45 protein-coding genes, 1 pseudogene and 1 riboswitch (2 of these 47 only partly in view) are annotated in these 57671 nt (G+C 50.5%); of the genes and pseudogenes, 26 read left to right on the plus strand and 20 right to left on the minus strand.

Annotated elements, in window-relative coordinates:
- From BOC67_RS07090 to thiS, 5 genes are all read right to left on the minus strand, one after another.
- Positions 1 to 23, minus strand: the start of a protein-coding gene (locus BOC67_RS07090; protein WP_291908672.1) for a thiamine phosphate synthase. Its footprint begins 622 nt before the window's first position; only the first 23 of its 645 coding nucleotides appear in the window; the start codon lies at positions 21 to 23; the stop codon falls past the left edge of the window.
- On the minus strand, positions 20 to 799 hold the full coding sequence (locus BOC67_RS07095; protein ID WP_291908674.1) for a hydroxymethylpyrimidine/phosphomethylpyrimidine kinase: 780 nt from the start codon (positions 797 to 799) through the stop codon (positions 20 to 22). Before BOC67_RS07095 ends, BOC67_RS07090 begins: the two co-directional genes overlap by 4 nt.
- A gap of 43 nt (positions 800 to 842) precedes the next feature.
- Positions 843 to 1460, minus strand: a complete 618-nt coding sequence (locus BOC67_RS07100; protein ID WP_291908676.1) for a thiamine phosphate synthase — start codon at positions 1458 to 1460, stop codon at positions 843 to 845.
- Positions 1457 to 3310: a phosphomethylpyrimidine synthase ThiC gene (thiC, locus tag BOC67_RS07105; RefSeq protein ID WP_291908679.1), complete on the minus strand. Its 1854-nt coding sequence runs from the start codon at positions 3308 to 3310 to the stop codon at positions 1457 to 1459. The genes BOC67_RS07100 and thiC overlap by 4 nt, the downstream gene beginning before the upstream one ends.
- A gap of 78 nt (positions 3311 to 3388) precedes the next feature.
- Positions 3389 to 3592, minus strand: coding sequence for a sulfur carrier protein ThiS (thiS, locus tag BOC67_RS07110; protein ID WP_291908681.1), 204 nt, complete (start codon positions 3590 to 3592; stop codon positions 3389 to 3391).
- 56 nt (positions 3593 to 3648) lie between these two features.
- Positions 3649 to 3750: riboswitch (TPP riboswitch) on the minus strand.
- A gap of 87 nt (positions 3751 to 3837) precedes the next feature.
- Here thiS and BOC67_RS07115 point away from each other — a divergent pair.
- The gene (locus tag BOC67_RS07115; protein WP_291908682.1) at positions 3838 to 4317 is read left to right on the plus strand and encodes a lipocalin family protein; all 480 of its coding nucleotides are present in this window, start codon (positions 3838 to 3840) and stop codon (positions 4315 to 4317) included.
- A 14-nt stretch (positions 4318 to 4331) separates the two neighbouring features.
- Here BOC67_RS07115 and BOC67_RS07120 read toward each other — a convergent pair whose 3' ends face one another.
- From BOC67_RS07120 to dnaN, 3 genes are all read right to left on the minus strand, one after another.
- Positions 4332 to 4583, minus strand: coding sequence for a hypothetical protein (locus BOC67_RS07120; protein ID WP_291908684.1), 252 nt, complete (start codon positions 4581 to 4583; stop codon positions 4332 to 4334).
- 68 nt (positions 4584 to 4651) lie between these two features.
- Positions 4652 to 5410, minus strand: a complete 759-nt coding sequence (locus tag BOC67_RS07125) for a sterol desaturase family protein (protein WP_291908686.1) — start codon at positions 5408 to 5410, stop codon at positions 4652 to 4654.
- A gap of 409 nt (positions 5411 to 5819) precedes the next feature.
- Positions 5820 to 6938 (minus strand): DNA polymerase III subunit beta, encoded by a 1119-nt coding sequence (gene dnaN, locus BOC67_RS07130; RefSeq protein WP_291908688.1) that lies wholly within the window; start codon positions 6936 to 6938, stop codon positions 5820 to 5822.
- Positions 6939 to 7322: 384 nt separating this feature from the next.
- Between dnaN and BOC67_RS07135 the strand changes: the two genes are divergently transcribed.
- From BOC67_RS07135 to BOC67_RS07160, 6 genes are all read left to right on the plus strand, one after another.
- On the plus strand, positions 7323 to 8582 hold the full coding sequence (locus BOC67_RS07135) for a pyridoxal phosphate-dependent aminotransferase (RefSeq protein ID WP_291908689.1): 1260 nt from the start codon (positions 7323 to 7325) through the stop codon (positions 8580 to 8582).
- A gap of 677 nt (positions 8583 to 9259) precedes the next feature.
- Positions 9260 to 9865, plus strand: coding sequence for a TetR/AcrR family transcriptional regulator (locus BOC67_RS07140; protein ID WP_291908691.1), 606 nt, complete (start codon positions 9260 to 9262; stop codon positions 9863 to 9865).
- Between the two features lie 9 nt (positions 9866 to 9874).
- Positions 9875 to 10489 (plus strand): TetR/AcrR family transcriptional regulator, encoded by a 615-nt coding sequence (locus tag BOC67_RS07145; RefSeq protein ID WP_291908693.1) that lies wholly within the window; start codon positions 9875 to 9877, stop codon positions 10487 to 10489.
- A 27-nt stretch (positions 10490 to 10516) separates the two neighbouring features.
- Positions 10517 to 11872: a TolC family protein gene (locus BOC67_RS07150; RefSeq protein ID WP_291908695.1), complete on the plus strand. Its 1356-nt coding sequence runs from the start codon at positions 10517 to 10519 to the stop codon at positions 11870 to 11872.
- Between the two features lie 60 nt (positions 11873 to 11932).
- Positions 11933 to 13003, plus strand: coding sequence for an efflux RND transporter periplasmic adaptor subunit (locus tag BOC67_RS07155; RefSeq protein ID WP_291908698.1), 1071 nt, complete (start codon positions 11933 to 11935; stop codon positions 13001 to 13003).
- Positions 13004 to 13040: 37 nt separating this feature from the next.
- Complete coding sequence (locus tag BOC67_RS07160; protein ID WP_291908701.1) at positions 13041 to 16223, plus strand: efflux RND transporter permease subunit; 3183 nt, start codon at positions 13041 to 13043, stop codon at positions 16221 to 16223.
- Positions 16224 to 16495: 272 nt separating this feature from the next.
- Here BOC67_RS07160 and BOC67_RS07165 read toward each other — a convergent pair whose 3' ends face one another.
- From BOC67_RS07165 to BOC67_RS07195, 7 genes are all read right to left on the minus strand, one after another.
- Positions 16496 to 17410 carry a glycosyltransferase family 2 protein gene (locus tag BOC67_RS07165; RefSeq protein WP_291908704.1) on the minus strand — a complete coding sequence of 305 codons (915 nt, stop codon included), beginning with the start codon at positions 17408 to 17410 and terminating at the stop codon, positions 16496 to 16498.
- Between the two features lie 221 nt (positions 17411 to 17631).
- Positions 17632 to 19047 carry a nicotinate phosphoribosyltransferase gene (locus tag BOC67_RS07170; protein WP_291908706.1) on the minus strand — a complete coding sequence of 472 codons (1416 nt, stop codon included), beginning with the start codon at positions 19045 to 19047 and terminating at the stop codon, positions 17632 to 17634.
- 11 nt (positions 19048 to 19058) lie between these two features.
- Positions 19059 to 19970 carry an NUDIX domain-containing protein gene (locus tag BOC67_RS07175; RefSeq protein ID WP_291908709.1) on the minus strand — a complete coding sequence of 304 codons (912 nt, stop codon included), beginning with the start codon at positions 19968 to 19970 and terminating at the stop codon, positions 19059 to 19061.
- A 96-nt stretch (positions 19971 to 20066) separates the two neighbouring features.
- Positions 20067 to 20753 (minus strand): NUDIX hydrolase, encoded by a 687-nt coding sequence (locus BOC67_RS07180; RefSeq protein WP_291908711.1) that lies wholly within the window; start codon positions 20751 to 20753, stop codon positions 20067 to 20069.
- An 11-nt stretch (positions 20754 to 20764) separates the two neighbouring features.
- Positions 20765 to 21169, minus strand: a complete 405-nt coding sequence (locus tag BOC67_RS07185) for a hypothetical protein (protein WP_291908714.1) — start codon at positions 21167 to 21169, stop codon at positions 20765 to 20767.
- 10 nt (positions 21170 to 21179) lie between these two features.
- The gene (locus tag BOC67_RS07190) at positions 21180 to 21575 is read right to left on the minus strand and encodes a nuclear transport factor 2 family protein (RefSeq protein WP_291908716.1); all 396 of its coding nucleotides are present in this window, start codon (positions 21573 to 21575) and stop codon (positions 21180 to 21182) included.
- 116 nt (positions 21576 to 21691) lie between these two features.
- On the minus strand, positions 21692 to 23047 hold the full coding sequence (locus BOC67_RS07195; RefSeq protein ID WP_291908718.1) for a M28 family peptidase: 1356 nt from the start codon (positions 23045 to 23047) through the stop codon (positions 21692 to 21694).
- Between the two features lie 203 nt (positions 23048 to 23250).
- Here BOC67_RS07195 and gcvT point away from each other — a divergent pair, with 203 nt between their 5' ends.
- The 12 genes from gcvT (at position 23251) to BOC67_RS07250 (ending at position 38985) form a co-directional block, all read left to right on the plus strand.
- Positions 23251 to 24339, plus strand: coding sequence for a glycine cleavage system aminomethyltransferase GcvT (gene gcvT / locus BOC67_RS07200; RefSeq protein ID WP_291908720.1), 1089 nt, complete (start codon positions 23251 to 23253; stop codon positions 24337 to 24339).
- 109 nt (positions 24340 to 24448) lie between these two features.
- Positions 24449 to 24922: an SRPBCC family protein gene (locus BOC67_RS07205; RefSeq protein ID WP_291908722.1), complete on the plus strand. Its 474-nt coding sequence runs from the start codon at positions 24449 to 24451 to the stop codon at positions 24920 to 24922.
- 16 nt (positions 24923 to 24938) lie between these two features.
- Positions 24939 to 25673 carry a 2-phosphosulfolactate phosphatase gene (locus BOC67_RS07210; RefSeq protein ID WP_291908725.1) on the plus strand — a complete coding sequence of 245 codons (735 nt, stop codon included), beginning with the start codon at positions 24939 to 24941 and terminating at the stop codon, positions 25671 to 25673.
- Positions 25674 to 26012: 339 nt separating this feature from the next.
- Positions 26013 to 29750: a DEAD/DEAH box helicase gene (locus BOC67_RS07215; RefSeq protein ID WP_291908728.1), complete on the plus strand. Its 3738-nt coding sequence runs from the start codon at positions 26013 to 26015 to the stop codon at positions 29748 to 29750.
- Between the two features lie 430 nt (positions 29751 to 30180).
- On the plus strand, positions 30181 to 30522 hold the full coding sequence (locus tag BOC67_RS07220) for a hypothetical protein (protein ID WP_291908730.1): 342 nt from the start codon (positions 30181 to 30183) through the stop codon (positions 30520 to 30522).
- A gap of 108 nt (positions 30523 to 30630) precedes the next feature.
- Positions 30631 to 30708 carry a potassium-transporting ATPase subunit F gene (locus tag BOC67_RS25380; RefSeq protein ID WP_078670327.1) on the plus strand — a complete coding sequence of 26 codons (78 nt, stop codon included), beginning with the start codon at positions 30631 to 30633 and terminating at the stop codon, positions 30706 to 30708.
- Between the two features lie 7 nt (positions 30709 to 30715).
- Positions 30716 to 32434: a potassium-transporting ATPase subunit KdpA gene (gene kdpA / locus BOC67_RS07225; RefSeq protein ID WP_291908732.1), complete on the plus strand. Its 1719-nt coding sequence runs from the start codon at positions 30716 to 30718 to the stop codon at positions 32432 to 32434.
- A 20-nt stretch (positions 32435 to 32454) separates the two neighbouring features.
- On the plus strand, positions 32455 to 34500 hold the full coding sequence (gene kdpB / locus BOC67_RS07230) for a potassium-transporting ATPase subunit KdpB (protein ID WP_291908735.1): 2046 nt from the start codon (positions 32455 to 32457) through the stop codon (positions 34498 to 34500).
- A 17-nt stretch (positions 34501 to 34517) separates the two neighbouring features.
- Positions 34518 to 35081 carry a K(+)-transporting ATPase subunit C gene (locus BOC67_RS07235; protein WP_291908736.1) on the plus strand — a complete coding sequence of 188 codons (564 nt, stop codon included), beginning with the start codon at positions 34518 to 34520 and terminating at the stop codon, positions 35079 to 35081.
- Between the two features lie 2 nt (positions 35082 to 35083).
- Positions 35084 to 36151 (plus strand): porin, encoded by a 1068-nt coding sequence (locus BOC67_RS07240; protein WP_291908738.1) that lies wholly within the window; start codon positions 35084 to 35086, stop codon positions 36149 to 36151.
- A gap of 9 nt (positions 36152 to 36160) precedes the next feature.
- Positions 36161 to 37285, plus strand: a complete 1125-nt coding sequence (locus tag BOC67_RS07245; protein ID WP_291908740.1) for a sensor protein KdpD — start codon at positions 36161 to 36163, stop codon at positions 37283 to 37285.
- A complete protein-coding gene (locus BOC67_RS07250) occupies positions 37282 to 38985 on the plus strand; it encodes an ATP-binding protein (RefSeq protein WP_291908743.1) in 1704 nt (567 codons plus the stop codon). The genes BOC67_RS07245 and BOC67_RS07250 overlap by 4 nt, the downstream gene beginning before the upstream one ends.
- On the opposite strand, the gene BOC67_RS07255 is transcribed toward BOC67_RS07250, so the two are convergent.
- Positions 38961 to 41516 (minus strand): ATP-binding protein, encoded by a 2556-nt coding sequence (locus tag BOC67_RS07255; RefSeq protein ID WP_291908746.1) that lies wholly within the window; start codon positions 41514 to 41516, stop codon positions 38961 to 38963. The genes BOC67_RS07250 and BOC67_RS07255 overlap by 25 nt on opposite strands.
- A 346-nt stretch (positions 41517 to 41862) precedes the next feature.
- Between BOC67_RS07255 and BOC67_RS07260 the strand changes: the two genes are divergently transcribed.
- A complete protein-coding gene (locus BOC67_RS07260) occupies positions 41863 to 42564 on the plus strand; it encodes a porin family protein (protein WP_291908749.1) in 702 nt (233 codons plus the stop codon).
- A 191-nt stretch (positions 42565 to 42755) separates the two neighbouring features.
- Here the strand turns inward: BOC67_RS07260 and BOC67_RS07265 are convergent, their stop codons facing one another.
- Both BOC67_RS07265 and BOC67_RS07270 read right to left on the minus strand, forming a co-directional pair.
- Entirely contained in the window at positions 42756 to 43532 is a 777-nt protein-coding gene (locus BOC67_RS07265; RefSeq protein WP_291908752.1) for an enoyl-CoA hydratase-related protein, read from the minus strand.
- A gap of 31 nt (positions 43533 to 43563) precedes the next feature.
- Complete coding sequence (locus tag BOC67_RS07270) at positions 43564 to 45552, minus strand: S9 family peptidase (RefSeq protein WP_291908754.1); 1989 nt, start codon at positions 45550 to 45552, stop codon at positions 43564 to 43566.
- 157 nt (positions 45553 to 45709) lie between these two features.
- On the opposite strand from BOC67_RS07270, the gene BOC67_RS07275 reads away from it, so the two are divergent.
- The 3 genes and pseudogenes from BOC67_RS07275 to BOC67_RS07285 all read left to right on the plus strand — a co-directional run.
- On the plus strand, positions 45710 to 46783 hold the full coding sequence (locus BOC67_RS07275; protein ID WP_291908757.1) for a carbohydrate-binding family 9-like protein: 1074 nt from the start codon (positions 45710 to 45712) through the stop codon (positions 46781 to 46783).
- A gap of 5 nt (positions 46784 to 46788) precedes the next feature.
- The gene (locus BOC67_RS07280; RefSeq protein ID WP_291908760.1) at positions 46789 to 47874 is read left to right on the plus strand and encodes a family 10 glycosylhydrolase; all 1086 of its coding nucleotides are present in this window, start codon (positions 46789 to 46791) and stop codon (positions 47872 to 47874) included.
- A gap of 330 nt (positions 47875 to 48204) precedes the next feature.
- A pseudogene (locus BOC67_RS07285) lies at positions 48205 to 48987 on the plus strand (Abi family protein); the annotation flags it as partial.
- 59 nt (positions 48988 to 49046) lie between these two features.
- Here the strand turns inward: BOC67_RS07285 and BOC67_RS07290 are convergent.
- The gene (locus BOC67_RS07290; protein WP_291908762.1) at positions 49047 to 51335 is read right to left on the minus strand and encodes a GH92 family glycosyl hydrolase; all 2289 of its coding nucleotides are present in this window, start codon (positions 51333 to 51335) and stop codon (positions 49047 to 49049) included.
- A 59-nt stretch (positions 51336 to 51394) separates the two neighbouring features.
- Positions 51395 to 52609, minus strand: coding sequence for a glycosyltransferase family 87 protein (locus BOC67_RS07295; RefSeq protein WP_291908765.1), 1215 nt, complete (start codon positions 52607 to 52609; stop codon positions 51395 to 51397).
- 320 nt (positions 52610 to 52929) lie between these two features.
- On the opposite strand from BOC67_RS07295, the gene BOC67_RS07300 reads away from it, so the two are divergent.
- From BOC67_RS07300 to purL, 3 genes are all read left to right on the plus strand, one after another.
- Complete coding sequence (locus tag BOC67_RS07300; RefSeq protein ID WP_291908767.1) at positions 52930 to 54414, plus strand: aspartyl protease family protein; 1485 nt, start codon at positions 52930 to 52932, stop codon at positions 54412 to 54414.
- Positions 54415 to 54430: 16 nt separating this feature from the next.
- Positions 54431 to 56254 (plus strand): ABC transporter ATP-binding protein, encoded by a 1824-nt coding sequence (locus BOC67_RS07305; protein ID WP_291908770.1) that lies wholly within the window; start codon positions 54431 to 54433, stop codon positions 56252 to 56254.
- A 922-nt stretch (positions 56255 to 57176) separates the two neighbouring features.
- Positions 57177 to 57671, plus strand: the 5' end (the start) of a protein-coding gene (purL, locus tag BOC67_RS07310) for a phosphoribosylformylglycinamidine synthase (RefSeq protein WP_291908772.1). It continues 3177 nt past the right edge of the window; 495 of the gene's 3672 nt are visible here — the first part of the coding sequence; its start codon is at positions 57177 to 57179; its stop codon lies beyond the right edge, outside the window.

Consider the following 57671-nt stretch of genomic DNA (forward strand, 5'->3'; position numbering starts at 1 on the left):
ATGTATTGTAATCTGTTGATCATGAAATGGAATAGTTTAATGGTGCATGGAAGCCTAATGGAGAGGCATTGCTGGAAAGGAACTTTTCCGTATATGCCTTCGCGTTAGTACATGCGGTGAGTAATGATTGCTGCCGGGCGAGGTTGGCCGTAACTGCGGCAGACAGCACGCAGCCGGAACCATGTTTGGCGGTAACGGCCGCAGTGCCCGGGAGGATTTTTTGGGGAGATGGGGAGTACAAGGTATCCACACCTGCCTGTAACGGGTGGTGCCCCCCTTTGAGCAATACGTGGCAACACTGTGCCATTACTGCCGCCGCTTCTTCCCCGGTGTTGTAGCCGGTGAGCAGCTTTGCCTCTTCGTAATTAGGCGTAAGCAGGTAGATGGCTTCAAACACCTGTTTCCAGGCTTCCCATTGCAGGATGCCGTGGAAGCTGAAGCCGGCAGTGGCTTTCAGCACAGGGTCCAGCACGATCCTGATATCCGGTTGCCATTGCAGCAGCTGATGCACCAGGGAGGATAAGGTATATACATCCTGCACGATGCCGATCTTGCAACAGGCCACCGGGTAGGTTTGCAGCAAAGGCTTTACCTGCGCGATGATCTGGTCCAGCGGTACCCACTCCACCCCGAGGAACCGGGCGCCCGTTTGCATGGTGAGGGCGCTGCAAACGCCCAGGCCGTAGACGCCGTTGTGTTCGAAGGTTTTGATATCGGCCAGCAAGCCCGCGCCCCCGCTGGGGTCCAGCCCGGCGATGGTTAATGCGAATGGTTGCGTGGTTTGGATGATTTCTTCCATGTTGAATGGTATTTGCAACGGCGTTTAGGCGTAATAGTTATAGTCAATGATTTTCGTCAGGAGCGGCATACCCCGCATCCTGCCAGCTTTTTTTCAGCGCCAGTAACTTGCTGACGGCCTGTTGCGGCTGTTGCCAGATGGCTCCCAGCACGGCGGCGCCGTTGAATCCGCGGGCAGGGAGCGCGTGGATATTATGCACATCCACCCCTCCCAGAGCCAATACGGTGGCAGCAGTTGCAGGAACGGAACCTGTGAACACCGGGCCCTGGTTGGGTTTGGAGATGCCGGCGTACACAGGGCTGAGCAGCAGGCAATCGAACAATTGCCCGGCTGCAGCCAGTTCGCCAGGGTCATGTACGCCGGTACTGCTGCGGGGATGATTTTTCACCCAGTTCTGCAGTTGCTGCGGGCTGAGGCCCGCTTTGGCTTTGCCGCTCCAGTGGACGCCCGCCAGCCGGTAGTTGTTGTATATCCAGCAGTTATCGCGGATGAGTAGCTGCGGATATACCTTCGGGTCTATCGTGTCGAGCAGCTGCCGGTACTGGTCCGCCTGCCACTGCGGTTTGCGCAGTAGTATCCGGTCGGCGCCGGCGGCTACCAGCTCCTGTATCAGCAATGCCTCGTCAGCCACCGCTTCGGGGGAGGTGATCACCCATATCATGCTTCGCTGTTTAAGGCTGAATAGATTTCCGCTCCTGCCGCTTTGAATGAGGCGGCCTGTTCCTGCATACCGGCGCTGATGGCTTCTTTTTCGTCCAGCCCTTTGGCGGCGGCAAACTCGCGTACTTCCTGCGTGATTTTCATGGAGCAGAAGTGCGGGCCGCACATGGAGCAGAAGTGCGCGATTTTGGCGCCTTCCGCCGGCAGCGTTTCATCGTGGTAGGAACGGGCGGTTTCCGGATCGAGGGACAGGTTGAACTGATCTTCCCAGCGGAATTCGAAGCGGGCTTTGGAGAGGGCATTGTCCCGCACCTGCGCGCCGGGATGGCCTTTGGCCAGGTCGGCCGCGTGGGCGGCTATCTTATACGTAATCACGCCCTGGCGTACGTCTTCCTTGTTGGGCAGGCCCAGGTGTTCTTTCGGCGTTACGTAGCAGAGCATGGCGCAGCCGAACCAGCCTATCATGGCGGCGCCTATGCCGGAGGTGATATGATCGTATCCCGGGGCAATGTCTGTAGTAAGGGGGCCTAACGTATAGAACGGCGCTTCCTGGCAGCATTCCAGCTGCTTGTCCATATTCTCTTTGATGAGTTGCATGGGCACGTGGCCGGGGCCTTCAATCATCACCTGCACATCGTGCTTCCAGGCTATTTTAGTGAGTTCGCCCAGGGTTTCCAGTTCGGCGAACTGCGCGGCGTCGTTGGCGTCCGCGATGCTGCCGGGGCGTAGTCCATCCCCGAGGGAGAAGGAGACGTCGTAGGCTTTCATGATTTCGCAGATTTCTTCGAAGTGCGTGTAGAGGAAGTTTTCTTTATGGTGGGCCAGGCACCATTTGGCCATGATGGAGCCGCCGCGGGATACGATGCCCGTGGTGCGTTTAGCCGTTAACGGTATATAGCGTAACAGCACGCCCGCGTGGATGGTGAAATAATCCACCCCTTGTTCCGCCTGTTCAATGAGCGTATCGCGGAACAGTTCCCAGGTGAGGTCTTCCGCTTTGCCGTTCACTTTTTCCAGCGCCTGGTAGATGGGAACGGTGCCGATGGGGACGGGGGAATTGCGGATGATCCATTCGCGGGTGGCATGGATGTTTTTGCCGGTGCTGAGGTCCATGATGGTATCAGCGCCCCAGCGGCAGGCCCAGACTGCTTTTTCCACTTCTTCGGCGATGCTGGAAGTGACGGCGCTGTTGCCGATGTTGGCGTTGATTTTCACGAGGAAGTTGCGGCCGATGATCATGGGTTCGCTTTCCGGGTGGTTGATATTGGCGGGGATGATGGCGCGGCCGGCGGCTACTTCTTCCCGGACGAATTCCGGGGTGATGAATTTCTTCGGGGTGCGTGCGCCGAAGCTGTTGCCTGTGTGCTGTTGCAGCCGGTCGTCCGGAAGGGCTTCCAGGAGCTGGTTTTCGCGGATGGCGATGTATTCCATTTCCGGGGTGATGATGCCTTGTTTGGCGTAGTAGAGTTGCGTGACGTTAGCGCCGGGTTTGGCTTTGCGGGGCTTGATATCGTGGGTCATACCGGGCAGCTGGGAGGCGGACAAGCCTTGGGCGTATGCGCTGGAGTTGCCGGGGAGCTGGATGGTATCGTTCCGGTTGGCGATCCATTGTTCGCGGATACGGGGGATGCCGTGGTTAATATCGATGTCGACAGACGCGTCCGTATAAGGGCCGCTGGTATCATACACGACTACCGGTTCGTTGGGAATCGTGTTTTTGCTGTTATGCTGGCGGGTGGGCGTGAGCGTGATTTTGCGCATGGCTACCTGCACCGGATGAATTTTTCCGGGGACGTAGATTTTTTCGGACGCGGGGAATGGAGCCCGGCTAACGGGTGTTTGTGGTTGCATAAAAAGAATAATTTAAAGTCAATAGGATTCCTGTCCGTTATGTAATAACGGAAACGGGCATACGAAAAAGTGAATTACTTATCCGCCTTGTGTGGCGCGGATGATGGTGATGTTATCCGCGGCGGACAAAGCCTGGCTATCCCAGCTGTTTTTGGGTATGACCTGGTTGTTGACGGCAACGGCGATGCCTTTGTGGCTGGCTAGTTGAATAAACTGTAAGAGTGCAGCAATGGTGGTACCCGGCTGCACCGCATAAAGTTTATTGTTGACAAGTACTTCCATGAGGATGGAAATTTAATTGGTGAACAATAAACTTTAAGGATGTGTGGCAGATGAGGAGGTTTCAGTGTACTTTTCCCTACGGCAGTATGAACTGCTTCAGGTACTGAGGGTATCATCTCAGCTTATGCCGGCAGGCATAAACACCCCTAAAGTGGCCGTAAATGTAGTGATATTTTTCTGAAAAGATAATTTTCTAAATATTAATATTGGGTTGGTAATTCTGTTAACTATTGTATTTTTAGTGCATGTTGAAAATATTTCAGAAAGTATTGTTGCTGGCGGTGGTAACTGGAATGGCAGGGTGTGGCAACGGGGGGAAGCACGAGGAGGAGTATGTTCACGACAGCAGTTTATTGAGTATTGCAGACAGCAGTAACGCCATCGTTTCCGACAGCACTACCGCTGTTGCAGATACGCTGCATATTGATACAGCTAAGCTCATAGGAAAGTGGATACAGCCCGTACAGGGCCTGGACAAGGAGATGCAGGGTTTTCAATTGAAGAAGAACGGTGTGGCCAAATCCATCAACATGTACACGCTGGTATATGAGCGATGGCAGGTGATACGCGACACCCTTCTGCTCTGGAATCATTCGGATGGCGTCAAAGACACCGCTACCATTGTGGATACAACTATTATCAGGGAGCTTACGGATACTTCACTTGTATTATTTCCTGTTAAGGCGGCGGAAGGCTATACGGAGCGCTATCGCCGCAGCAAATAACACCTCATTGTTCATCAGTTGTAAATCTGCCATAATCCCACGAGGCATCCAACAACGGCCATGAAGATGCCGGCAGTGGCCAATTGCATGTCCTGGATGTTTTTTCTGCCGATGTAGAGGGATACAAACCCCAGTACGATGGCGGCGGCGCCCAATACCACAGCATTAGCGGGTGTTTTGGTGATGAATGCGAATGCCGCGGACATCACCCCGATAATGAGGGAACTGATACAGGCTGTTTTGGTAAGGGTTGTTGAGTGTTGCATATATGTTGTTTTAAAGCGTTTGATTGTTTGCATACCTTTTTTTCCAATGATATAGCCGTCCGGTCTTTTTATGGTTTATCCCACGGTACTTTCAGCAATGGTCCTATCTGTTGATACCTGTTATCCTCATATTCATCCAGCCCATATTGAATGGCAGTAGTGTCCGGTACGGTTTTGAAGGTGCCGAACAGCCGGTCCCATATTGAAAAAATATTGCTGTAGTTGGAGTCCGTTTCCGGTTGGAAGTGGCTGTGGTGTACCTTATGCATATCGGGGGAAACGATGATCCAGCTGAGGCCATTATCCAGCCATTTGGGCAGGTGTATATTGGCATGATTGAACTGGGACATGAGTACCGACAGGGACTGATAGAACATCACCATCCAGAAGGGCACTCCTGCCACCAGGATGGCGGCCAGCAGGGCGGCGATCCGGAAGAGGTTTTCCACCGGGTGATGGCGGAGGGCCGTGGTGGCGTCAATTTCTTTATCGATATGGTGTATTTTATGAAACTGCCACATCCACGCCGTTTTGTGCTGGACGAGGTGTACCAGGTAGGCCCCGATAAAGTCGAGCAGCAGCAAGGCTAGGATGGTATGCAGCCATAAAGGCATGTTAAACAGGTATAAGAGGCCGAATTTTGCCTTCGTAGTCCATAAGCAGGCGGCTACAATGGCAAAGGCAAAAGCGGTGTTTAAAACGGCTGTGGTGAGGGTAAAGAAGAGGTTGGTACCGGCATGGCGGTATTTATTTCCCCGGAAGGTAAACCGGGGAATGAGCCCTTCCAGCATCCACAGGAGGAGCAGGCCACCGAGCATGATAGCCATACGCCAGGGAGTTGGAATATGTTCAAAAAAGCTCACCATATGCAGGTGTATATAGGTATCAATGAATATTAGCGGACTAAACTGGCCAACAACAAAACCTGCGCTGCATGGGATATGGGAAAAATTACGGGATAATAACGGATGGAACCCTTCTTAGTCGTGATTGCTGCGTATATGCGCCATCGTTATCCGGGGGCTGATGATTACAAACGTGGTATTGATTCTTAAAAACGGTTTAACTGTCCTTTTTTCCTGGCGAAAAATTACGACTATTTGGGGAGTTAAAAAAGGGCGCTGCGCCGCGCTGGGCAAACAAAAAAGCAACCTCTCTGGGAGAGATTGCTTTATGTATTATCATAATGCCTCAAGCAAAAAACTTTTAGCAAAATATTAAAGGAGTGTAGGCGTATTAGTTATTCAGCATGAGCGGCATTACCAGCATGAGGAGGTCTTCGTTTTCTTCTTTTTCGGAAGGTTTGAGGATACCTGCTTTGGTGGCGGTGGCCAGTTCGATGCTGATTTCATCGCCTTCGGCGGCGCCGAGCATTTCGATCAGGAATTTGGCGTTGAAAGCGATCTGCATATCGTCGCCGGAGTACTGGCAGTTCATGCGTTCGTTACCTTCGAAGGAGAAGTCAACGTCCTGTGCGGAGAGCTGTAATTCGCTGCCGGTGATATTGAGCGCTACCTGGTTGGTGGATTTGTTGGCGAATACTCCTACGCGTTTGAGGGCGTTTTGGAAATCGCTTTTCACCAGGGTCAGGCGGTACGGGTTGTCTTTAGGGATTACCACTTTATAGTCCGGGAATCTGGCGTCGATAAGGCGGCAGATCATCTGGGCGCCTTCGTGTTGTACGAAGAAGTGGTTGTGACTGTAGGAAACCTTGATTTCGGAATCGTTGTCCGGCAGCAGGGATTTGAGCAGGTTCAGCGGCTTTTTAGGGACGATGAAGGTGTCTGCCTGCGGGCATTTAACGTCCGTCCGCACGTATTTCACGAGGCGGTGGGCGTCGGTGGCAACGAAGGTCAGGCTGTTGGGCGCCAGTTCGAAGAACACGCCTGTCATTGCGGGGCGCAGATCGTCGTTGCTGACAGCGAACAGGGTTTTGTTGATCGCGGTTACCAGGCCGGTGGCGGTCATGGTAAAGGAAGTGGTGTCGTCGGCAGCGGGTTCCTTGGGGAAGTTTTCCGGGTTTTCGCCCATCACCTTGTACTTACCATTGTCCGATGTGATTTCCACAGCGTAGGAGTTCAGATCGATGTGGAAGGTCAGCGGCTGGTCAGGCAGGTTCTTCAGGGAGTCCATCAGAATTTTGGCCGGGATACAAACTCTTCCGGTTTCTTTCGCTTCCACCTCCAGCTTCACCCGCATAACAGTTTCCAGGTCTGTGGCAACTACAGTCAGTTCGTTTTTATCAATCAGGAACAGGAAGTCCTCCAGGATCGGCAACACCGTATTGGAATTGATAACACCGCTGATCTGTTGTAATTGTTTTAGTAAAGTAGAGGAAGAAACAATAAATTTCATGATCTAAAAAGTTTGCTTGTCATTCGTTGGTTATGTAAACACCTTCCTGAAACATTCATGCGGGTTCACATGATACCTGAATTAAAGGTGTAAAAGTACTGTAAACAAAGATAGAAAGTTTTGTCAATCAGCCTAATTTCGTCACATCTTATACACGTTAATCCCCCCCTTTTTTCACACTTATCCGGGTAGCTGCACACATTACAGGATAGTGTAATATTGAATGTTTTGTGTGAAAAACTTGCCTTAATTAGATGTCGACACGATTTTTTGGCTGTTTCTTAGATAATATGAAAAGAATCAATTGTTTCTTTTAAATTATATGCAAATGGGTTAGTTTTGCCGCGCGAAAAAAATTTCCAAAACCAACAAAAAAAGCAGGTTATGAAACTGTCTCATTTAGCCGAAACACTGATAGGTTCCGAAATCATCAAACTGGCAGCCGAAATCAAGGAGAAGCAGGCCAAGGGCGAGAAGATTTACAACTTTACCATCGGCGACTTTGATCCAAAGGTTTTCCCCATCCCGGTTGAGTTTGAACAGGAAATCATAACTGCCTATAAGGAACACCTGACTAACTACCCTCCGGCGGATGGTATCCTGGAGCTGAGAACGGCTGTGGGCGAATTTATTGCAGCCCGCGAGGGCCTCAAATATGACCCTGCGAAGGAAATCGTAATTTCCTGCGGGGGCCGTCCTATCATTTACGCTACCTTCAGAACGATCGTTGACCGTGGCGAGAAAGTGATTTATGCTACACCTTCCTGGAATAACAACCACTACACCCACTTCCTGGAAGCGGAACACGTAGTACTGCAAACCACCCCTGAAAACTTCTTCATGCCTACCGCAGCGGAACTGAAACCGCTCCTGCAAGGGGCTACCCTCCTGGCGCTCTGCTCCCCGCAGAACCCAACGGGTACCGCTTTCGGTAAGCAGCAGCTGGAAGAGATATGCGACCTGGTACTGGCCGAGAACAAGCGCAGAGGAGCTGACGAAAAGCCGCTCTACGTGATGTTTGACCAGATGTATTGGGTGCTGACCTTCGGCGATACACACCACCACAACCCGGTTTCCCTCCGTCCTGAAATGAAGGATTACACCATCTTCATCGACGGTATGAGTAAAGCCTTTGCCGCTACCGGCGTTCGCGTTGGCTGGGCTTTAGGGCCTGCCCATGTGATCGGTAAAATGAAATCCATCCTCTCCCACGTAGGCGCATGGAGCCCAATGGCTGAACAGAAAGCTGCTGCCCGCTACCTCGTACAAACAGAGAATGTGGATAAATACCTGGCTCACTTCAAAGGCGAAATCGAAGAGCGCCTCGTAAAAATCTACGAAGGCTTTGATAAACTGAAAAAAGCAGGTTACCAGGTAGACGCAATTGCTCCGCAGGCCGCCATCTACCTGACCATTAAATTTGACCTGGCAGGTAAAACCACTGCAGAAGGTACCGTACTGGCGGACCAGGCAGCCGTTACCTCCTACATCCTCAATGAAGCTAAACTGGCACTGGTGCCGTTCTCCGCATTCGGCGCCGATAAAGCTTCCCCATGGTACCGCCTCAGCGTGGGCACCTGCGTGAAGGAAGAGATCCCGGCTATGTTCGAGAAACTCGAAGCAGCGCTGGCGAAATTGAAATAAGGCATGAAAGGATATATAAGAAGGAGTACCGGGCGTCCCCCCGGTGCTCCTTTTTTTGTTGAAGGCGGTTTGTTGAAGATGGTTTGTTAAAGATGGTTAGTTTCAGGTGGTTTGTTTAGAGGGGGTTGTTTAGAGTGGTTTGTCAAGGGAGTGCTGTTACAGGTGGATTGTTACAGGGAGAATTGATGCAGGTGGTTTTGATGAAGGTGGTTTTGATGCACGTGGTTTTATGTAACTGTTTTGATTTATCAAGTTTGGTGATTTTGTAAACCCGGAAAGTTTCTTTGGAGCAGGATTATCCAGTATCCTTGAGGCTTTGACCTTTTCAGATTCATTTACCAGCGCGTTTTACAGGTGGGTTAATACGTATTAATTACAATTTCGCCCCCGGCAGCCTCCTCGCCTCTATTAAACAAGCTCCGTAGCCTGCTCCCCGGCGGCATTATTATCTCCCCCCAAAAAAATTTACCAGCCTTTCCCCCTGGCAGCCAGCCCAACCCCATAAACACTCCCCCAGCCGCTCTCTCGCCACCCCTAAAATAATCCTTACCCTCCCCCTCCTGACTTCCTGACTTTTAAGTTCAAAAAGTTAAATCCTTGTTAAACCAAATTTCTCCTTCCCTTATTACAAAATTCTGTCTAATTTTGACCCTGAAACTAAAAAAGTCAAAAAGTTAATGCAAGCAGAGAACAAAGATGACATGCGGGACAAGATCCTCGAGGCGGCTTTGAAGCGCTTTACCATTTACGGCGCCAGCAAAACCACCATGAACGAGATCGCCGACGACCTTCGCTGTTCTAAAGCATCCCTCTATTATTATTTTCCTGATAAAAACGGGATGCACCAGGCCGTACTGGAAAGAATTGGCGAAACCTATTTCCAGGAAATGGAAAAAGAAGCCAGAACCGCCAAATCGGCCAGCAAAGCATTATACCAACTGATCGAAATACGCAGGAACTTCGTCATGAAATTCTGCCGGCTCGAACTGTTCAAACTGCTCAACGATAGCAACAGCCGCGTACAGGAACAAATGATCGCCGCTAAAAAACGCGACATCGAACTCCACGCGGAAATCATCAAATACGGCGTCACCACCGGCGAATTCAAAGTCAAAAACCCATACAAAACCGCCGAAATACTCGTGCAGGCCATGATGGGACTCCGATTCACCGTGCCGGACGTAGTTACGCCCAACAACGACCTCGATGACCAGCTGTTTGAAGCCATCATCGAACAACAAAGACAATTACTGGAAATATTTATAAAAGGCATAAAAGCATAAACGGAAGCCATGGTAGTGAGAGAAAGGATAATGGAGGCCGCCAGGAAAATGTTCAGATCATACGGCGTTAAAGGCGTAACCATGTTCGATATTGCGCGTGACTGCGGCATATCAAAAAAAACACTGTACGAGCATTTCGAAGATAAACAGTCCCTGATCAGCGAATCCATGCGCGAACTGCTGGATGACCACATCAGGTTCAACGCCGCCAACCAAACGGAATCCGCCAATGCCATCGAGGAACACCTGCAGCAAATGCAATTCATACGTTCCAAAGCCAGGACCCTGAATCCTGTCATGCTTTACGAAATCGAAAAATACCATCCGGATACCTGGAAAGAAGTAGTGAGTTTTAAGACCGAAAGTATCCTGTACAGCATAAAAGAAAATCTAAAACGTGGTATCGCCGAAGGCCTGTACCGTAAAAACCTGGATATCGATATCGTTGCCCGCATGCGCCAACTGCAGCTGGAAGCAGCTTTTGACCCATCTCAATATCCGGCGGACGAGTACGAAATTCATCATGTAATGGAGGAAGTAACCACCCACTATATCATGGGTATCGCTTCCCCGCAAGGCCAACAGGTAGCATACCAGTATCTGCATAAAAAAGAAGAAGTATAAAAACACTACAAGGCTAATCTAAACAGTATGAAGCGATTAAAGTTGTCGCTTATCCTCCTGGTGGGGATAGGTGTATCTCATTGCTATGCCCAGGCTCCTCTCACGCTACAGGAAGCATTGAAATTTGCCATCAATAATAACCAGGGCCTCGCCAGAACTAAAATGGAAGAGGAAATGGGTAAGTTTAAAACCGCTGAAGTCCGCGCCCAGGCACTGCCGCAAATAAACGGTAACGCCAACTATACGGACAACTTACAACTGGCAAAATCCATCCTCCCGGGTGATGTGATCGGACAACCGGGTAAAAACCTGGCAGTAGCCTTTGGCGTTAAATACAGTACCAGCGCCGGCGCTGAACTCAACCAGCAACTGTTCAACCAAAGCGTATTTACCGGCCTCAAAGCCGCTAAAGCCGGTGAGGAATATTATAAACTGCAAACGCAACAGTCCACCGAAGACCTGATCTATAACGTGGCGCAGCTCTACTATGAACTGCTAATCACACAGGAAAATATCAAAAGCCTGGACTCCAACGTGCAGAAATTATCCACTCTGGTAACGGTGACCAAATCCCAGTACGAGAACGGCCTCGCCAAAAAGATCGACCTCGACCGGATCAAGGTAAACCTCACCAACTACCAAACACAACGCATCCAGCTGTTAAACCAGTACGCCATGCAAACCAATAACCTCAAAAGGGTAATGGGCATGCCGCTGGAATCCGCCTTTGTAATACCTGCCGCCTCCCTGAAAGACATCGAGTCCTCCGCCGCACAGGTGCTGCAATACGAAGATATCAGCCTGGAAGACAGAACCGAAATGAAAGTCCTGCGTAAACAGGAAGAACTGCAAATCTTCCAGAAAAAAGCCTACCAGGCGGAATACTACCCCAGCCTCTCCCTCTTTGGCAGATACTCCTACAACGGGATGAGTAACCACTGGATGTTTGACAAGAACGACCTGAACAGCACCCTCTGGTACGGTACCTCCGCAGTAGGGCTGTCGCTCCGCGTGCCCATCTTCGACGGGTTCGGCCGCCGCTCCAAAGTGAGCCAGGCCAACGTCGCCATCCGCCAGCTGAAATACGCCATGGACGAAACAAAACTGGCCCTCAACACCCAGTACGAAAATTCCAAACTGGCCATGCGCACCAACATCACCGCCATTCAAACCCAGAAGGAGAATATGGACCTGGCCAACGAAGTGTACTATTCCACACAGAATAACTACAGCCTCGGCCTGGCTGGCCTTACGGACCTGCTCAACGCGGAAACCTCGCTGACCGACGCCCAGAACAGCTATAACGCTGCCCTGCTGCAGTATAAACTCGCTGAACTGGATATGATCAAAAGTAAAGGCAACCTGAAATCTCTTCTAAACTAAACGCATAAACGAAAAATTACCTGCTGAAAAGCAAGACATAAACAATCAAACTATTTGCAGATGAAAAAAATAATTATCTGGGGACTGGTTACTGTTGGAGCGGTGGTACTGATCATGTGGAAACTCAACGCCAATAAAAAAGCAAACGAAGCTAAAATCGAATTCGTAAAACAAAGCAACATAGGCGATATTCCTGTACTGGTACAGAAAGTATCCCGCAACGATTTTGCCAACGGCTTCCTCGCCAACGGTAACTTCACGCCTATACGTGAACTCACCTACCTGGCGGAAACCTCCGGCCGTATTACCAAACTGCTGGTCGACGAAGGCAGCGTAGTGAAACAGGGCCAGCCCATCGCCTACATCGACGGGGAAATCATCAACACCGACCTCGAATCTGCCAGGGCCAACCTCGAACAGCTGAAAGTAGATAAAGACCGCTACGAAGCCGCTTTCAAAACCGGCGGCGTTACCCAGAAACAGGTAGACGATGCCCGCCTGCAGTACGACCTGGCTAAAACCCGCTACGATGCCGCCAGCCGCCGCGTAAGGGATACCTACGTGAAAGCGCCCATCTCCGGCGTGATCAACAAAAAATACGTGGAACAGGGCGCCTACCTCTCGCCAGGTAACAAAATGTTTGACATCGTGGATGTTACCCGCCTGAAACTGGCCGTAGCCGTACCTGAAACTCAGGTGGTCGGACTCAAAAAAGGACAGAAAGTAACCGTAACTTCTTCCGTATTCCCCGAAACCCAATACAGTGCAGTCATCACTTTCATCGCAGCCAAAGGCGACAACTCCCTGAACTACCCGGTAGAAATGGAAGTGGCCAACATGAGCGATAAGGAACTCAAAGCCGGTATGTACGGCACCGCGCACTTCACTTCCCCTGAAACGGATAAAGCCATCTTCATTGCACGCACCGCCTTCATCGGTGGCGTTAACAGCAACGAAGTTTATGTAATGGAAAACAATGTGGCCAAAAAACGTAAAGTGGTTGCCGGCCGCATCATCGGCGATCAGGTGGAAATACGGGAAGGCCTCAACGACGGCGAAACCGTGATCACCAGCGGACAGATTAACCTGACCGACGGCGCCCGGGTAACCGTGCAGCAGGCTGCCAAATAAGACATGCGTAACTGGTGACTGATCAAACTCTTGGAACATGAAGATTACTGAAGTATCGATAAAAAGACCTACCATCGTGGTGGTGGTATTTACCATCCTCACCTTGCTGGGTATCATGAGCTATAAAGCGCTGAACTATGAGCTACTGCCTAAGTTCAGCTCCCCGATCGTAACAATCTCCACGGTGTACCCCGGCGCCTCCCCTAACGAGGTGGAAAGTACGATCACCAAAAAAATTGAAGATGCGGTGGCATCCATGGAAAAGGTAAAGAAGATTATTTCCAAATCCTCTGAAAGCCTCTCCGTTATTACCGTTGAGCTGAATAACGATGCCGACGTAGACATTGCCCTGCAGGATGCGCAACGCAAGGTAAACGCCATCCTGGCGGACCTGCCGGGGGACGCAAAGCCGCCTTCCCTGAATAAGTTCTCCCTCGATGACCTGCCGATCATGACGCTGTCTGCCACTGCCAATATGGACGACAAAGCCTTCTATGATCTGATGGACAAAAAGATACAGCCTATCCTCTCCCGCCTGCCGGGCGTGGCGCAGGTATCCCTCATCGGCGGCCAGGAACGCGAAATCCAGGTAAACGTTGATCCAAAGAAGTTACAGGCATTCGGCATGTCCATCATGGAACTGCGCCAGCTCATCACCAACGCCAATATGGACTTCCCTACCGGTAAGGTAAAAACCGCCGACCAGCAGATACTCATCCGCCTGGCCGGTAAATATAAAAGCGTAGACCAGCTGCGTAACCTCGTGGTGAAAACTACCGACGATGGCACACAGGTACGCCTGCTCGACGTGGCGGACGTTCAGGACGCGCAGAAAGACGCCGAACGTATTGCCCGTGTGGACGGCGTAAACGCGATCGCCCTCCAGGTGCAAAAGCAAACCGATGCCAACGCGGTAACGGTATCCGAAGAAATGAAAAAGGCGATCGACCGGATTCAGCACGAGTATGCAGCCAACAAACTGCAAATCCTCGTGGCGAACGACTCCTCCGAGTTTACCCTGGAATCGGCCAACTCCGTTATCCATGACCTTATCCTCGCGGTAATCCTCGTGGCGGCGGTAATGCTCCTGTTCCTCCACAGTATCCGCAGTGCGCTCTTCGTAATGATCTCCATCCCGGCCTCCCTGGTGGCTACCTTCATCGGTATGAAGCTGATGGGCTTCTCGCTCAACCTCATGTCCCTCCTGGGGCTGTCGCTGGTGGTAGGTATCCTCGTGGATGATGCGATCGTAGTACTGGAAAACATCTATCGCCACATGGAGATGGGTAAAAACCGCGTACGCGCCGCGTTTGACGGGGTGAAAGAGATCGGGTTCACCGTAACCTCCATTACCCTGGTAATCGTGGTGGTGTTCCTCCCTATCTCCTTAACCAACGAGCTGGTATCCAAGATCCTCCGCGAGTTCTGCGTGGTGGTAATGATTTCCACGATGCTGTCGTTACTGTCATCGTTTATGATCGTGCCGCTGCTCTCCTCCCGCTTCGGTAAGCTGGAACATATCACGGGTAAGAATGTATTCGAAAAATTCATCCTCTGGTTCGAAAAGCAACTGAGCAAATTCACCGCCTGGATGACGGACCTGCTGCGCTGGTCGTTGAACCATAAGCGTTATGCCCTCGGTTTCTCCATCCTGCTGCTGGTGCTGTCTTTCATGCTGGTAGGTAAAGGTTACATCGGCGGGGAGTTTATCCCTAAGGGCGACCGTGGCCAGTTCATCGTCATGCTGGAAATGCCGAAAGATGCATCTGTACAGCAGTCCAACCTGAACACCCGGAAAGCGGAAGCTTACCTGAATAAGAAAAGCGAAATCACCCGTTTGATCACGACCGTAGGTCAAACCTCGGAAGATGGTTTCGGAACCTCTCAATCCACCGCGTATAAAGCAGAGATCACCGTGATGATGGTGCCGGCTGAAATGCGTACGGAGGGTTCCGACATCTACGCGGCAAAAATCAAGAAGGAACTCAAAGCCCTGCTGCCTGGCGTAAAGGTTAAAACCACTGACGTGAGCATCCTAGGTACCGCGGAACGCGCGCCGGTGGAACTCGTGGTGATGGGCTCCGAGCTGGACAGCGTTATGGCCTTTGCCAAACGCGCCATGGATACCCTCAAAACCGTACCTGGCGCCACAGAGGTGAAGCTCTCCGTGGAAGAAGGTAACCCTGAGATCAACGTGCAGGTGGACCGGGATAAGATGGCCGCGCTGGGCCTCACCCTGGATAATGTGGGCGGTACCATGCAAACAGCTTTCAGCGGTACGGCGGATGATTCCAAGGTGAAATTCCGCCAGGGCGACTATGAATACGATATTAACATCCGCTTCGACGATTTCAACAGGAAGAACCTGGAAGACGTGGCCAACATACAATTCAGAAATAATAAAGGCCAACTCATAAAATTGTCGCAATTTGCAGCCGTAACCGAAGGCTCCGGTCCCAGCCACCTGGAAAGACGCGATAAAAACACCTCTGTTTCTGTACAGTCGCAGGTAATGGGTCGCCCTTCCGGTACTGTCACACAGGAGTTCCAGGCTAAGCTGGAAAAAATGGAAAGGCCCGCAGGCGTCAGCTATCTCTTTGGCGGGGATGCGGAAAACCAGGGTGATTCCAACAGCACGCTGGGCGTTGCCTTGCTGATTTCCATAGTAATGGTGTACCTGATCATGGTGGCACTGTATGACAACTACATTTATCCATTCGTTGTATTATTCTCCATACCGCTGGCGGTAATCGGCGCCCTGCTGGCATTGGCGCTGACCAACAATACGCTGAACATCTTCACCATCCTGGGTATGATCATGCTGATCGGCCTCGTAGCGAAGAATGCGATCATATTGGTGGACTTTACCAACCAGATGAAGGAACAGGGCCAGAGTACGTTTGATGCGCTGATTCATGCGAACAACGCGCGTCTGCGTCCGATCCTGATGACGACCATCGCGATGGTGATCGGTATGTTGCCGATTGCGCTGGCAACAGGCGGCGTAGCTTCGATCAACAACGGTCTGGCATGGGTAATTATCGGTGGTCTGATCAGCTCCATGTTCCTCACGCTGATCGTGGTGCCGGTGATCTACATGATTGTGGATAAAATCATGGCCCGCTTCGGCATCGGCAAGCTGTCCAAAAAGCGTTACATCCGCCAGCGCATGGTGGCCTCCTACGAAGAGGTGCCTTTAAGCGAAGCGCATATGAACTAAAACGCAGGCTGATTGATTATATCAGTATGCCCGATCATATTTAAGTCTTGTTACTAACAGTGTAACAGTTGTAGGTTTAGGTAATAGCCGGAATATTCTTATTCCGGCTTGTTTTTTTTTATATATAGGGGGAAAGATTTAATGCTGCTGCAGGCTAGTGCTGCGGCCTTGCAGTAAATGAAGCAATGGCCATGCCGGTGGCATCGCCTGTCCTGAAATGCAAAAAACGGACAGGAGTGCCCTGCCCGTTTTTAATATGTTGCCGTGATGATTTAGCTGATGAGTTTATAATTTTTATACTCCCCTATCCGCCAGCCGGTAATTTTTTCTATTTCGTGCAATACCCTGTGTCTGGGTTTGAACCTGCCCCGGGAAGGATCGTATTTGAATTCCCAGTTCTGCTGGGCAATCACTTCCGCCATCACTACCGGATGCGTTCCTTCAAAAGGCGCCAGGATATCGATTACGCCGTGAAAATCAAATGGCTCCGCTTCCTGGTTGAATTCAGGGGAAGTATTGCCCTGCGAGTAGTAGCTGCCGAATTTTTTGATCTTACCTCCCAGCAGGTAAGGATTACGGCAGTAGGAATAATGGTAGATGCGGGCCTGCAGCTTTTTTACTTTCAGCTTAACGCCGTTTTTCTTTTCATCTTCCAGGTAAGCCGCCTCGGATTCATAGAGCCGGAAGCCCTGGGAATCGCGGTAGCTGAACACCCTCGGATCGTTACGCGTAATGCGGATTTCCTTACTGTGCCATTTCCGGGTAGGCCCGATGTGCTTGTAGTCGCCAATGAAATGGTAGAAAGGGAAAAGGAACCCATCCACTTTCTTGTCGTCCAGGTGATCCTCCATGGCCTGCCTGATCTCGGCAAGGTCCTGCTCATGGATCACTTCATCCGACTGGATGTGGAATGCCCAGTCCGCATCCGGGGAAATGGCTTTCAGCCCGATGTTGGCCTGCTGGGCGAAGATTTTTCCGCCTTTGGTCATCGCCGGGTCCCACTCTGTATCGATGATACGGATTTTGGGCGAGCCGATGGCCTCAATGGCTTCCCGGGTGCCGTCGTCACTTTTACCTACAACGGCAATGAATTCGTCTACGATCGGTAAAACGGAAGTAATAGATTGAATAACAGGGTAGCCATACGCAAAACTGTTGCGCATGTACGAGTATCCACTTACTTTCATAGGATGACAGTTTTATAAATTTTTAGTCGCATGTTGATATCTAAAGTGTGATCGCGCTTGGCATAGCTCCCGCCGGGCGGGATGTGACAGTACAGTTCATCAATAATCGTTCAAAAATAGCTAAAAAAGAACGATAACGGTAGCGGATATGTTAAAATGAGGCGGGCCGCTCCGTGGGAAGCGGCCCGCCTTTTATCCTCAGGGGGAATTTGAAGGTACTGTTAAAGTTTGGCGTTATGCCTCACCTCGTCAAAGGTGATGCTGCCGGTGAGGTGACCGTTTTCGAAGACGGTGATCAGCTGGTCTTCCAGTTCAGGGCGCTCATTTTCCCGGAGGGTGGCAAACTGGCCGTTATCCAGTACCAGTTTGAGCTTGCCGGCTTTTGACTTCTTGGAGGAAGTGCGCAGGTTACCCTGGGCGTCCAGTTCCACAGGGCTTTTCTGTACGTCTATGTGCTGGCCGTTCACCTGGGCATAGGAGCATTTGAGCGCAAACTCCTGGGTGTCCCGGTTGACCCGTTGCAGGAGGGCGCCGCCCATGCCCAGCACCAGGTTTTCAGCGCTGATGCCGGCCTCCGCGAGCGCGGCAAAAATGCCGGGGATAGAGCTGTAGCTGATGCCATCCCCCTGGATAACGCGTACCTGCGGCGGTAATACCTTGTATCCCTTTTCATTCACGGTGTACCCGAATTTCTCCATCAGGATGTGGAATACCCGCAGCAGGGTTTGTACAGGGTCGCCGCTGTCCGGGCGGATGACGAGCGTACCCTGGCGGGCCAGGATCTGGTCCCTTAGTTCAGTGCCCCAATACTGCTCGCAGGCACGGAAGATGTTGTAAGAGTCTGATACGCAGGCGATAGTTCCGGTGGGGAAGGTGTTCAGTACGTGTTTGAAAATTTCCAGTTCACCTTCTTCGCCGAGCAGGGTACAAATGCTATGTTCAGTAGCAGGGATGGAAAGGCCGGGGGCGGTTTTTGCCTGGTAGTAACGTTTAGCGTAGGTAGATCCGGCAATGGTATCGCTTCCGGAGAAGCTCACCAGGTGGGCGCTGCCGCCGATGCCGGCGCTTTCCACGGAGCTGGCGCCGCGGAAGCCGAAGTCGTTCAGCACGAAGTCGATACCGGCGAAAGCAGCTGCGGAAGCAGTTTGCTCGTAATATTGTTTCACTACTTTTTTAATCTCCCTGGATACGGTGGCCACGGTACATGGGTACCAAACCTGCATCAGCAGGGTTTCCAGGAAGTTGGTCAGCCAGTAGCAACTGGGGTCGGTATTCTCGATGGTCATCAGCACGTTCCTAACGGGAACGACTGTACCTTCTTTCACGGCTTTAATCCGGATGGGCAGCTTACCGCCGTGTTTTTCAATAATATATTCAAACCGGCTGCGGTCAAAGATATCGTCGCGTCCGAATACTTCCAGCAGTTCCTTTCCGGCTTCATCCAGCTTTTCTTTCGTTATTACGACTCCTTCCAGGTATTCCCTGAGGAAGTACTGCAGCCCGTAGAACACGGTTTCATCGAATTTGCCTCCCCGGCTCTCCAGGTAAGAGTAGATGTATTCAGTACCGGGAATGTATAATTTATGGTGAGAGTATTTATAGGCGTCTGCGAGGAGGATAAGATTTTCTTTTGTCATGGCCGGAAAATTTAAGCTTGGGTAAAGTATTTATTGAACAGTTGGCGGAGCAATGGGATATGCGTGTCCGTTATAACGCCATCGTCTATCAGCTGTGGGATATCTTTTACGTTGATCCACCGGAGCGCTTCCAGGTCGTCGCCAGCGGCGGGTTCGCCGTAAACGAGGCTGGTGGCAAAGAGAGTGGTGATGATCTTATTGGTTTCGCTGCGGTAGCGCCAGTCGTCCACCCGGAGGGAGGTCACATATTCCAGGGGGCTTACCTCAAAGTCGCCGCACTCTTCCTGTAGCTCCCGCCTGGCCGCCAGCTCGAAAGATTCGTCCGTAGGGTCGGAGAATCCGCCGGGGAGCCGCCATTCGCCTTCATTCGGCTTTTTGCCAAGCAGCAGTTCTGTATAATTGTTGCGGAATACGGCAATGTCGACGGTAGCGTAAACAGCAGGAAACAGGCTGTAAGTACTGTAGATAACACCCGCGCGGAACTCCTCCGTGTCAAATACCTTATCGGAAATCGCTTCGCGCAGGGCGGTAGCGTTGTAGTCCTTCACGGGGGCGAGGGCCTGGGTTTTATATTTACCGCTGTAGGTACTGATAAAGCTATCGCGGCTGCCGTAGAGCAGGAAGGTTTCATGCGGGAAGTTCGTATGGAGCAGTTCATCCAGCTTGTTGGACCATACTTTGTCGGACTTTTGATCGCTGAGCGGGAGCACGATTATTTCCGGGAACAGCTGTTTGATCATTCGTTCGCGGGTATAATAATCCAATGGATTTTTGCGGCTGCCCTTTACCGGGCTTACGCCTAACACAATCAGAACGCGGTTGTGCTTTTCCTTTACCTGTCTGATTATTTCCAGGTGCCCTTCGTGCAGGGCGGGTGTTTGGAACCTGGCGATAATAACTCCTGTGGGCTTTGTTACTTGCATCTTCGAGCTATTTTGTGTAATTGTTACACAAATATAATGAGGTATTTGAATCTACCAAAATAATTTTTGTAAAAAATACACAAAATAATCTCCGGGCTAGATTTCGAAGGCCATTCCGTCTTTTTTCAGCTGGAAATATTTTTCCTCGTTGAAGCTGAAAAGCTTTGCGGGGCGGCCTTGCGACACCTGTTTTTGCTTCTCGTTATGTGCGATCAGGATGCCCAGGTGATTTATTTTTTTCTGGAAGTTGCGGCGGTCTATAGGCCTGTCCAGCAGTGTTTCATACAATTTTTCGAGGTCTGCGATAGGGAATTTCTTATCGAGCAGCTCGAATCCGATTGGTTCGTAGCGGATTTTGTTGCGGAGTCGCTTTACGGCCAGGTCAATAATGGTCGCATGGTCGAAGGCGAGGTCCGGCAGTTCCTTGATATTGAACCAGGAGGCGTCTTCTGCGTCGGAGCTGGCGGCCAGCTTGAAGTTGGTCGGGTTGACCAGTCCGAAGTAGGCGATAGACACTACGCGGCCGCGGGGATCGCGGTTGGGCATCCCGAAAGTATATAATTGTTCAAGGTAGTTGATGTTCACACCGGCTTCGGTGAGCAGTTCCCTGGTAACGGCATGCTCGAGGGATTCTTCGTCGCGTACGAAGCCCCCGGGAAGCGCCCAGCTGTGCAGGAAAGGTTCAATGGTACGTTTGATCAGCAGTACCACGATACCTTCCTTGGGAATGTATCCGAATACCACTGCGTCTACGGTGAGTTTTATTTGCTGTCTGATGGCCAATGTTAACCGGATTATTTATTAAGGTAATGATCTAATTGAGCAGTTCCTTTGTGGAGATTTATAAATAGCGGGTTTTTAGCCGGATCGAAAACGATGATGGTATTCATTTCCCAGATATCCTGTGGTGCAGGCAGTTCGATCATGACTTCCTGGTTGTTGGACCTTACGAACAGGAGGCTGTCTTTGCCGGCCATATGAGGTTTGAATCCCTGCTGTTGCAGGTAATCCGTGATTTGTTGCTTGAGGGCCAGTACAGAGTCTGTCAGCGGGCCGGGAGCCGGCTTATGTTCCCGGTAAACGTAGCTTTTTTCAGTGATCACATCATACCGGGATCTGTCAGTTGTGCCTTCGCGTTGAGGGTTACAGGCAAACAGCAGTCCGGCTGCAAGGGCCAAAAACGATAATATCTTTCCCATATCTTGTATGTTAATGTTCGTAGCAATCGTAATTCCGCTGGCGGTAGATCTTACCGTCGCGAAACTCAATAATAGTGCAAATAAACGCTTTCATGACCTGACCTCGCCGAAATTTTCCCGCGTCCACCCCGATTTCTCCCCGCCATTCGGCCTCCACCACCAGTGTATTGCCGTTTTCAAAGGCCTTTAGCACGTTGTAGTGCTGGGTTTTGAGAATCAGCCGCGTAGTGGCCATGCTTTCCAGAATGATGTCGAAATTCCTTTGTTTGATTTCGCCGGACATCTGGTTGGGGTATTCCGTTTGAATGATATTTGGATGAAAGATGCTGGCAAATTCAGCCGCGTCCACTGAAAAGTTCTCCAGCAGCTGAAAGTACCGGTAAACTACCGCCAGTTTTTCGTCCATTCAGGAATTTGATTACGAATTACAAATTACGCAATACTGTCCACCTATCACATAGCCGGGCAGCAAACGAATTGCGAATTTATAAAATTCGTTAGTATATCAGCATCAGCTTTGGACTATTTGATGGCGGCGGTGGCAGGTTCCGGGGTTGTGGTAAACGCCAGTTTATCCAGGTTATCGGTTTTTTCGATCAGGTCAAATACCACTTTCATCACGGTGAGGGTGCCTTCGTAGTTGATCTTGTCGGCGCTGTCCTCCGGTTGGTGGTAATCGTCCATCCCGGTGTAAAAGAATAAAACGGGGATTTGTTTGCGGTAGAAGGAAGTGTGATCTGAATTGCCAACGCCGCTGGCTTCATACACTACTTTCGTTTCCCTGCCGGAGTTCTCCAGCAGTTTTGACCAGGAAGGGCTGGTGCCGATACCTGCAATTTGTAAACCGTTGGTCGTATTGAGGCGGCCAATCATGTCGAGGTTCAGCATGTAGTTGGCCTTACTGAGGTCCACCGGGCTGTGGGATGCCAGGTAGCGGGAGCCGCTGAGGGATTGCTCATTTCCGGAGAAGGCAACAAACAGGTAATTGGTATTTTTCAGCTTAGCGCTTTTCACCTGGCGGCCCAGTTCCAGCAGGGCGGCGATGCCGCTGGCGTTATCGTTGGCGCCATGGTATAACACCTTGCCTTTGGCGGAGCCGTTGTGCTCCTCTCCATAGCCAAGATGGTCGTAATGCGCCCCGATGATAACGGTGCGCGCGGCTTTATTGTCTATGTAGCCAATTACATTGGTACCGGTTCTTTTGACCGGTTGCAGGGCAATATCCATTTGGATGAGGAAGCTGTTTGCGTTCTCGTCGTCCAGGATTTTGCTGATGTCTTTATTGACCCATACGGCCGGTATGGGGGCGGCTGTTTCAGTTTTTTCCAGCCAGCTGTTTATTTCCGGGAGCGTTTCGGCGCCATTGAAGAAGATGATGCCAGTAGCGCCGGCTTTCGCGGCCTCGGCTGTCTGTTGTTTGTAGAGGTCCAGCCGGGACTTGTATTTAGCAGCGTCCAGGTCCGCCACGTTAATGAGCCAGATGTTATCCGGCTCATTGGCCTGTGGCAGCACTTCCCCTTTCACGGCTTTGGCGGCGGTAAACGGCAGGGGGATGTATTGTACGCCGGCGGCCAGGGGTTTATGATTCAGCTCAAAGCTGCAGTTAGCCGCGGGTTCACGGCCTTCCTTTACGGTAAAGGTTTGCAGGTATCCGTCTGTTCCCATGGGGAGCAGGCCTATCTGCTGCATCTGACTCTGGATGTAGGCAGCAGCCAGTTTTTCGCCGGGCGCCCCTGTGAGGCGGCCTTCCAGCTTGTCGCTGCTGAGGTAGCTGATGTGCTGTTGCAGGTTTGTCAGGGTTTTTCGGTCGCTTTTTTTCTGTGCGCTTACTACCACGGTAGTTACTACCAGAGGTAACAGCCAGGTTATCTTTTTCACAGCAAACTGGTTTTGGGTGTGATGGCAAAATTACGAATTACCTCAGTGCAATACAGAAATTCATGCCAGTTCTTTTTTTACTATCCATTGTATATTAGCTATTTATAATATAACCCTTCGGTCTGTTAATCGTCATTCGTGAAACGGGGTTTGCTGTTGGTATAGGTCAAAGTGCTATTTTTGCCGCGTTTTAAAAAATAAGTATGAAAAACACGCCTTTTACAGAAAAACACATTGCGCTGGGTGCGAAGATGGCTCCTTTCGCAGGTTACAACATGCCAATATCCTATACAGGTATCAACGACGAACATCAGGCCGTACGCACCAATGCAGGAGTTTTTGATGTGAGCCACATGGGCGAGTTTATTCTGAAAGGGGAAAATGCGCTGGACCTCATTCAGCGGGTAACCTCCAACGATGCTTCCAAACTCACTGCCGGCAAGGCGCAGTACAGCTGCCTGCCAAACGACGAGGGCGGTATCGTAGACGACCTGCTGGTGTATTGCATTGAACCCAACAACGTGTATATGTTGGTGGTAAATGCCAGCAACATTGAAAAAGACTGGAACAGGATCAGTCAGTTCAACACCAAAAACGTGGAAATGCACAATATTTCCGATAAAACCTGTCTGCTCGCCATCCAGGGCCCTAATGCCACCAGCATGCTGCAGCCCCTCACCGAGATAGACCTGGTCAACCTGAAATATTACACTTTCGCCAAAGGCGAATTTGCAGGCGTTCCCAATGTGCTGATCAGCGCTACCGGCTACACCGGCGCTGGTGGTGTGGAAATATATTTTGAAGATACAGACGGCGCTGCCGATAAAATCTGGGATGCCCTCTTCGCAGTAGGCGGCCCTAAAGGCCTGAAGCCTATCGGCCTCGGCGCCCGCGATACCCTCCGCCTGGAAATGGGCTTCTGCCTCTACGGAAATGATATTGACGACCGTACCTCCCCGATGGAAGCAGGCCTGGGCTGGATCACGAAATTCACGAAGGACTTCCCTTCCCGCGCCATCTTTGAAGCGCAGAAAGCCAACGGCGTGGAACAGAAACTGGTTGGTTTTGAAATGGTGGACAAAGGTATTCCCCGTCACGATTACGAAATCAAGGATGCTGCCGGCAATGTAATCGGCCGCGTAACTTCCGGTACCCAATCCCCCAGCCTGTCAAAGGCTATCGGCCTCGGCTACGTTAAAACGCCTTTCGCTGCGCTGGATACAGAGATCTTCATCGCCGTGCGCGACAAGCAGCTGAAAGCTAAAGTGGTGAAAGTTCCCTTCCTGGGATAAGCATAAAATTGATGTTCCGGCAGATTCAAATATGAATAGCCGGTGAATATTATTAATTTCGGTGCCTGGAATTTCCGGGTACCGGAATTTTTGTAATTACACCATATCTATGCCCACTATTCATCTGACGACCGTCATCCACGCTCCGCGGGAGCGGGTCTTTGACCTTAGCCGTAGTATAGGACTCCATAAAAAAAGTATGGAGCGCACAAAGGAAGAGCCCATTAAAGGTAAAACCAGCGGACTTATTTCCTTCGGGGAATCCGTGACCTGGCAGGCCAGGCACCTGGGAAAGCTCAGGCAGCTGACCACCAGGATAACCGCTATGGAAAAGCATGTTCACTTCCGCGATGAAATGGAGGAAGGGGACTTTACCTTTATGAAGCATGACCACTACTACAAAGAGATTCAAAACGGTACCGTCATGATAGACCTGATGGAGTTTGGCACGCCTTACGGCTGGCTGGGCAGAATGGTGGAGCGGTTTTACCTGGTGAATTATATGACGAAGCTGTTATGCCTTCGCAACGATACTATTAAGGAATATGCGGAATCTGACAAGTGGCGGGTGATCCTTGATTAATGCAAAATGCAACTGAATGACAGAAAGTAACAAACCGAGTCTGGAAGTATGTTTATCCCCGGCTCTCCTGCATCTCTATGATGTAAAGAACAGCATCGTGGTAATTATCGATGTGCTGCGCGCTACGTCCACCATCTGTACTGCCTTGTACAACGGGGCTGCCAGAGTTATCCCGGTGGCCAGTGTGGAAGAATGCGTGAATATCGGACGCGCCATCGGCGGCATTACCGCCGGCGAGCGGGATGGAAAAGTGGCGGAAGGATTGGTGCATGGCAACTCCCCTTTCGAATATCCACGGGATTTTGTGGAAGGAAAAACGCTCGTACTCACCACTACCAACGGCACCAAACTGCTGCACATGGCCAAAGATGCCATCCAGATAGTGACCGGCTCCTTCCCTAATATCAGCGCGGTTTGCGACTACCTGGTAGCACAGGGGCAAAACGTCATCCTTGGCTGCGCGGCCTGGAAGGACAGGGTTAACCTGGAAGATACCCTCTTTGCCGGCGCTGTGGTAAGCAGGATCAAATCCCATTTTGAGGTGAACTGCGATAGCGCCCTTGCTGCGGAAACCATGTATGAAGCGGCAAAAGGCGATGTGTTCACCTTCATGAAACAGGCCTCGCATTATAAGCGGCTTGCTAAATACGGACTGGAAAAAGATATTCAATATTGCCTTACGCCGGATGGCGCCAACGTGCTGCCGCTGTTTAAAAACGGAGAACTGGTAGCCGAAGAAGTGCCTGCTTGATTTTTTGTTTTTTGAAAATCTGTGAAGGGACGCCACTGGCGTTCCTTTTCCGTTTAATGTGGGACTTCCGTAGCATTTTCCAAAGCGGCATTAGATCTTTCCCCCCACCCCTCAATTACTTTTTCTATCATTTTTACATTTGAAAATCAACATTTTTAAAATGGTATTTTTTACTTATTTTTAAAGAAAAGATGTGTCTTCGGCCGTAGGCTTGAATCTTTTTCATTGGAGATTTTTTGCTTACTTTTGTGGATTGCCTTTTTACCAGCTGCCGAATACTTTTTTTTCTTATTTTAACCCTTTGGCTGGTAAATCAAAACCAAGGCAACAACAGATAGTATGTCGCTACCCCATTTGCTAAAATATGTTTACAATAACGGCACTGATGAAGTGATCCGCAGGGGGAAGCGTATATTTTCGACCGGGGGTGTTGAACTTATCGAGGCAGACCCCGTGCTTAAATCAGCTACCTTCCGCGTGAAGAGCGACACGCATGCCAACTACTATCGCGTATCTATCAATAAATACGGCGATAACACCGGGATGTCCATCAGGTGCCAATGTCCTTACAACCTGGGAGATATTTGCCGCCACGAGGCCGCCGCATTATTCCAGCTACAGGAAATGTTGGACAAAAACCAGTTTGAAAGCTTCGACTCTCAATTTGATCAGCAACATACCCTGATCAAAATGAAATCCATTGACCTGAAGACCATCAAGCTGCTCACCTCAGGCAGCATCTTTGCCAACGCGGAAAAACTGGCGAAAGAAAAGCCGGCTAAGATCACCAGCGCAAAAGATGAGAAGGTGGAAGCCACCCTCACCGTGGATAAACAGGATTTTCCGCTGATCATACAACGAAATGAAGAGCGCTTTTTCGATACGCATTGCACCTGCGATGAAACAGAACATGCGCTCTGCGTACATAAAACCACCCTGTTCCTGCAATTGCTGCAAAAACACGGGCCGTTCTATTTCGATACCCTCCGCAACTGGGATAAGGAAAAGAACAAACTGCTGTCCCTCTACGGTTATTCCCTGAGCGATGACCTGGAAGGGAAATTTGCCTTCTCCTATAATGAAGGCAAGCCTTTCCTGCGCGTGCTGGACCCCAGTATCAAACGCGTGGACGGTTCCGCCATCGGCCGCCAGGCAGCTACCCCTGCCCCGCCGCCGCCGGACGAAACTATTACCGCCACACAGCGCCTCGCCGTGGTGTTTAACGCCAATGAACCGCTGTATCCTTACTTCCGGCTCGACCTGGTAAGCGGCGAGGTAAACGAGGAGCAAACGGAATTCGTATCCCTGGCCAGTAAGCTGGACCTCACCAAATACGTGGACTTTTACCAGTACAAGGAAAAAGACCGCGACCTGATTGCGCCTGTGCGTAAACTTCAGAATGCGGAAGTGAGTAAATTCCTCAGCAAGAACTCGCCCTTTGCCGGCATCTGGGAAAATATCACGCATGAAAATGCGGAGGAACTCCCTACCGAAACCAAAGAGCTGATGCTGGAATACCTGCATCCCAAACTGGCCAAGCTGTTTCCGCAGATGGCCGAGCAGGGCCTCATTTTCCTGCTGCCCAACCGCCAGCCGTTTAAAACCAAAAGCCTGGTACCGGTGCAGCTGGGCGCAGAGCGGCTCAAACTTATCATCAAAACACATACAGGCAATACCCACGTGGAAGTGGAATGCTTCGTGTCTATCGAAGGCGAAGAGATAAACGTTTCCAAAAACGCCTGGGAAAGCCCGCTGCTGTTCCTCCACCAGAACGTGGTGTATATGTTCGAAAACCCGCAGGATGCCCTTCACGTGGAACTCTTCCGCCAGAATGGGAAACTGCGTATATCCAACAAGGAATGGCCGGTGTACCTGAAAGATTACCTGCTGCCACTTAGCCGGCAATACGATATTCAGTTCGACAGCGGGCTGCTGGCCGAAGTGAAGGACCTGAAGCCGGAAAACAGGGTATATCTCAAGGAAATGGGCGAAACCTTCATCATCCAGCCGGGCTTTGCCTACCGCGGGCAGGAAGTGGAATGGAACGATGAAGCTAAAATCACCGTCCAGGAAGGGAATAAGGTGATCGTTATCCAGCGTAACAAGGAAGCAGAAGAAGAGTTTGTGAACAAACTCCGCACCCTGCATACCAACTTCTCGCAGAACGACAACCACAACTACTTCTACCTCCGCGCTAAAGAAGCCCTGAAGAACAACTGGTTCTTCCTGTTCTTCGATGCGCTGAAGGAAATGGACGTACGGGTGTTTGGCTTCGATAACCTGCGCAACTTCAAATTCAGTTCCCATAAGCCGGTGACCAACCTGCAAATCAGCAGCGGCATCGACTGGTTTGACGCGCAGATAGAAGTATTGTACGGGGATCAGAAGGTAAGCATCAAGGACATCAAGTCGGCCCTGGCCAACAAACAGAATTATGTGCAGCTGGCGGATGGCTCCCTGGGATTGCTGCCGGAGGAATGGCTGCGCAAATACTCCTTGCTGTTTAAAGTGGGTGAGGAAAAAGATAAAGGACTTAAACTCAGTAAATATAACTTCTCCGTTATTGATGAACTCTACGAGTTTATCGACGATGAAGCCGTAGTGATTGAACTGGAACAGAAACGCCGCAAGCTCCTGCAGTTCGATGAAATCCGCAATATTGACCTGCCGGCAAACCTGCACGCGCAACTGCGCCCTTACCAGGAAAGTGGTTTCCAATGGCTCAATTACCTGGACGAAATCAAATGGGGGGGCATCCTGGCGGACGATATGGGTCTTGGTAAAACCATCCAGGCCCTTACCTTCATTCAATACTACAAAAACAAACATGGCCAGTGTATGACGCTGGTGGTATGCCCTACCACCCTGATCTACAACTGGGAAAATGAAATCAGGAAGTTTACGCCGGATATATCCCATCATATACACCACGGCCCGACCAGGCTGAAAAGCAGCGAGGAGCTGGCCAAATATGACGTGATCATCACCACCTACGGCACCCTGCGCAGCGATGTGCAGCTCCTCATGAAACTGGAATTCGACTACGTGGTACTGGATGAATCCCAGGCGATCAAAAACCCGCAGTCGAAAGTTACCAAAGCGGCACAGCTGCTGCATACCAAAAACAGGCTGGCGCTGAGCGGTACCCCGATGCAGAATAACACATTCGACATCTACGCCCAGATGAACTTCCTGAACCCGGGTATGCTGGGCAGTGTGGACTTCTTCCGGAACGAGTTTGCGACCCCGATCGACAAATTCCAGGACGAAGAGCGTAAAGAGCACCTGCGTAAGCTGATCTATCCGTTTATCCTGCGCCGTACCAAGGAACAGGTGGCGAAGGAACTGCCGGAAAAGATTGAAACCGTTATTTTCTGCGAAATGGATGCGGAGCAGCGGCATATTTACGATGCTTACCGCAACAGCTATCGCTCTAAAATATTGGGCGTTATCGAAGACCAGGGTATGGAACGCAGCCAGCTGACCATCCTCCAGGGCTTGATGAAGCTCCGCCAGATATGCGACAGTCCGGCCATCCTCAACGATACGGAACAATACCCGAACCACTCGGTGAAGCTGCATGAGCTCACCCGCGAAATCTCCGAAAACATTGGTAACCACAAGGTGCTGGTGTTCTCCCAGTTCCTCGGTATGCTGGGGCTGATCCGGGAACGGCTGCAGCACATGAAGATTCCGTTCGAGTATTTCGATGGCAGCACCTCCACCGTGGATCGGGAGAAGGCTATCCAGAACTTCCAGAACAACGATGACTGCAGGGTATTCCTCATCTCGCTGAAAGCCGGTGGCGTGGGTCTGAACCTGACGGCAGCGGATTACGTGTACATCGTGGACCCGTGGTGGAACCCGGCTGTGGAGCAACAGGCCATTGACCGTACTCACCGTATCGGGCAAACGAAAAATATCTTTGCGTACCGTATGATTTGTAAGGACACCGTGGAAGAGAAAATTCTGCAGTTACAGGAGCGGAAAAAATCCCTCGTGAAGGAAATTATTGCGGACGACAACGGATTTGTGAAGAAGCTGACGAAAGAAGATGTATTGTACCTGTTCAGTTAAGGCATAATGATATAAATGTCAAGCCCGCCGGCGCCGGTGGGCTTTTCTATGCGGAAATATTGCTGCCCTGGACCAGCGGTTTGGTCCAACTTACCATGTGAATTATATTTGTAAAATTGAAATTAAATAATTGAAATCTATATATATATTGCGCTAATTTTTCTTCGATTAACCTGTACAGCTTAGATAATTCTTTGGGAGTGTCTCCCGTTTTTTACACCGCCGGTTCCTTCATTGGAACCGGTTTTTTTATTGCAGAAAATGAAGGAACCATGCAGATTCTGCATGGTTTTTCCGTTTGGCACAATGCCCCAGCTGTGCAGTCGATATTGTTAATCCTATGATCGTCAATTGCTTGTAAGGGTTTCAACCTCTTGTTAACCGGTATGGCATCCCAATGGCTTACTCCCTGGTACATAAATTTTTTACCATGTTACCAGATTCTAAAATCTCCCGGCTGCTGGCCCATCAGATCACAGGCCTTGCCGATGTAATGGAACAGCACAACGGGAGAGGTAAAGTAAGCAAGGTGATACACAGTTTTGCCGATTACACCCGCCAGATGATCCGGCTTGGCCGGATGGCAGAAGTGAAACACTGTTTTACCATGGCCGCCGTACTGTATCATAACGGGAGTGCCTTGTTGAAGAATGCCATTGAAAGCGTGTATATATACACGTTATCCCCGGTGCTGCAACGCCCGGCCAAAGACCTGCTGCCGGCTACCCTCCGCAGGATCAGAACGCATCACCTGCAAACCGCAGGGATATAAACCGCTAAAACTTACGATTATGCTGACTTTCCTGTTGGTCGTTGCAGGGCTTGCCTGCTTTGTAATCTTCTTCAGATCTGTAGACTACTTCGAAAATATATGACCATGATGACTGCACTTTTTGTCTTATCCATTTTGGTTTTTGGCTACATGATCTATGTGCTGCTGAAACCTGAAAAATTCTAAACGGAAAATGAACACAGAAATTCTGGGCGTGATCGCCACCTATGGACTAACACTCTTACTTGCCTGGCCGCTTGCGAGATATATTGTTAAGGTATTCAGAGGAGATAAGGTTTGGTCGGACTTTTTCCTGCCGCTCGAAAAACTCTTCTATAAAATATCTGGTATCAATCCTAATGAGGAAATGGACTGGAAGCAGCATATGAAAGCGCTGCTTACCATCAACCTCGTATGGCTGGTATATGCATTTTTTGCGTTGCTCTTCCAGGATAAGCTACCGCTCAACCCGGACGGGAATCCCGGCCAAACGCCGGACCTGGCTTTTAACACCGCCATCAGCTTCCTGGTAAACTGTAACCTGCAGCACTTTTCCGGGGAAACCGGCGTCACCTACTTCACCCAGTTGTTTGTGCTGGCGTTCCTGCAATTTGTAAGCGCCGCTACCGGTATTGCCGCGTTGATAGTGGTGTTCAAAGCCTTCAAGGATAAGACGGTGACCCACCTGGGTAACTTCTGGGAAATATTCCTGAAGACCATCACCCGCATCCTGCTGCCTTTAAGTATAGTCATTGCCGTTATACTCATCTTCAACGGCTCCCCAGCCAGCTTTGCCGGTAAGGATACGGTGGTCACCCTCCAGGGCGACACCCAAAACGTTTCCCGCGGGCCTGCTGCCGGCTTTATCGCCATCAAGCACCTCGGCACCAATGGAGGCGGCTGGTTTGGGGCCAACTCCGCCCACCCGTTCGAAAACCCTAACTACATCGGGTTTATCACGGAAATGGTGGCGCAGGTGGTCATTCCCATTGCCATGGTATTTGCATTGGGCATGTTCATCCGCCGGAGGAAGTTTGCCAACGTCATCTTCGCCATCATGACCATCGGCATGATATGCCTGCTCATCCCTACCATGCAGGCGGAAATGGCCGGCAACCCTGCTATTTCGCACCTGGGCATTCAGCAGCTGACCGGCTCCATGGAGGGGAAGGAAGTCCGCTTCGGGCCAGCCGGCACCGCCTATTGGAGTACGGTTACCACCATCATCTCCACGGGTTCCATTTGCGGATTCCATGACAGCATGATGCCTGTGACAGGGCTGATGCAGCTGCTGGGCATGATGCTCAACTGCCTTTACGGCGGCTGCGGTGTGGGTATATTGAACTATTACATCTATATCATCATCGCCGTATTCATTTCCGGCCTCATGGTGGGCCGCACGCCCGAATTCATGGGCCATAAGCTGGAAGCCAGGGAAGTGAAAATTGCCGCGCTGATTACCCTCCTCTCCCCTTTCCTGATCCTTGCCGGTACTGCATTGGCGGCTTATGTGCTGGTACACCACCCTGGCGTTGACTGGGCGGTGAAGCCGGGCGCCTGGTTGAATAACCCGGGCTATCACGGTTTCTCGGAGATGCTGTACGAAATGACTTCCGCCAACGCCAACAACGGTTCCGGCTATGAGGGACTGGGAGATAACAATGTGTTCTGGAACGTCAGTACAGGCTTTGTGTTGATTGCAGGGAGGTATCTGCCGATCATCGGGCCGGTGGCTATTGCCGGCATTATGGCTAAGAAAAAATATATTCCGGAATCAGCTGGTACCCTGCGTACGGATTCTGTCACCTTCGGGGTGATGACCTTCGCCGTTATCGTGATTTTAAATGCCCTGAGCTACTTCCCTGCCCTCGCCCTTGGCCCGATCGCGGAATATTTTTCTCTCTATAGATAATTACTAAACAAGATTTTGAGATGAATAAAGACAATAAACTGTTTCCGAGAGAGCTGGTTATGGAAAGCCTGAAGCAGTCTTTCGTGAAGCTGCATCCTAAACTGATGATCAAAAACCCGGTCATGTTTACAGTGGAAATAGGAACCGCCGTAATGCTGGTGGTAGCCTTATACGCCCTGTTTACCCATCATACGGACCAGGGGAGCGCCGCTTATAATATAGCCGTTTTCGTTATCCTCTTTCTCACCGTGCTGTTCGCCAACTTTGCGGAAGCCATTGCCGAAGCCAGGGGTAAGGCACAAGCGGAGAGCCTGCGTAAAACCAGGGAAGAAACGCCTGCCAAAAAGGTAATGCTCATCGGGGAAATCTTCAGTAATGAAATCAAGGTAGTATCCTCTTCCCAACTGCGCAAAGGAGATATTTTTGTTTGTGATCCGGGAGATATAATACCCGCGGATGGAGAAATTGTTGAGGGCCTGGCTAGTATCGACGAGTCGGCCATTACAGGGGAAAGCGCCCCCGTGATCCGGGAAGCCGGCGGCGATAAATCCAGTGTGGTCGGTGGTACGAAAGTGCTGTCCGATCACATCAAAGTAAGGGTAAGCACGGAGCCGGGCGAGTCGTTCCTGGATAAAATGATTGCCCTGGTGGAAGGCGCCAGCCGCCAGAAAACGCCGAATGAGATTGCCCTGACCATCCTGCTGGCCAGCTTTACCATCGTGTTCATCATCGTATGCGTAACGCTGAAACCTTTTGCGGATTACGCCAATACGCCTATTACCATCGCCGCGTTCATCTCCCTGTTCGTATGCCTGATCCCGACTACCATCGGCGGACTTTTATCCGCCATTGGCATCGCCGGTATGGACCGTGCGCTGCGCGCCAATGTGATCACCAAATCAGGGAAGGCCGTGGAAACTGCGGGCGACATTGATGTGTTGCTGCTGGATAAGACCGGTACCATTACCATCGGTAATCGTAAGGCGACTAACTTCTATCCTGCACCCGGCGTGAATGAACAGGAGTTCATCCGCCTGTGCGCCATCAGCTCCCTTTCCGACGAAACGCCGGAAGGTAAGTCCATCGTGGAACTGGCGGGAAAAGATATAGTAGCCGCGCTGGATACCAGCGGTGGCGCCCTCATAAAATTCACCGCCGAAACCCGCAGCAGCGGTATCGACCTGCCGGATGGCAACAAAATCCGTAAAGGCGCCTACGACGCCATCCGCCAGCTTGCGGAGCGGGCCGGTAACAGCTTTCCCGCCGCTACCAAAACCCGTGTGGAAGCCATCTCCAAAGACGGCGGCACCCCGCTGGTAGTAGCCCTTAACGGTACCGTGCAGGGTGTAATCGAACTGCAGGATATCATCAAACCCGGTATCAGCGAGCGTTTTGACAGGCTGCGTAAAATGGGCGTGAAAACCGTTATGGTCACCGGGGATAACCCGCTTACCGCCAAATACATTGCCACCAAAGCCGGTGTGGACGACTTCATTGCCGAAGCCAAGCCGGAAGATAAAATGAAATATATCCGCCAGGAGCAAACGGAAGGCCGCCTGGTAGCCATGATGGGCGACGGTACGAACGATGCGCCGGCGCTGGCGCAGGCCGATGTGGGCGTGGCCATGAACAGCGGCACCCAGGCCGCGAAGGAAGCCGGTAACATGGTGGACCTGGACAACGATCCTACCAAGCTGATTGAAATCGTGGAAATAGGTAAGCAACTGCTCATGACCCGCGGCACGCTTACCACCTTCTCCATCGCCAACGACGTTGCCAAATATTTTGCCATCGTGCCGGCCTTATTCGTTGCCTCCATTCCGGCGCTGCAGGGCATCAACATCATGAAACTGCATAGCCCTGAAACGGCCATACTCAGCGCCGTGATCTTCAACGCGATCATCATCCCGTTATTGATCCCACTGGCCCTGCGGGGAGTGGCCTACAAGCCGATAGGCGCCAGCGCCCTGCTGCGCAGGAACCTGCTGATTTACGGCGTAGGCGGCGTTATTGCGCCATTTATCGGCATCAAGCTCATTGATATGCTCATTGCATTATTCCTGTAATCATTAAACATCCGATCATGAAAAAATATCTTTTGCCCGCTATAAAATTGACGATCGTACTGGTGATACTGTTAGGCGGCATTTACCCGCTGCTGTTAGCCGGCATTGCTAAAATGGCTCCCGGAAAAGGAGACGGGGTAACGGTAACGCATAATGGAAGAATAGTAGGCTATGAACAAATAGGCCAGAAATTCACAGAGGATAAATACTTCTGGGGCCGCCCGTCCGCAGTGGATTACAACGCTGCAGGCTCCGGCGGTTCCAACAAAGCGCCCGGCAATGAGGACTACCTCAAAATTGTGCAGGAACGAATTGATACCTTCCTAGCGCATAACCCGGATGTAAAAAAATCGGAAATTCCAGCCGAACTGGTCACCGCATCTGCCAGCGGTTTGGACCCGGACTTATCCCCGGCCGCTGCCTACATCCAGGTAGCTCGCGTGGCTAAAGCGAGATCCCTGTCTCCCCAAAAAATAAAAGAACTGATAGCAGCCAACACAAAGCAACCCGTACTGGGCATGTTGGGCACTGCTACTGTAAATGTGCTGAAACTCAATGTAGCATTAGACGAACTGAAATAACTATGAAAAAACACATGCTGATTGCAGGCTTACTTGCTGCAACGCTCCACAGCTATGCCCAGGACTCAACAAAGAACGGCACGCTTACCATCTCCGGTTATGCGGAGGCTTATTACAGCTATAATTTTGCCAGGCCCGCCAACCACCAGGCGCCCGGATTCCTGTACAGCTATAACAAGCACAATGAGCTCAACCTCAATATGGCCATGGTAAAGGCCAGTTACAGCAGCGATCGTGTACGCGCCAACGTTGGCCTTATGATGGGTACCTACGCCCAGTATAACCTGGCGGCGGAGCCCTCCGTTTTCCAGTATGTTTACGAAGCCAATGCCGGCGTACGGGTTGGCCAGGTCTGGATCGACGCGGGGATCATGCCTTCGCATATTGGCTTTGAAAGCGCCATCGGGAAGGATTGCTATACGCTTACCCGCAGTATCATGGCGGAAAATACGCCTTATTACGAGGCAGGCGTAAAAGCTACCTGGGCGCCCAATGATAAATGGAGCTTCGCCGCCATGTATCTCAATGGCTGGCAGCGCATCAGGAAGGTGGACGGTAACCAGACGCCATCCTTTGGCGCCCAGGTGGTATTTAAGCCTACTGCGAAAATATTGCTGAACTGGAGCACTTACGTGGGCAGTGATACCCCTGATTCCACGCGTAAAATGCGGTACTTTAACGACCTTTACGGTACGTTCGGCATTACGGATAAGTTCAGTGTCATAGCCGGTTGCGACTATGGCCTGCAACAAAAGGAAAAAGGATCGGGCGATTACGCGTCCTGGATCAGTCCGATCGTAGTGGCGCGGTATGCTTTTACGCCGAAATTTGCCCTGGCAGGGCGCGCGGAATATTACGCGGATAAGGACGGCGTCATCATCGCTACCGGCACGCCCAATGGATTCAAAACAACCGGCTTTTCGCTGAACGCCGATTTCACGCCCGTCAACAATGTGATGTTCCGCATCGAAGGGCGGATGTTTAATGGCAAGGATAAAACGTTTCTCAAACAGGATACTCCCACTAACACCAATGGGGCCATCACCGCCTCTCTGGCCGTATGGTTTTAAAACAGCAGTATGACAGACAAAGCACATACGGTGGCGCGCTACCTGCAGCTGGCCGGCCAGTCCGGCAGGGGAAAGTTTAAAATCTACATCGGCATGAGCGCCGGTGTAGGTAAAACCTACCGCATGCTGCAGGAAGCGCATTCCCTGGTCAGGAACAACGTCAATGTACAGATCGGGTTCATAGAAACCCACCACCGTAAGGAAACCCATGCGCTGCTGGAAGGGCTGCCTATCATCCCCCGCAGGCAGGTGTTTTACAAGGGCAAGCTGCTGGAAGATATGGACCTCAACGCCATCCTGCTGCTCTCGCCGGAATGGGTGATTGTCGATGAGCTGGCCCATACCAACATCCCCGGTTCCAAAAATGAAAAGCGCTGGCAGGATGTGGCAGAGCTGCTGAATGCCGGTATTAATGTGATTTCGGCGGTTAACATTCAGCATATCGAGAGCATTAACGTGGAAGTGAAGTCCATCACCGGCGTGGAGGTGCAGGAGCGCATACCGGACAGCGTGCTGCAAATGGCCAACGAAGTGGTCAACATAGACCTGACGGCCGATGAGCTGATCACCCGGCTGAAGGAAGGCAAGATCTACGACCAGTCGAAGGTAGAAACGGCCATGCGCAACTTCTTCCAGGCGGATAAAATTCTGCAGCTCCGGGAGCTGGCGCTCAAGGAAGTCACCACGCAGGTGGAGCGGAAGGTGGAAACGGAGATCCCGCGGAGCCAGCAAATGCGGCACGAGAGCTTCCTGGCCTGCATTTCAGCCAACGAGGAGGTGGCGCGCAAGGTGATCCGCAAAACCGCCCGGCTGGCCGCTTATTATCATGCGGACTGGTACGTGGTGTATGTACAAACGCCCGGCGAAAGTGCGGACAAAATAGCCCTGGCTGCCCAGCGCCACCTGATCAATAACCTCAAGCTGGCCACTGAGCTGGGTGCGGAAGTAATCCAGGAACATAATGCCGATATCTCCGGCGCTATCATTAAACTTGCATTGGAAAAGCAGGTGACAACCGTCTGCATCGGCAAACCGCATATCAGCCTGTTTCGCATAATTTTGCAGACAAGCATGTTTAACAAGCTGCTGAAAACACTTTCTTCCAACGATATAGACCTCATAATACTATCATGAGTAAGTTCAGGCTGAAAACGAAGATCACCCTCGGGGTGCTGTTTCTATACATCATGCTGCTGGTGGTGAGCGTGCTGGGATATTACTACCTGAGCCGGCTGAACGAAAAGGCCAAGATTATCCTCAAGGATAACTACGAATCGCTGGAATACAGTAAAAATATGCTGGTATCCCTGGAAAGCCTGCCCCAGCACCGGGATTCAGCTCTCCGGGCTTTTGCTGCCAACCTCCAAAAGCAACAGGCCAATGTTACGGAGCGCGGGGAAAGGGATGCCACCGCCGCTGTGAGCAACCTCTTTGCCCGCATCAGCAAGGATACAGCTTACTCCCCTGCTGATGTAGCGGCTATCAAGCGGAGCATTTACCATATCATGGACCTGAACATGAACGCCATCGTCGGCAAAAATGAAACTGTGAAAAAGGCCGCGGACCATGCGTTGTGGTACATCGCCATCATCAGCGGGGTATGCTTCCTCGTGGGGTTGACGTTTGTGTATAACTTTCCCGGCTATATTGCCAACCCTATCCATGCCCTTACAGAAGGGATAAAGGACATTGCCAACAAGCAATACAGCAAGCGCCTGCACTTCAATACCGGCGATGAATTTGGGGAGCTGGCTGCCGCTTTTAATACCATGGCGCAGCGCCTCGATGAATACGAGCATAGCAACATTGCCCGCATCATGTTTGAAAAGCAGCGGGCGGAAGCGGTGATCAGTAGCCTGAAAGATGCTACTATCGGGTTTGATAACCGAAATGTGATTCTCTTTGCGAATGCGGAAGCATTGCAGCTGCTGAATATGAAGGAGAAGGACCTGGTAGGCCATTCCGCCGGGGATGCCGGCAAGTACAACGACCTGCTGCGGTACCTCGTAGGCAGCCAGGATACCTTGCCGCTGAAGATTGTAGTGGATGGCAAGGAATCCTTTTTTACGAAGGAGGTAGCCAATATCAACCATGAAAATGAGCGGATCGGCTATGTGATCATCCTCAAGAATATCACTGCTTTTAAGGAGCATGACCTGGCAAAAACGCATTTTATTGCCACCATATCCCACGAGCTGAAAACGCCGCTGGCCTCGTCGGACTTCAGCCTGAAGCTCCTGGAAGACGCCCGGGTGGGCCAGCTGTCCGCAGAGCAGCAGGAGCTGGTGGACAGCCTGAAGCAGGACAACCGCCGCATGATAAAAATTGTGAGCGAGCTGCTGGACCTCTCCCAGGTGGAAAGCGGCAACATACAGCTGCAACCCCAGCCGGTAGCGGCATCCGGCATTGTGCAATATGCCCTGGATACCGTGCAAAAGCAGGCATCGCAGCGGGATGTTAGCATAGACACCCACCTGGCGGAACACCTGCCGCCGGTATTGGCGGATGTGGAGAAAACCGCCTGGGTGCTGGTGAATTTCCTGACCAACGCCATTCGGTATTCCCCGGAGCATGCGGCCATCCACCTGGCAGTAATGGCGGACGATACGATGGTCCATTTCCGCGTGGAGGACCATGGCAAAGGTATTCCGGCAGCGTTCACAGAAAAAATCTTCGACCGCTTTTTCCAGGTCCCCGGCGCCGGCGGCAGCAAAGGCAGCGGGCTCGGACTGGCTATCTCCAAAGAGTTTATTGAAGCGCAGGGCGGGCATATTGGCGTCAGCAGCGAGGAAGGAAAAGGAAGCTCCTTCTACTTTTCATTGCCCAGGGGCTGATTAGCAGCCGCCTGGAGGCTGGGCACGAAGTTGTTGTACACGATGACGAGGTTGCTCACCCGTGCGGGAATGGTGGAAAGGTTTTCAGCGAGATGGGCGTCTGTTTCAATAGATTCACACAGTTCCGTAGCGGGCCGGAACTGCAGGAGCTTGAACAATGTTTTCAGTTGGTGGGCGATGATGAAAGTATTTTCCCAATCCTGTTGCTGTACATGTTGTTGCAGGATTTCTATTTTTTGCGGGAATTCCTGTAACATATCCTGATAGAGCTGGATAATTTCCTGGTCGTCCAGTCCGACTTTTTCACGAAGGTAATGACTGTCGGGGCCTTTGAAATGCGTGTTTGACATGGCGAATAGTTGTTGTTGGTTGGCCGGAATCCACGTTCCGGTAGCTTTTAGAATAGTAGTAAATAATTCCTGTTGTTCATACGGCTTGGAGATATAGGCGTTCATGCCGGCTTCCAGGCATTTTTCTTTCTCTCCTTTTAAGGCGGATGCTGTCATGGCTATTATAGCAGTATTGATGCCATTTTTCCGGATGGCGCGGGTAGCTTCGTAACCATCCATTTCGGGCATCTGGATGTCCATCAGTATGCAGTCGTACGACTGCAGCAGGGTGAGTTCCACGGCGGTCTGTCCGTTTTCAACGATATGTACCCGGGCGCCTCCCTTTTGCAGGGCGTGGAAGGCCACTTTCTGGTTGATCTGGTTATCTTCCACTACCAGTATGGATTTGCCCAGTAGTGGTTTACTGTTCATTTGTTGGGGTGTTAGTTTTTCCCCCTCCGGGGAGATGGAATCGTCGTACCGGAACGGTAGTTCGACCGTGAACAGCGCGCCTTTGCCCAAATCGCTGATTACATTAATTTCGCCTCCCTGCATTTCCACCAATTCCTTACATATGGCGAGTCCCAGCCCGGTGCCACCAAAGCTGCGGTTGTTAGCGCTGTGCGACTGGGTGAAGCTTTCGAATACATACAGTTGTTTTTCCGGGGCGATGCCGATGCCGGTATCGGCGACTTCAATGCGCAGCTGCAGCTGCTCCTCCGAGATGGCGGAGGGATAGAGGTGTACGCTTACGCTGCCCCGAGGGGTAAACTTGATGGCATTTTCCACGAGGTTAACGAGTATCTGCATTAATCTTATCTTGTCGCCTATGAGGGTGGAGGGAATGCGCTCATCGATGCGGACGTTAAAGAGGAGGTTTTTTTCCTGTACCTGTATCCTGAAGGGGTAGAAGGCTTTTTCAATTTCCTCGCGGAGGTGGAAAGGGGCTTCGTCCAGCTTGAGTTTACCGGCTTTTATTTTGGAGAAATCCAGTATTTCGTTGATGATCACCAGCAGGTTGGTGGCGGAGGTATGGATCGCGGCTACAAACTCCTGCTGGCGGGGGGATAGTTGGGTTTCCTGCTGAAGCAGCTGCGTCATGCCGAGGATACCGTTCATGGGCGTACGAATTTCGTGGCTCATATTGGCCAGGAAGGTTTCCTGGGCCCGGCGGGCTTCTTCGGCTATGCGCTGGGCTTTGACGAGTTCCTTGATATGGTTCTTTTTCTCTGTAACGTCGTGCGCGATGCCGCATACCCCGATCATTTCATCATGCGCGTTACGCAGCGGGAATTTGGTGACGTAGTAATGTACCTGCTGCCCGTTCACGTACAGGGTATCATCCATGCTGGCCGCGTTGCCGGTGCTGATAACTTCAGCGTCCAGCGGGGCATACCTGGAAGCCCATGAGTATGGGAGATCGGCGTCTATCCTGCCTATAATATCCTCTTTTTTTATCTGCATTACATCTGTAAACCGTTGGTTGACGAGGATGTACCGGCCTTCCATGTCTTTAATGAACATCATGGAAGGGGTAAAATCCACTACGGCCTCCAGGCGGTCCCGCAGGTAGTCGAACCGGTAATCCCGGCCATTGCTGAAGTACAGCTCTTTCACGATGCATTGGAACTCCGTTACCCGGCCATTGTCGTCCCGGATGATGGACACCATTTGTTCTACCCACTTTTTTTCGCCGGAGCGGGTGATGATCTCAAACTGGATGGAGGAATAGTCCTGATAGCCTTTCATTTGGGCTACATAGTATTCCTGCAGTTTATTAAACGTCCGGGTATCCAGGAACATGGAGTAATGCTTGCCGACCACCTCCTCCGGCTGGTAGCCGGTAATAGCGGCCACGCCTTCGTTTACATAGGTGAAATACCCTTCGGGGGAAGAGGTGTACATGATGGGGCCTGCCTGTTGGGCCAGGCGTTTGTACGACTGGGTGTTTCTATACAGCCGGTTGGCTCTTTCCCGCAGCTGCCTGAAGTGCAGGGCGATGAAGCGGCCTTCCACGGCGAGGAATATGATGGAAATGGCTACTGCCATGAGGATGAACCAGAAGCTGTAGTTGGTATAGTAGAGGTTTTTTTCGAGGTAGTCGCGGAGGAGTTTTTCGTTTGCCGCGTCTTGACGGGCGGCGGCAATGGTTAGTTCCACCCTTTGCCGGATGCTCCAGGCATAATACAGCAAAACACACAAGAGGAGCCCAATTGTGACAAACAGCCAAATTACGCTATTAACAATTTTTTTCATCGAGAATAATGTTCATAAACTCTTAAAAATTGTATGACAATAAAATTGTCAGCGTTGGCAGGGGTTAAGGACCTGAGGGAGATCTTCATTCAAATTAATGATTATTTCCCATTTTGGCTGTTCATTTTGTTCATTCACAGGAAAAGATTAGGGTCTTCCATTCTAATTTTGTGTAACTTCCGGCCCTGGAATGCACCGCGTGGATGTTGTTTTTTGCAATATTTTAACCAATTGTTTTACAATCATTCCATTAAATTTGCCTAATATTCTTTTTCTTAAGTATTAAGATTTTATGAAAAAAATACTCTTTACCCTTGGACTGATAGCCACTTCTATCGGAGTTTTTGCACAGGACGGAGGTTCTCCAATGAATAAAGCGATGAATTCCGTGACACATTCCAGGGACTTCCTGATGCTGCAACTGTCGTACGATGGCTGGGCAGGATCTCCGGATAGCGTGAAAACCGGCTTCAACAGGGGCTTCAATATTGCTTTCATGTATGATATTCCTCTCAATAAGTCCAAGTTCAGCATTGCTCCCGGGTTGGGTATCAGCACCAGCGGCGTTATGCTGAAGGACCACGCGATGGACGTAGCCGGCAGGACCAACAACAGCGAAGTGACCTTCCCTTACACGACGGCCAACAAGCGTTACAAAGTGGCTACCACTTACCTGGAAATTCCCGTTGAGTTGAGATACCGCTCCGTGCCGGATAATGCCAACAAAGGCTTCAAAGCCGGTTTGGGCGTGAAGTTCGGCGCACTGCTGGATGCGCATACGAAAGCAAAAACTACCGGTCCTAACGGCGGTAAAACTACCGACAAGGTGAGGAATAAAGAGTATTTCAATGCATGGCGCATGGCGGCTACTGCCCGCATCGGTTATGGCAACATCGGGCTGTTTTACAGCTATTCCATTACCCCGCTGCTGAAAGACAATGATAAATATGATATCCGCCCTTACCAGATTGGTATTGTGGTGAGTGGGTTATAAAGGTATTTAGTATAAAAAAAAATCGCGTCCCGGGTATGCAGGACGCGATTTTTTTATGCCTGGGAGAGTTTGAGGTTGATTTAGCGGATTACTCGCCTGTAAATGCTGGCGCTTTCATTTGTGGAAAAGCAGTCACCTGATTATGCGGCTTTAAGTGCCAGCTCTCTTTCCTTGAAAAACCACTTACCAGCTCACTCCCCTTTAAACACCGGCGCTCTCTTTTCCAAAAAGGCAGTCACCCCTTCGGTATTATCCTTCGAGTTCCCGGCTATTTCCTGGCAGTACGCCTCATACTCCAATGCCTCATCCAGGCTCTCCGTCATACCTTTTGTAAGCATTTTTTTCATGAGGGCAATAGCCTTCGTAGGCGCGTTGGCGTAATATTTTGCCTCGGCGGCCACAGCTTCGTCCAGTTCGGAGGCGGGTACCACCTTATTGACCAGGCCCAGCTTCAGCGCCTCTTCCGCGCTGATCTTGGAAGCTTTGGTAGCCAGTTCAAAGGCCCGGTGGTAGCCTACTGTACGCGGCAGGAAGTAGGAAGAGCCACTGTCCAGCACGAGGGCAATATTTACAAATATCTCAATCATGCTGGCGGTTTCGCTGGCAATGATCAGGTCGCAGGCCAGCGCCAGCGAGCAGCCGGCGCCTGCCGCCACGCCGTTCAGCTTACAGATGACAGGCTTGGGCATATTTCGTATAGCCCTGATAATAGGATTGTACCTTTTGTGCAGCGACTCGCTCAGATTCCGCTTCCCGCCCTCCATGGCTGCTTTAAGATCCTGCCCGCTGCTGAAAGCCTTACCGGCTCCGGTTAATACCACTACCCTTACGCTGGCATCGCGTTCGACCTGTTTAAGGGCATCCTGTAGTTCGTAACTCAGCGGGTCATTGAAGGCGTTATATACTTCCGGCCGGTTCAATGTAATGGTGGCAACGCCATCCTGAATGTCAAGTGTTAAAGCAGTCATGGAGTCGGTTTTGGTGATGATATGTTGAAAATTATAAAGTCTCTTTCAGCCAGTTGAAGAACTCACGTTGCCATACAATCGCATTTTGCGGTTTCAGCACCCAGTGGTTTTCTTCCGGAAAATACAGCAGCTTGCTTTTGATACCTTTCAGCTGCGCCAGCTGGAAAGCCTGTAAACCCTGTTCAATCGGCACGCGGAAGTCGATACCGCCCTGGATGATCAGGATAGGCGTATTCCATTTGTTGGCATACTCGCTCGGGTTGAAGTTTTTGTAGGTATCAGCATTTGCTTTATCCCAGTAAGCCCCGATATCCCAGTTAGCGAACCAGAGTTCTTCCGTGGTGCCATACCAGCTTTTCAGGTCAAATAACCCGTCGTGCGCAATAAAGGTTTTGAACCTGTTTTCGTGTACGCCGGCGAGCATATATACGCTGTAGCCGCCGTAGCTGGCGCCCACTGCACCCAGCCTGTTTTTGTCTACATAGGGCTCTTTGGCTACATCGTCAATTGCGCTCAGGTAATCGCGGATAGGCTGACCGCCCCAGTCCTTACTGATAGCGGCATTCCATTCTACCCCATGACCCGGCATTCCCCTGCGGTTAGGCGCTACTACAATGTAACCTTGTGCAGCCATCAGCTGGAAGTTCCAGCGGTAGGAATAGAACTGCGATAATGCGGATTGAGGGCCGCCCTGGCAATATAACAGGGTCGGATATTTTTTAGCAGGGTCGAAGTCCGGCGGATAGATTACCCAAGCCAGCATTTCTTTGTTATCCGTGGTTTTGATCCAGCGTTTCTCCACCTTGCTCATGCCAATTTTGTCGTACATGGCTTTGTTGACGGCGGTCAGTGGTTGTACGGAGCCCTTCGCAAGGTCTACCGTAAATACTTCCGCAGCGTGGTTCATATCCGTACGGGTAACCACCATGGTGTTGCCGGCCTGGCCTACCATACCGTTGATGTCAAAATCGCCGCTGGTGATCTGGCGGATATGTTTTTCATTGGTAGCCGCAATGTCTTTCTGCAAGGCAATTTCCAGCAATTGCTCCGTGCCTTTGATCACAGCGAGGAAGTAAATCTTTTTGCCATCGGCGCTGAAGCGGGCGGCGGAAACGGTGCCATCCCAGCCTTTGGTCAGGTTGGACTTTTTGCCGGTAGCCCTGTTAAGTACAATGATATCGTTCTTGTCTGCTTCGTAGCCGTCATGCTCCATACTCAGCCAGAGCAGGTATTTACCATCGGTGCTGAAAACCGGCGATACGTCGTAACCCATCATACCTTCGGAGAGGTTACGGGTAGTTTTGGTTTCGAGGTTGTACTCGTAAACATCCGTATTGGTGCTGATGGCGTAATCCTTACCGTATTTCTTTTTGCACACGTAGATAATGCTTTTGCCGTCGCTGCTCCAGATGAGGTCTTCTGCGCCGCCGGAAGGCATTTGCGGACAATCGTACGGCTCATTTTCCATGATATCCACCGGCGTGCCTACCTTCCCGTCTTCATAGGTAGCGTAGAAAACATGGGAGAAGTTGCCATCTTCCCAGGTATCCCAGTGGCGATAGTTGAGGTTATCATAAATCTGCACATTGGAGCGGGTCAGGTCCGGATAGAAGTCCTTTCCGCTGATCTTTTTCACTTTCACCTCGTTGGAAAACAGGATATGCTTGCCATCCGGGGAAATGCGGATATTCTGCATGCCGCCTTCCACGTGCGTTTTCTGTACCGGGTTAGAGCCGTCGGCATTCATTTCCCACCATTGTCCTTTTAGGGAGAAGCCAATTTTGTTGCCGGGCAATACCATCACATCTCCTTCTGCTCCCGCTCCGGTAGTAAGTTGTTTGGGAGCGCCGCCTGCCAGTGGAATGGCGAAGAGGTTCTTCTCACTTTTATTTTCCTGTAAATTAACCTGTGAAACGCCATAGATAACGGTCTTGCCATCTGCTGTCACGGTTTCGCCACTCACCCTGCCGAGCTGCCATAAGCGCTCCGGCGTCATCTTTTCCTGGGCTGATGCTGCCATAGTTGTAAATAATAATCCTGTCAGTAAAATTGGTTTATACATGATCTGAAAGGTTGTTTTGGATCGTATAAATGTAGGAATAAATGATGGTCTGGGATTCATAATTTATTAAGATTAACTTAGTGCCCTTAGTTTGGAATCAAACCCACGCTTGCTTATGAATTTTCGTTTTGGTTGGCTGGTCTTATTACTTAGTGGATTCCTGTTGCCTGAATGCAGTGTGGCACAGACTTTTTCAACGGCCTTTAAACCTTTCAGCGGCACGCCCCGCAACTATGTAGTGACAAAGACCGCCGATCCCTTGCAGATCGATGGTCGCTTAAATGAAGGCGCATGGCAGCATGCCGCCTGGTCTGAAGATTTTACGGATATAGAAGGCAATCGCCAGCCTGCTCCCGCTTACCGCACACGTATTAAATTACTGTGGGATGAAAAGTATTTATACATTGGCGCAGAGCTACAGGAGCCACACGTATGGGGTACGCTTAAAAATCATGATGCGATTATTTTCAATGACAATGATTTCGAAGTGTTCATCGACCCGGACGGAGACGCCCACCAGTACTATGAGTTAGAGATCAACGCCCTCAACACAGTTATGGACCTGTTTATGGGGAAGCCTTACCGCGATGGCGGCAACGCCATGCTCAACTGGGACACCAAAGGGCTGCTCACTGCGGTAAGCGTAAATGGTACGCTGAATAATCCTGCTGATACGGACTCCTCCTGGACGGTAGAAATGGCGATCCCTTTCAGCGCGCTCCGTTTCTTTGGGGACAATACGCCTGTCAACGGTACCACCTGGCGCATCAACTTCTCCCGTGTGGAATGGGATACCGACGTAGTGGACGGTAAGTATGTAAAGCGCAAAAAGCCGGAACACAACTGGGTTTGGAGCCAGCAGGATATTATCAATATGCATGCGCCGGAGAGATGGGGTTACCTGCAGTTCTCCACAGCAGGCGGTACGGAAAAACCGCCCGCATTCATTATGCCGGCGGACGATGCCGCCAGGAGGCAACTCTGGAATGTGTATTACGCACAGCAAAACTATCGCGCCAAACACAGGCGCTACGCCGCTAATACCGCTGCCCTGCAGCTGCCTGCCGGCAGATACCCACTGCAAATGGAAGCGATCAGTCAGCAGTTCACCGCCAGCGTGCAGGTACCTGAAATACCGGCCCGCATCTATATCAATCAGGAAGGTAAAATCTGGTCAGATAAAAAATAACGTAAATGAATAAACGTAATTTTCTCAAAAGCCTCGGCATCGGTGGATTGGCGCTCGCAAACCCAATCCTCCCGGTAAGCGCTGCGGAAAAAGCGGACACCATACCGCAAAAGCGCAAAGTATCCCACCGCGTGTGGATCAACCCGGATCACAAAGAAAAATATGATGACCTAGTAAAAAAATACGCAGGTTATAAAAGTGCCGGCATCGCTGACATCATGTTTGAAGCCGATAGCGAACAGCACTTCAAAGCGGCGAAAGCCAACGGCATCAAGGCTCACCGCTGGATGTGGACCATGAACCGCGGTGAAAAAGACCTGCTGGCCAGCCACCCGGAATGGTACGCGCAAAACCGCAAAGGCGAATCCTGCGCCAACCATCCGCCTTATGTGGACTACTACCGTTGGCTTTGCCCCAGCAAACCGGAGGTAGTCAACTACCTTAAATCGCAGGTGGAACAGATACTGCAAAAGGATTATGTGGATGGTATTCACCTGGATTACGTGCGCTTCTGCGATGTGATCCTGCCGGTGAACCTCTGGAGCCACTACGGCATTGACCAATCCAAAGAACTGCCGGAATACGACTTCTGTTACTGCGATACCTGTCGCCAGGGCTACAAGGAAAAATACGGCCTGGACCCGAAGGACATTGAGCATCCGGATCAAAGTCCTTCCTGGCGTAAATACCGCTACGACCGCATTACCAACGTGGTGAACAACCTCGCCCAGGTAGCCTTGAAACATAAAAAGGATATTACCGCGGCGGTATTTCCTACGCCGGAAATCGCAAAACGCATTGTGCGGCAGGATTGGACCAACTGGCCGTTAACCGCCGTATGCCCGATGATCTACCATGGATTCTACCGGGAGAAGGTCATTTGGATAGGCGATGCCGTGGCGGAGGGCGTGAAGGCGCTGCATGGGGCATTCCCGCTTTACGCAGGGCTGTTTGTGCCTGATTTCAACAATAATTATGATGATTTCCGTACCGCGGTGAAGCTGGCAGTGCAGCATGGCGCGGCGGGCGTGTCAGTGTTTGGAGAAGTGACGCCGGAGATATTGAAGGTCTTGGGAGAGGTGAAAGGGTGATTATGTGTTTGGGGGTTTACTGAAGAGTGGTAAATAGAGCCATTATGACGATAATAAAGGGAGCGCTCATGGGAATGCTCCCTTTATTTATCTGTAAAAATTTGTCAGTATTTTGACATTAGCTTATATTTGTAATAACAGTACTCGCCACGCTTCCCACGATCAGCGCAACCAGGCGGGGCTTTTTTTTATATGGAAGCCATAACTCCTTACCGAAAACCGTTTACCTCAGTTTCCGATCAGTTAACCCTGTTACAAGAACGAGGCTTAATTATTGAGAATCCCGGCGAAGCAGGTTATTACCTGACGCATGTGTGATATTACCGGCTTGCTGGCTTTTGGCAGTTTTATCAATCTGACCGTAAGGCTCATACATTCAGCGCGGGTACTGGCTTTAGCCATATCATTGACCTATATAATTTTGACAGGGAGCTACGGTTACTTTTGCTGGATGCAATAGAACGTATTGAAGTTTCCTTCCGTGCAGTGCTTATAAATGAAATGAGCGCCAATCACGGCCCTAACTGGCTGCATGATGCGTCATTTGCATACGATTACCAGGTAATGAATGATTTAAGTGCCGTTATACAAATTGAGCTGGAAAGATCAAACGAGGATTTTATCAAACATCATGAAAAAGTCTATGGTAAAATTGATCCTCCGCCCGTATGGAAAACATTACAGGTCGTGAGTTTTGGCACCTTGTCCAAGATTTATGGAAACATAAAAAAAGATGTGCCTGCAAAGAAGCAGATAGCAAGGTTGTTTGGCCTGCCAGGGGACGGATGGCTGCATAGCTGGATGCAGGTCATCTCAGTACTAAGAAATTATTGTGCCCATCATTCAAGGATCTGTTACCGTATCTTCAGCTTCCCACCCAAGGAAATGCGGCGGCCAAGGCTTCCGTACATTACCACCTTGCCGGAAGCTGGTGGCCGGTTCAGCCAACAGCTTTATTATCAAATATGTGCTGTGAGATATTTATTACATACAGCACATCCCAATAACCAGTTTAATGGCCAGCTGAAAATGCTGATGGCTAAATTTCCAACTGTACACATTCATGGTTTCGGTTTTCCGCAAGACTGGCAACTTGAACCATTATGGCAATAATTAAACAGGGAGCGCTCACCAAAGCGCTCCCTGTTTAATTATATCCCTCCTGCCAGCTTCTAAAACCTGTTATAAGGCCTATCTGCCGCAGCTTTTCCAAAATTAACGTTCGGCTTATTGCCCATGGTAATTTCCATTGTACCGCCTTTCACCAGGTCGCTATGCATAATATAGCTCTTCGTATATGGCTTACCGTTAAGCTTTACACTTTGAATGTAAATATTCTCCGCGCTGTTATTAACAGTTTGTACAGTGAACCGCTTGCCATCTTTCAGGGAAATGGTCGCTTTACTGAACAGCGGGCTACCCAGCACATACATGCCGTTGGCAGGGTTTACCGGGTAGAAGCCCAGTGAGCTGAAGATATACCAGGACGACATAGCGCCGCAGTCTTCATTGCCGGCGAGGCCTTCCGGTTGGTCAAAGTAAAAGTCCTTCATCACCTGGCGGACTTTTTCAGCGGTTTTCCACTGGTTGCCGGCATATGCGTACATATAGGTAACGTGGTGACTGGGTTCATTGCCGTGGGCATACATACCAATCAATCCGGAGATATCATTGGAAGCCTCGGCGCCCATATCTCCCTTTGCGGTGAAAAGACTGTCGAGTTTGCGGGTAAAGGCTTCATCGCCGCCCATCAGGTTGATCAGCCCTTCCACGTCCTGCGGTACCAGCCAGGTGTATTGCCAGCCGTTACCTTCCGTGAAGTCGCCTTTTTCGTGGATGGAGTTGAACGGATCATAAGGCGTTTTCCAGCTGCCATCGCTCATACGCGGACGTACGAATTTAATGGTGCTGTCGAAATAGTTCTTATAGTATCCGGCGCGTTTTTTATAATATTCGAAATCCGCTGTTTTGCCCAGTTTCTTTGCCATAGCGGCGATGCACCAATCGTCGATCGCATATTCCAGCGCTTTCGACACGGATTCATATTCTTTATCCGCAGGGATGTAGCCTCTTTCTTTTACGTATTTCACGCCCAGGTCGTCGCGGGTGGAAGATGCTTTCATTGCTTCAAACGCCTCGTTGGCATCGAAACCTTTAAAGCCTTTCAGGTACGCGTCTACGATCAATGGCACGGAGTGGTAGCCTACCATGCAATTCGTTTCGCTGCCAACCAGCGGCCATATCGGCAATTTGCCCTGCTGCTTGTGGATGGTGATCATGGAGTTCACAAAGTGGCTCACTTTTTCCGGATGCAGGATAGTGTTGAGCGGGCCCCATGAACGGTAAATATCCCAGAGGGAGAAAACAGTATAGTTATCAAAGCCTGGGTTTGGATAGGCTTTTTTATCTGTACCGCGGTAGCTGCCATCGTGGTCGTTGAAGAGGACGGGGGCTATCATGGTATGATACAAAGCAGTGTAGAAAGTGCGGCGGGTAGCGGCATCGTTGGTTTGAATGTCCACACGGGATAATTCTTTATCCCACTTGCTGTTGGCGGCATTTACCACTTTGGCAAAATCCCAGCCCGGCATTTCTGCGTTGATATTGGCGGCGGCGTTTTCGCTGCTGACAGGGGAAATGCCCACTTTCAGCATTACCTGGCCTGGCGACTGCTTAAAGCTGATTACAGCTTTGGCCGCTACAGCCTTAACCTCCCGGCCATCCACTTTCTTGTCTCCATCGAAAAGGTTCACCTCTTTCAGAGGGACATTACTTTTTATGGTAAACCAGAGGCGTTGATCCACTGCCCATCCTTTGGAATAGCGGTAGCCTACCAGCGTATAGTCATCTTTTTTGGAGATATGCGTTTCCACCGGCGCATCCCAACCGATACCTTCTTTCAGGTCCACGATGATATTGGCCTGCTGATCTTTAGGGAACGTATAGCGATGCAGGGCCACGCGCTCGGAAGCGGTAAGTTCTACATCAGTATTATAATCGTCAAGGTGAACGTAGTAGTAGCCCGGGCGCGCTTTTTCCCGGCTGTGGGAGTAGTGGGAGCCATACCCGGAAGTAGGATTTTCCTGGGTGCCGCGGTTGGTTCTCACATTGCCCGTATATGGCATGATGAGCACATCCCCGAGGTCGCCAATGCCGGTACCGCTAAGGTGCATCTGTGAAAATCCTATCACCACGCTGTCGGAATAATGATAACCGGAGCACCAGTCCCAGCCTTTTACAATATTGGTCGGACCTACCTGCACTGCTCCAAAAGGAACGCTGGCCCCTACAAAAACGTGTCCGTGTCCTCCCGAGCCAATAAGCGGATCTACTGCGGCAAGGGATTTACTCTCTGAAAATGTGTTGGCAGCAATCGGTTTATTCTGTGCGCCTGCCTGAATACCGCAACAAACGAGCGCCATAAGCGCAAGATTGCGGCCTGTCTTGATTCCCGGTAACATAAACAAAACCTTTAAGTCCGGCAATATACGTAGCTCTGCGGTATTAAATTTGCTAAATTTTATGAGTGCATTAGCGGAGCAAGTGCAGATTGGGACTTAATTTCCACGTTTTCTGACCGTGCATCAAATTGTCTTGTAAGTATCCGGTAAACCAGCATTACGTATAAAACCAGGCAGGGCAAGGCTTTGATCGCATAGGGTACCGCCACATGGCTTCTGAACCAGGGCGTGAGCAGGTCGGAATGAGAAAAGCTGACAAGCAGGATGGAGAAAAATAAAAAGATGTTTTTCCAACGTGCAGGAGTCTGAATCACATACCAGATGCATATTGCCGGTATGGCAATAATGTAGGTAGGTGACTCAGAGCTACTGCTAAACAACACTGGAAACAATAAAACGCTGCAAAGCAGGTATAGGCGATAGTTAGGATGATGCCGATCTTTAAGCCGCAGGTATTGCAAAGCAAACAGCAAAGCCCCGGAAACCAGTACCAGCAGGTCATTTAGCTGAGGTACCTTAAACAGGCGTTTGATAAAACCGCCCGCAGAAATGTCCTGGAAACTTCTCAGGTCCGCCTGGTTTATCTCATTTTTATGTACCAGCGCCGCAAACCATTCCTGGTACGATTGCACGATATAAGCGGGCGTTGATATCGCCATAGGCAATAAAAATAAAACAACAGACCAGAGGAAAAGGCCAGCTATAAAGCGTTTTGGGTGGCTGCTGAAGAAAAAGAAAGCTAGGCCCACAATCCCGTAAAATTTGGTTAGGGTGCCTAATATAATGCAGAGGGTAGCCAGATAGTCTTTCCCCCGGATGGTAAATGCGAAGGTAAGCAGGATACCGGCCAGTATAAACTGGTTTAGCTGAAACCAGCCGCTGGCGCCCAGCAGCTCCTGGCTGCAGAGCAGCAGGATGATGTTTTGCTGCAATTTTTCCAGCGGCAGCTGGCGGATGGCATAAAAGATGGCGCCCGCCCCGGCCATGGCCCACAGCAATGCGCCTAATTTAACCGGCAGCACCGCAAACGGCGCTATCATCAGGCTAAATACCGGCCCGTAAAGGTTTACATCAAAATATTCGGCAGGATACTCAATATATAGCGGCTGCTGGTGTACCAGGTGATAGAATACGTTTCTAAATATCAGGAAGTTGTTGTAGTTGCCCCTGGAAATTTCAGTAATAGCACCAAGAAACGCCAACCCAAACCAAAGTATTACAATCAACCAGTCCTTTCCACCAAGAAAAGCCAGGATATTTCTTTTTACAGGCATTCGATTCAATTGTCGGGTAAAAATGATGCTACAGTAAAGATAATAGGTTGCAAATGCACAACCTGATAACGCGCTGTAACGCCGACCCCTCTATTGCCCGCAAAAATTTTATTCGTTATTGGAAAACCACTCGCTGGATTGTTTATTGATCACCCTGATCGCGACATAAATGATGAAAACCAAGGAGATACATATTGCGGAGATAATTGCAGCAATCATTTTTGGAACATTTAAGCATAACAATCTTTCCTCAAGTTAAATTAAATAGCTGGATATTTCTATAATTTCACTGCTCATAAACCACCATTAAAAAAAGAACTGTGAAAAAATTATTCCTGTATGCAGGCCTATGCCTGTGCCTGGGGCTACGTGCGTATGCCCAGGATGCTGCCTCCGTTGTGAAATCGCTAGAAACGGCTATCCGGCAGAAAAGCGTCGAACAGGTAAAGCCACTCCTCTCCCCCTCCTTCCACATTGGACTGTATCCCGCTCCGTATGTCTACAGCATGCTGGACAGGGTCTTCCGGAAAGATAGTTTGGAAAAATTAGTTTTAAGGAGAGAAGAAAAAACGGCTGACGGCAAGCGCCTCCTCGTCAGGTACTGTAACCTGGGGCAGCCTGCCTTTGATACCTATTTGTACCTGAATGCAGCCAACCAGCTGGAAAAAGTGCAGTATTATGACCTGCTGGCCGGTATTAACCTGGATAAACCTGCGCAGCTGGCCGCTGTAATTCCATTCACCTACCAGCGCAACAGGATTGTAGTCACGCTTACCCTCAACGACTCCAAAAAGCCTTTGCGCCTCCTTTTCGACACCGGTGCGGACGGTATGGGCCTGAAAAAGAGCGTGGCAGATGAAATCGGCATTACAGCCAACCGCCAGCAAAGTACCAGCGTAGTAGGCGCCAGCACGCAGATTGGCATTGCCAGCGGGATAGCCATGCATTTTGATACGCTTACCATTCCCAATAACAACAGTGCCATTTTTCCGCAATTTGATGCGGACCTGGACGGCCTCTTCGGAGCCAACTTCCTGAGGAATTATATTACTGAAATTGATTTTGACAGCTCCGTGATCCGCCTGTTTACCTTCGGCAAATTCGATTACAATAAAAAGGCCTCGCTGATTCCGCTGGATTACTCTCTGGGCGTTCCCGGTATTAAAGGAAAAGCTACGCTGAACAACGGAAAGGTCCTGGAGGGAGATTTCCACTTCGATACCGGCGCCGGTTATCCCCTGATCCTCTTTGGCCCTTCCGTACACCGCAACCAGCTGGACGAAAACTTTAAAGTCGCCTTCCACAGTACAACGGTGAGCATGGGGCACTCCTCCCCGGTGGTAAGTGGTACATTCAACGGTATGGAAATCGGGCAATGGCAGCTCGGCAGTTTCACCGGTACCCTGCAAACCTACCGCGAAGGGGATGAGAAGTGGTCGCCCAAAGGGGACGGCAGCTTTGGTATTGAACTGATTAACCGCTTCAACTGGGTGATCAACCTGGCGGACCACCGGTATTCCGCCATCCCCAACCGGAATTTCGCCATGCCGGCCAATTTCTGGCTGAAGGATATTGAATGGGGCTTTGCCGGCGGCAAACTGATCGTCAAACGCGTGTCGCCCGGTACAGGCGCGGCGGATAGCGGCATCATGGAAAACGATGAAGTCCTGGCCATCAACGGCGTGAAAGTGGCGGACCTCACCACCGAAGCGAATATCCGGAAGTACAGCGAAGAGTGGAAAGGCCGCGAAATGAAAGTAGAGGTCAACAAATTCGGCAAGCCCTGGAAAATAGATATTCCTTAATTCGTAATTTCAGGTCATGAGAAAAAGGGATAAACCGAACATGACCTTCCGGGAAAGGCTGGCAGCATTGAAAAATCTGCCAGCCTTTTTCAAGATGGTATGGCAGACCAATAAAGGATTCACTATCGCCAACGTGCTGCTGCGTATTATACAATCAGCCATGCCGTTGTCGATACTATACGTAGGCAAACTGATTATTGACCAGGTGGTGCTCCTGGCGCAGCATACCGGTACGCACGATACCGCCTACCTCTGGCAGCTGGTAGCGCTGGAATTTGGCCTGGCCGTAATCTCGGATGCCCTGAGCCGTGCTATCTCCCTGCTGGACAGCCTCCTGGGCGATCTTTTCGGGAACCATACTTCCGTTAAGATTATGGAACATGCCGCCACGCTGGATCTGGACCAGTTTGAGGATTCAGAGTTCTACGATAAGCTGGAAAGGGCCAGGCAGCAAACGGCCGGCCGCACGGTACTATTATCGCAGGCGCTCAGCCAGGTGCAGGACCTGATTACGATGGGCTTCCTGGCCGCGGGGCTGGTGGTATTCAACCCCTGGTTAATCCTGTTGTTACTGGTGGCCGTCATTCCTGCCTTTCTCAACGAGTCGAAGTATAACGATAATGTGTACCGCCTTACCTGGGGCCAAACCTCCGACAGAAGAGAACTCGACTACATCCGCTACCTCGGCGCCAGCGATGAAACGGCTAAAGAAGTGAAAGTGTTTGACCTTTCCGGTTTTCTTATAAAGCGATTCAAAACCATCTCTGATAAATTTTATGTAGATAAAAAAGAGCTGGAAGTAAAGCATGTCAGCTGGGGGACCTTCTTTGCACTGATTGGGAGCGCGGGGTATTATGCCGCTTATATCATTATTATCCTGCGGACCATCCAGGGTACGCTTTCCATTGGCGACCTGGCCTTCCTCGCCGGCTCTTTCCGGCAGCTGCGCACCACCTTCCAGGGTATCCTGATTCGCTTTTCCAGCATTACCCAGGGCGCCGTGTACCTGAAAGATTTGTTCGATTATTTCGAGATACGTTCCCGCATGGTAGCGCCCTTGCACCCGCTCCCCTTTCCGCAGCCTATCCGGGAAGGCTTTGTGTTTGAGAACGTAGGCTTCAAATATCAAAACGCTGAAAAGTGGGCGATCCGCTACCTCAACTTTACCCTGCATGCCGGCGAAAAGCTGGCGCTGGTGGGCGAAAACGGCGCCGGTAAAACCACGCTGGTGAAATTACTGAGTCGCCTGTACGATCCGGTGGAAGGCCGGATCCTGCTGGATGGCAAGGACCTGCGGGAATATGACCTGAAAGATCTGCGTTTGCACGTAGGCGTTATATTCCAGGACTTCCAGCGTTACCAGATGACGGTGCATCAAAACATCGCTGTGGGTAACATCGGTCAGATAAACAACCAGGCGCTGATTGAAGAATCAGCCAGGCAAAGCCTGGCCTGGCCGCTCATTGAGAAAATGCCCAACAGGTTCGACCAGATGCTGGGGCGCCGCTTCCATCAAGGCATTGAGCTGAGCGGCGGGGAATGGCAGAAAATTGCGCTGGCCAGGGCTTATATGAAAGATGCCCAGCTGCTGATACTGGACGAGCCGACTTCCGCCCTGGATGCCCGCGCGGAATACGATGTATTCCTGCATTTTGCAGAGCTGACGAAAGGAAAGACGGCGGTATTGATCTCACACCGTTTTTCAACCGTGCGTATGGCCAACAGGATATTGGTACTGGACAAAGGGCAATTGCTGGAAATTGGCAGTCACGAAGAATTATTGGAAAAGAATGGCCGCTATGCAGAGCTGTTTCATTTACAGGCGGCTGGCTATCAATGATATAGTAAGCAGGAGCAGCTTCGGGGGTGAAGCGTGCTCCTAATCTCACTTATATTGCCCGTGTAACCGGGAGCGTTATCCCACGCTTGCCATGGGGACAACAAATATCTTCGCCGGGTAGTATAACCGGCAGGGTTAGTAAATGGTTCGGGAATAATATATTGAATTTCAATGTATAGAACTTTGATATGGCGTTCTCAAATGTGTTTTCAATAGTATTCACTGGCGGATTCAGGACTAGCATACCTTCATTGTTCCGCAATTTCAGGAATAAAGATACTATTTCCCCGCATATAATTGCTTTTTCGGACGAACCATTCATCAATTCGTGTACCGAAAATCTTTTTACAGGTAATATTTTGAAAAAAATCTCCGCAATTACCCCTGCTAACTGTTACGTACACACGTAGCATTATTTGTAATATAAAAACAAGGCCGGATACCTGGGAAGGTATGCCGGCCTTTGTGTTCCTGTTTGACTTATAAATCTATCAATTCCGCAGGTGCAAAAAAAAGATATCAGCACCAGGAGAGCCTGCGAAATCGGGAAATAAAATATGCATAAACGGAAAAAGTAGGGTAGCGCCTGGTATAAAAATGAGATCACAGCATTTACCGGGTGAAGCCACGACCTTGGTCGTAGTTCACCCCCTTTCAAATCATAATATTTAAACGCATGAAAACTACATTCATAAGCATATCAATAGTTCATATTAAACATACCTTTATAATAGTCTATTTTTCTATCATATTAGGGAGAAAATAATGTAATCCAGGACCGTTTTTAACCTTCCTTTGACAGCCTCGCCCGGCGGGGGTTCCATGGACAGCGCCCCCGAACCTGCCGCTTTCCTTGCCGGTTTTTCCGAAATCATTTCGTAATTTTGCGCTTTCGTAACAAAGACATCATAACCGCACTATAATGATTCATTTCTTTGTGAACCAAAAAGACACTGTCTATTGTGTTCAAACAGGAAACCACCTTTCGGAAGAAGACATTCAAAAGCTTAACTGGCTCTTCGGCAACGCCAAAAAATTAGACGAACTTACTGTAAACCGTACCTATGTGGGCCCGCGCGCAGCGATGATCTCCCCGTGGAGTACGAACGCAGTGGAAATTACCCAGAACATGGGTATCAGCGGCATTATCCGCATTGAAGAGTTTGAACCGGTGCCGGCAGATTTCAACGATTTCGACCCGATGATCTCGCAGAAATATCCTGCACTGACCCAGGAGATGTTTACCATCAACATCGAGCCGGCTCCCATCATGGAGATCGACGATATTGACGCGTACAACAAACAGGAAGGGCTGTCCCTCAACCCGGAAGAAGTGGAATATCTGAATAACCTCGCGGTAAAAATAGGTCGTAAGCTCACTGATTCTGAGGTGTTTGCATTCTCTCAGGCCAACTCT

The sequence above is a fragment of the Chitinophaga sp. CB10 genome (assembly GCA_001870995.2).
In the GTDB taxonomy this organism is placed as follows: domain Bacteria; phylum Bacteroidota; class Bacteroidia; order Chitinophagales; family Chitinophagaceae; genus Chitinophaga.

Excerpts from the sequence above, each read along its gene's own strand:
- BOC67_RS07140 (WP_291908691.1), top strand. The coding sequence starts at position 9,260 with ATGCAAGCAGAGAACAAAGATGACATGCGGGACAAGATCCTCGAGGCG.
- BOC67_RS07155 (WP_291908698.1), top strand. The coding sequence starts at position 11,933 with ATGAAAAAAATAATTATCTGGGGACTGGTTACTGTTGGAGCGGTGGTA.
- BOC67_RS07265 (WP_291908752.1), bottom strand. The coding sequence starts at position 43,532 with ATGACTGCTTTAACACTTGACATTCAGGATGGCGTTGCCACCATTACA.
- BOC67_RS07095 (WP_291908674.1), bottom strand. The coding sequence starts at position 799 with ATGGAAGAAATCATCCAAACCACGCAACCATTCGCATTAACCATCGCC.
- BOC67_RS07170 (WP_291908706.1), bottom strand. The coding sequence starts at position 19,047 with ATGACAAAAGAAAATCTTATCCTCCTCGCAGACGCCTATAAATACTCT.
- BOC67_RS07235 (WP_291908736.1), top strand. The coding sequence starts at position 34,518 with ATGAAAAAATATCTTTTGCCCGCTATAAAATTGACGATCGTACTGGTG.
- BOC67_RS07250 (WP_291908743.1), top strand. The coding sequence starts at position 37,282 with ATGAGTAAGTTCAGGCTGAAAACGAAGATCACCCTCGGGGTGCTGTTT.
- BOC67_RS07220 (WP_291908730.1), top strand. The coding sequence starts at position 30,181 with ATGTTACCAGATTCTAAAATCTCCCGGCTGCTGGCCCATCAGATCACA.
- kdpA (WP_291908732.1), top strand. The coding sequence starts at position 30,716 with ATGAACACAGAAATTCTGGGCGTGATCGCCACCTATGGACTAACACTC.
- BOC67_RS07240 (WP_291908738.1), top strand. The coding sequence starts at position 35,084 with ATGAAAAAACACATGCTGATTGCAGGCTTACTTGCTGCAACGCTCCAC.
- thiC (WP_291908679.1), bottom strand. The coding sequence starts at position 3,310 with ATGCAACCACAAACACCCGTTAGCCGGGCTCCATTCCCCGCGTCCGAA.
- BOC67_RS07120 (WP_291908684.1), bottom strand. The coding sequence starts at position 4,583 with ATGCAACACTCAACAACCCTTACCAAAACAGCCTGTATCAGTTCCCTC.
- dnaN (WP_291908688.1), bottom strand. The coding sequence starts at position 6,938 with ATGAAATTTATTGTTTCTTCCTCTACTTTACTAAAACAATTACAACAG.
- BOC67_RS07185 (WP_291908714.1), bottom strand. The coding sequence starts at position 21,169 with ATGGGAAAGATATTATCGTTTTTGGCCCTTGCAGCCGGACTGCTGTTT.
- thiS (WP_291908681.1), bottom strand. The coding sequence starts at position 3,592 with ATGGAAGTACTTGTCAACAATAAACTTTATGCGGTGCAGCCGGGTACC.
- BOC67_RS07145 (WP_291908693.1), top strand. The coding sequence starts at position 9,875 with ATGGTAGTGAGAGAAAGGATAATGGAGGCCGCCAGGAAAATGTTCAGA.
- BOC67_RS07295 (WP_291908765.1), bottom strand. The coding sequence starts at position 52,609 with ATGCCTGTAAAAAGAAATATCCTGGCTTTTCTTGGTGGAAAGGACTGG.
- gcvT (WP_291908720.1), top strand. The coding sequence starts at position 23,251 with ATGAAAAACACGCCTTTTACAGAAAAACACATTGCGCTGGGTGCGAAG.
- BOC67_RS07305 (WP_291908770.1), top strand. The coding sequence starts at position 54,431 with ATGAGAAAAAGGGATAAACCGAACATGACCTTCCGGGAAAGGCTGGCA.
- BOC67_RS07275 (WP_291908757.1), top strand. The coding sequence starts at position 45,710 with ATGAATTTTCGTTTTGGTTGGCTGGTCTTATTACTTAGTGGATTCCTG.
- BOC67_RS07280 (WP_291908760.1), top strand. The coding sequence starts at position 46,789 with ATGAATAAACGTAATTTTCTCAAAAGCCTCGGCATCGGTGGATTGGCG.
- BOC67_RS07115 (WP_291908682.1), top strand. The coding sequence starts at position 3,838 with ATGTTGAAAATATTTCAGAAAGTATTGTTGCTGGCGGTGGTAACTGGA.
- BOC67_RS07160 (WP_291908701.1), top strand. The coding sequence starts at position 13,041 with ATGAAGATTACTGAAGTATCGATAAAAAGACCTACCATCGTGGTGGTG.
- BOC67_RS07125 (WP_291908686.1), bottom strand. The coding sequence starts at position 5,410 with ATGGCTATCATGCTCGGTGGCCTGCTCCTCCTGTGGATGCTGGAAGGG.
- BOC67_RS07165 (WP_291908704.1), bottom strand. The coding sequence starts at position 17,410 with ATGAAAGTAAGTGGATACTCGTACATGCGCAACAGTTTTGCGTATGGC.
- BOC67_RS07270 (WP_291908754.1), bottom strand. The coding sequence starts at position 45,552 with ATGGCAGCATCAGCCCAGGAAAAGATGACGCCGGAGCGCTTATGGCAG.
- BOC67_RS07175 (WP_291908709.1), bottom strand. The coding sequence starts at position 19,970 with ATGCAAGTAACAAAGCCCACAGGAGTTATTATCGCCAGGTTCCAAACA.
- BOC67_RS07205 (WP_291908722.1), top strand. The coding sequence starts at position 24,449 with ATGCCCACTATTCATCTGACGACCGTCATCCACGCTCCGCGGGAGCGG.
- BOC67_RS07190 (WP_291908716.1), bottom strand. The coding sequence starts at position 21,575 with ATGGACGAAAAACTGGCGGTAGTTTACCGGTACTTTCAGCTGCTGGAG.
- BOC67_RS07210 (WP_291908725.1), top strand. The coding sequence starts at position 24,939 with ATGACAGAAAGTAACAAACCGAGTCTGGAAGTATGTTTATCCCCGGCT.
- kdpB (WP_291908735.1), top strand. The coding sequence starts at position 32,455 with ATGAATAAAGACAATAAACTGTTTCCGAGAGAGCTGGTTATGGAAAGC.
- BOC67_RS07100 (WP_291908676.1), bottom strand. The coding sequence starts at position 1,460 with ATGATATGGGTGATCACCTCCCCCGAAGCGGTGGCTGACGAGGCATTG.
- BOC67_RS07215 (WP_291908728.1), top strand. The coding sequence starts at position 26,013 with ATGTCGCTACCCCATTTGCTAAAATATGTTTACAATAACGGCACTGAT.
- BOC67_RS07290 (WP_291908762.1), bottom strand. The coding sequence starts at position 51,335 with ATGTTACCGGGAATCAAGACAGGCCGCAATCTTGCGCTTATGGCGCTC.
- BOC67_RS25380 (WP_078670327.1), top strand. The coding sequence starts at position 30,631 with ATGACTGCACTTTTTGTCTTATCCATTTTGGTTTTTGGCTACATGATC.
- BOC67_RS07150 (WP_291908695.1), top strand. The coding sequence starts at position 10,517 with ATGAAGCGATTAAAGTTGTCGCTTATCCTCCTGGTGGGGATAGGTGTA.
- BOC67_RS07260 (WP_291908749.1), top strand. The coding sequence starts at position 41,863 with ATGAAAAAAATACTCTTTACCCTTGGACTGATAGCCACTTCTATCGGA.
- BOC67_RS07245 (WP_291908740.1), top strand. The coding sequence starts at position 36,161 with ATGACAGACAAAGCACATACGGTGGCGCGCTACCTGCAGCTGGCCGGC.
- BOC67_RS07135 (WP_291908689.1), top strand. The coding sequence starts at position 7,323 with ATGAAACTGTCTCATTTAGCCGAAACACTGATAGGTTCCGAAATCATC.